The 55,818-nt window shown below is 64.0% G+C and carries 50 protein-coding genes and 2 tRNA genes (1 of these 52 only partly in view); 25 read left to right on the top strand and 27 right to left on the bottom strand.

Features of this window, described 5'->3' with window-relative positions; translation table 11 throughout:
- Positions 1-1,138, top strand: partial view of an RNA-guided endonuclease InsQ/TnpB family protein gene (locus tag AC0QDI_RS19595; protein ID WP_474671028.1) — the 3' portion only. It extends 80 nt beyond the left edge of the window; 1,138 of the gene's 1,218 nt are visible here — the last part of the coding sequence; its start codon lies beyond the left edge, outside the window; the stop codon is at positions 1,136-1,138.
- Positions 1,139-1,372: 234 nt separating this feature from the next.
- Entirely contained in the window at positions 1,373-1,627 is a 255-nt protein-coding gene (locus AC0QDI_RS19590) for a hypothetical protein (protein WP_474671027.1), read from the top strand.
- A 15-nt stretch (positions 1,628-1,642) separates the two neighbouring features.
- On the opposite strand, the gene AC0QDI_RS19585 is transcribed toward AC0QDI_RS19590, so the two are convergent.
- The 3 genes from AC0QDI_RS19585 to AC0QDI_RS19575 form a co-directional block, all read right to left on the bottom strand.
- The gene (locus AC0QDI_RS19585; protein WP_474671026.1) at positions 1,643-3,115 is read right to left on the bottom strand and encodes an aldehyde dehydrogenase family protein; all 1,473 of its coding nucleotides are present in this window, start codon (positions 3,113-3,115) and stop codon (positions 1,643-1,645) included.
- 92 nt (positions 3,116-3,207) lie between these two features.
- Entirely contained in the window at positions 3,208-3,639 is a 432-nt protein-coding gene (locus tag AC0QDI_RS19580; RefSeq protein WP_474671024.1) for a hypothetical protein, read from the bottom strand.
- Between the two features lie 56 nt (positions 3,640-3,695).
- The gene (locus AC0QDI_RS19575; protein WP_474671022.1) at positions 3,696-4,613 is read right to left on the bottom strand and encodes a DUF5806 family protein; all 918 of its coding nucleotides are present in this window, start codon (positions 4,611-4,613) and stop codon (positions 3,696-3,698) included.
- A gap of 172 nt (positions 4,614-4,785) precedes the next feature.
- On the opposite strand from AC0QDI_RS19575, the gene AC0QDI_RS19570 reads away from it, so the two are divergent.
- The 3 genes from AC0QDI_RS19570 to AC0QDI_RS19560 all read left to right on the top strand — a co-directional run bounded on the left by AC0QDI_RS19570 (position 4,786) and on the right by AC0QDI_RS19560 (position 7,437).
- Entirely contained in the window at positions 4,786-5,922 is a 1,137-nt protein-coding gene (locus AC0QDI_RS19570; RefSeq protein WP_474671021.1) for a thiolase family protein, read from the top strand.
- Positions 5,923-6,268: 346 nt separating this feature from the next.
- Complete coding sequence (locus AC0QDI_RS19565; protein WP_474671019.1) at positions 6,269-6,586, top strand: hypothetical protein; 318 nt, start codon at positions 6,269-6,271, stop codon at positions 6,584-6,586.
- Between the two features lie 92 nt (positions 6,587-6,678).
- Complete coding sequence (locus AC0QDI_RS19560) at positions 6,679-7,437, top strand: TraB/GumN family protein (protein ID WP_474671017.1); 759 nt, start codon at positions 6,679-6,681, stop codon at positions 7,435-7,437.
- A gap of 21 nt (positions 7,438-7,458) precedes the next feature.
- Here AC0QDI_RS19560 and AC0QDI_RS19555 read toward each other — a convergent pair whose 3' ends face one another.
- Entirely contained in the window at positions 7,459-9,144 is a 1,686-nt protein-coding gene (locus AC0QDI_RS19555; protein WP_474671016.1) for an aldehyde ferredoxin oxidoreductase family protein, read from the bottom strand.
- A 191-nt stretch (positions 9,145-9,335) separates the two neighbouring features.
- On the opposite strand from AC0QDI_RS19555, the gene AC0QDI_RS19550 reads away from it, so the two are divergent.
- Positions 9,336-9,929 (top strand): DUF2391 family protein, encoded by a 594-nt coding sequence (locus AC0QDI_RS19550; protein WP_474671015.1) that lies wholly within the window; start codon positions 9,336-9,338, stop codon positions 9,927-9,929.
- A 75-nt stretch (positions 9,930-10,004) separates the two neighbouring features.
- Positions 10,005-10,418, top strand: a complete 414-nt coding sequence (locus AC0QDI_RS19545) for an EamA family transporter (RefSeq protein ID WP_474671013.1) — start codon at positions 10,005-10,007, stop codon at positions 10,416-10,418.
- A 143-nt stretch (positions 10,419-10,561) separates the two neighbouring features.
- On the opposite strand, the gene AC0QDI_RS19540 is transcribed toward AC0QDI_RS19545, so the two are convergent.
- The 3 genes from AC0QDI_RS19540 to AC0QDI_RS19530 form a co-directional block, all read right to left on the bottom strand.
- Positions 10,562-12,445, bottom strand: coding sequence for a cation:proton antiporter domain-containing protein (locus AC0QDI_RS19540; protein WP_474671011.1), 1,884 nt, complete (start codon positions 12,443-12,445; stop codon positions 10,562-10,564).
- A gap of 192 nt (positions 12,446-12,637) precedes the next feature.
- On the bottom strand, positions 12,638-14,584 hold the full coding sequence (locus tag AC0QDI_RS19535; RefSeq protein WP_474671009.1) for an AMP-dependent synthetase/ligase: 1,947 nt from the start codon (positions 14,582-14,584) through the stop codon (positions 12,638-12,640).
- A gap of 197 nt (positions 14,585-14,781) precedes the next feature.
- A complete protein-coding gene (locus tag AC0QDI_RS19530; RefSeq protein WP_474671007.1) occupies positions 14,782-15,705 on the bottom strand; it encodes an MBL fold metallo-hydrolase in 924 nt (307 codons plus the stop codon).
- A gap of 157 nt (positions 15,706-15,862) precedes the next feature.
- Between AC0QDI_RS19530 and AC0QDI_RS19525 the strand changes: the two genes are divergently transcribed.
- Positions 15,863-17,029, top strand: a complete 1,167-nt coding sequence (locus AC0QDI_RS19525) for an ATP-binding protein (RefSeq protein WP_474671006.1) — start codon at positions 15,863-15,865, stop codon at positions 17,027-17,029.
- Here the strand turns inward: AC0QDI_RS19525 and AC0QDI_RS19520 are convergent.
- Positions 17,005-17,949 (bottom strand): cation diffusion facilitator family transporter, encoded by a 945-nt coding sequence (locus tag AC0QDI_RS19520; RefSeq protein ID WP_474671005.1) that lies wholly within the window; start codon positions 17,947-17,949, stop codon positions 17,005-17,007. The genes AC0QDI_RS19525 and AC0QDI_RS19520 overlap by 25 nt on opposite strands.
- Before the next feature lie 362 nt (positions 17,950-18,311).
- Here AC0QDI_RS19520 and AC0QDI_RS19515 point away from each other — a divergent pair, with 362 nt between their 5' ends.
- From AC0QDI_RS19515 to AC0QDI_RS19500, 4 genes are all read left to right on the top strand, one after another.
- Positions 18,312-18,719: a CrcB family protein gene (locus AC0QDI_RS19515; RefSeq protein ID WP_474671003.1), complete on the top strand. Its 408-nt coding sequence runs from the start codon at positions 18,312-18,314 to the stop codon at positions 18,717-18,719.
- Positions 18,720-18,724: 5 nt separating this feature from the next.
- Complete coding sequence (gene crcB / locus AC0QDI_RS19510; RefSeq protein WP_474671406.1) at positions 18,725-19,174, top strand: fluoride efflux transporter CrcB; 450 nt, start codon at positions 18,725-18,727, stop codon at positions 19,172-19,174.
- A 147-nt stretch (positions 19,175-19,321) separates the two neighbouring features.
- Positions 19,322-19,897, top strand: a complete 576-nt coding sequence (locus AC0QDI_RS19505) for a magnesium transporter (protein ID WP_474671001.1) — start codon at positions 19,322-19,324, stop codon at positions 19,895-19,897.
- Positions 19,897-20,478 carry a magnesium transporter gene (locus AC0QDI_RS19500; RefSeq protein ID WP_474671000.1) on the top strand — a complete coding sequence of 194 codons (582 nt, stop codon included), beginning with the start codon at positions 19,897-19,899 and terminating at the stop codon, positions 20,476-20,478. Before AC0QDI_RS19505 ends, AC0QDI_RS19500 begins: the two co-directional genes overlap by 1 nt.
- Before the next feature lie 168 nt (positions 20,479-20,646).
- Here the strand turns inward: AC0QDI_RS19500 and AC0QDI_RS19495 are convergent, their stop codons facing one another.
- On the bottom strand, positions 20,647-21,855 hold the full coding sequence (locus AC0QDI_RS19495; protein WP_474670999.1) for a potassium channel family protein: 1,209 nt from the start codon (positions 21,853-21,855) through the stop codon (positions 20,647-20,649).
- A gap of 120 nt (positions 21,856-21,975) precedes the next feature.
- Between AC0QDI_RS19495 and serS the strand changes: the two genes are divergently transcribed.
- Complete coding sequence (gene serS / locus AC0QDI_RS19490; protein WP_474670998.1) at positions 21,976-23,355, top strand: serine--tRNA ligase; 1,380 nt, start codon at positions 21,976-21,978, stop codon at positions 23,353-23,355.
- Between the two features lie 334 nt (positions 23,356-23,689).
- On the opposite strand, the gene AC0QDI_RS19485 is transcribed toward serS, so the two are convergent.
- Positions 23,690-25,876, bottom strand: a complete 2,187-nt coding sequence (locus AC0QDI_RS19485) for an elongation factor EF-2 (protein ID WP_474670997.1) — start codon at positions 25,874-25,876, stop codon at positions 23,690-23,692.
- A 454-nt stretch (positions 25,877-26,330) separates the two neighbouring features.
- Between AC0QDI_RS19485 and AC0QDI_RS19480 the strand changes: the two genes are divergently transcribed.
- From AC0QDI_RS19480 to AC0QDI_RS19470, 3 genes are all read left to right on the top strand, one after another.
- Positions 26,331-27,086, top strand: coding sequence for a DUF5781 family protein (locus AC0QDI_RS19480; RefSeq protein WP_474670996.1), 756 nt, complete (start codon positions 26,331-26,333; stop codon positions 27,084-27,086).
- Positions 27,087-27,317: 231 nt separating this feature from the next.
- Complete coding sequence (locus tag AC0QDI_RS19475) at positions 27,318-28,016, top strand: DUF7504 family protein (protein WP_474670995.1); 699 nt, start codon at positions 27,318-27,320, stop codon at positions 28,014-28,016.
- A gap of 64 nt (positions 28,017-28,080) precedes the next feature.
- On the top strand, positions 28,081-30,186 hold the full coding sequence (locus AC0QDI_RS19470; RefSeq protein WP_474670993.1) for a hypothetical protein: 2,106 nt from the start codon (positions 28,081-28,083) through the stop codon (positions 30,184-30,186).
- A 2-nt stretch (positions 30,187-30,188) separates the two neighbouring features.
- Here the strand turns inward: AC0QDI_RS19470 and AC0QDI_RS19465 are convergent, their stop codons facing one another.
- The 9 genes from AC0QDI_RS19465 to AC0QDI_RS19425 form a co-directional block, all read right to left on the bottom strand.
- Positions 30,189-30,317, bottom strand: coding sequence for a DUF7503 family protein (locus tag AC0QDI_RS19465; protein WP_474670991.1), 129 nt, complete (start codon positions 30,315-30,317; stop codon positions 30,189-30,191).
- Between the two features lie 298 nt (positions 30,318-30,615).
- The gene (locus AC0QDI_RS19460; RefSeq protein WP_474670989.1) at positions 30,616-31,224 is read right to left on the bottom strand and encodes a 30S ribosomal protein S7; all 609 of its coding nucleotides are present in this window, start codon (positions 31,222-31,224) and stop codon (positions 30,616-30,618) included.
- Positions 31,225-31,226: 2 nt separating this feature from the next.
- Complete coding sequence (locus AC0QDI_RS19455; protein ID WP_004267302.1) at positions 31,227-31,655, bottom strand: 30S ribosomal protein S12; 429 nt, start codon at positions 31,653-31,655, stop codon at positions 31,227-31,229.
- Positions 31,656-31,889: 234 nt separating this feature from the next.
- Positions 31,890-32,315 (bottom strand): NusA-like transcription termination signal-binding factor, encoded by a 426-nt coding sequence (locus AC0QDI_RS19450; protein ID WP_474670986.1) that lies wholly within the window; start codon positions 32,313-32,315, stop codon positions 31,890-31,892.
- Between the two features lie 3 nt (positions 32,316-32,318).
- Positions 32,319-33,512: a DNA-directed RNA polymerase subunit A'' gene (gene rpoA2, locus AC0QDI_RS19445; RefSeq protein ID WP_474670984.1), complete on the bottom strand. Its 1,194-nt coding sequence runs from the start codon at positions 33,510-33,512 to the stop codon at positions 32,319-32,321.
- Positions 33,505-36,432: a DNA-directed RNA polymerase subunit A' gene (locus AC0QDI_RS19440; RefSeq protein ID WP_474670982.1), complete on the bottom strand. Its 2,928-nt coding sequence runs from the start codon at positions 36,430-36,432 to the stop codon at positions 33,505-33,507. Before AC0QDI_RS19440 ends, rpoA2 begins: the two co-directional genes overlap by 8 nt.
- A gap of 3 nt (positions 36,433-36,435) precedes the next feature.
- On the bottom strand, positions 36,436-38,265 hold the full coding sequence (gene rpoB, locus AC0QDI_RS19435; protein ID WP_474670980.1) for a DNA-directed RNA polymerase subunit B: 1,830 nt from the start codon (positions 38,263-38,265) through the stop codon (positions 36,436-36,438).
- A 3-nt stretch (positions 38,266-38,268) separates the two neighbouring features.
- Entirely contained in the window at positions 38,269-39,849 is a 1,581-nt protein-coding gene (locus AC0QDI_RS19430) for a DNA-directed RNA polymerase subunit B'' (protein WP_273738370.1), read from the bottom strand.
- Positions 39,850-40,077: a DNA-directed RNA polymerase subunit H gene (locus AC0QDI_RS19425; protein ID WP_474670978.1), complete on the bottom strand. Its 228-nt coding sequence runs from the start codon at positions 40,075-40,077 to the stop codon at positions 39,850-39,852.
- 326 nt (positions 40,078-40,403) lie between these two features.
- Here AC0QDI_RS19425 and AC0QDI_RS19420 point away from each other — a divergent pair.
- The 4 genes from AC0QDI_RS19420 to AC0QDI_RS19405 all read left to right on the top strand — a co-directional run bounded on the left by AC0QDI_RS19420 (position 40,404) and on the right by AC0QDI_RS19405 (position 43,718).
- Positions 40,404-40,476: transfer RNA gene (locus tag AC0QDI_RS19420), tRNA-Asp, on the top strand.
- A gap of 268 nt (positions 40,477-40,744) precedes the next feature.
- A tRNA-Asp gene (locus AC0QDI_RS19415) sits at positions 40,745-40,817 on the top strand.
- 163 nt (positions 40,818-40,980) lie between these two features.
- Complete coding sequence (locus tag AC0QDI_RS19410; protein ID WP_474670977.1) at positions 40,981-41,394, top strand: group I intron-associated PD-(D/E)XK endonuclease; 414 nt, start codon at positions 40,981-40,983, stop codon at positions 41,392-41,394.
- A gap of 200 nt (positions 41,395-41,594) precedes the next feature.
- Positions 41,595-43,718, top strand: a complete 2,124-nt coding sequence (locus tag AC0QDI_RS19405) for a bacterio-opsin activator domain-containing protein (RefSeq protein WP_474670975.1) — start codon at positions 41,595-41,597, stop codon at positions 43,716-43,718.
- A 647-nt stretch (positions 43,719-44,365) separates the two neighbouring features.
- Here AC0QDI_RS19405 and AC0QDI_RS19400 read toward each other — a convergent pair.
- The 5 genes from AC0QDI_RS19400 to AC0QDI_RS19380 all read right to left on the bottom strand — a co-directional run bounded on the left by AC0QDI_RS19400 (position 44,366) and on the right by AC0QDI_RS19380 (position 48,373).
- The gene (locus AC0QDI_RS19400; protein ID WP_474670973.1) at positions 44,366-45,136 is read right to left on the bottom strand and encodes a protein-L-isoaspartate O-methyltransferase family protein; all 771 of its coding nucleotides are present in this window, start codon (positions 45,134-45,136) and stop codon (positions 44,366-44,368) included.
- A 56-nt stretch (positions 45,137-45,192) separates the two neighbouring features.
- Positions 45,193-45,828, bottom strand: coding sequence for a protein-L-isoaspartate(D-aspartate) O-methyltransferase (locus AC0QDI_RS19395; protein ID WP_474670971.1), 636 nt, complete (start codon positions 45,826-45,828; stop codon positions 45,193-45,195).
- Positions 45,829-45,974: 146 nt separating this feature from the next.
- Entirely contained in the window at positions 45,975-46,628 is a 654-nt protein-coding gene (locus AC0QDI_RS19390) for an HVO_0476 family zinc finger protein (protein ID WP_474670969.1), read from the bottom strand.
- A gap of 62 nt (positions 46,629-46,690) precedes the next feature.
- Positions 46,691-47,272: an LURP-one-related/scramblase family protein gene (locus AC0QDI_RS19385; protein ID WP_474670968.1), complete on the bottom strand. Its 582-nt coding sequence runs from the start codon at positions 47,270-47,272 to the stop codon at positions 46,691-46,693.
- 144 nt (positions 47,273-47,416) lie between these two features.
- Positions 47,417-48,373: an aminopeptidase gene (locus AC0QDI_RS19380; RefSeq protein WP_474670967.1), complete on the bottom strand. Its 957-nt coding sequence runs from the start codon at positions 48,371-48,373 to the stop codon at positions 47,417-47,419.
- A 249-nt stretch (positions 48,374-48,622) separates the two neighbouring features.
- Here AC0QDI_RS19380 and AC0QDI_RS19375 point away from each other — a divergent pair, with 249 nt between their 5' ends.
- A complete protein-coding gene (locus tag AC0QDI_RS19375) occupies positions 48,623-49,636 on the top strand; it encodes a type II glyceraldehyde-3-phosphate dehydrogenase (protein WP_474670965.1) in 1,014 nt (337 codons plus the stop codon).
- A 72-nt stretch (positions 49,637-49,708) separates the two neighbouring features.
- On the top strand, positions 49,709-50,110 hold the full coding sequence (locus AC0QDI_RS19370; protein ID WP_098724817.1) for an Hsp20/alpha crystallin family protein: 402 nt from the start codon (positions 49,709-49,711) through the stop codon (positions 50,108-50,110).
- A 123-nt stretch (positions 50,111-50,233) separates the two neighbouring features.
- Here the strand turns inward: AC0QDI_RS19370 and AC0QDI_RS19365 are convergent, their stop codons facing one another.
- From AC0QDI_RS19365 to AC0QDI_RS19355, 3 genes are all read right to left on the bottom strand, one after another.
- Positions 50,234-51,100: an ATP-grasp domain-containing protein gene (locus tag AC0QDI_RS19365; protein ID WP_474670964.1), complete on the bottom strand. Its 867-nt coding sequence runs from the start codon at positions 51,098-51,100 to the stop codon at positions 50,234-50,236.
- A 291-nt stretch (positions 51,101-51,391) separates the two neighbouring features.
- Positions 51,392-51,922, bottom strand: a complete 531-nt coding sequence (locus AC0QDI_RS19360; RefSeq protein WP_474670963.1) for a 50S ribosomal protein L16 — start codon at positions 51,920-51,922, stop codon at positions 51,392-51,394.
- 208 nt (positions 51,923-52,130) lie between these two features.
- Complete coding sequence (locus AC0QDI_RS19355) at positions 52,131-52,364, bottom strand: MarR family transcriptional regulator (RefSeq protein ID WP_474670961.1); 234 nt, start codon at positions 52,362-52,364, stop codon at positions 52,131-52,133.
- Positions 52,365-52,579: 215 nt separating this feature from the next.
- Between AC0QDI_RS19355 and AC0QDI_RS19350 the strand changes: the two genes are divergently transcribed.
- The 3 genes from AC0QDI_RS19350 to AC0QDI_RS19340 all read left to right on the top strand — a co-directional run bounded on the left by AC0QDI_RS19350 (position 52,580) and on the right by AC0QDI_RS19340 (position 55,670).
- Positions 52,580-53,755, top strand: a complete 1,176-nt coding sequence (locus AC0QDI_RS19350) for a CBS domain-containing protein (RefSeq protein ID WP_474670959.1) — start codon at positions 52,580-52,582, stop codon at positions 53,753-53,755.
- Positions 53,756-53,835: 80 nt separating this feature from the next.
- Positions 53,836-54,867: an ABC transporter ATP-binding protein gene (locus tag AC0QDI_RS19345; RefSeq protein WP_474670957.1), complete on the top strand. Its 1,032-nt coding sequence runs from the start codon at positions 53,836-53,838 to the stop codon at positions 54,865-54,867.
- On the top strand, positions 54,867-55,670 hold the full coding sequence (locus AC0QDI_RS19340) for an ABC transporter permease (protein ID WP_474670956.1): 804 nt from the start codon (positions 54,867-54,869) through the stop codon (positions 55,668-55,670). Before AC0QDI_RS19345 ends, AC0QDI_RS19340 begins: the two co-directional genes overlap by 1 nt.
- The last annotated feature ends 148 nt before the right edge of the window (positions 55,671-55,818 follow it).

Genomic DNA, 55,818 nt, shown 5'->3' with positions numbered 1-55,818 from the left:
CATTCAAGAGTGGCAGACAGCCTGCAACATCAGTAGTCAAATTGGATGGGGAACCGGTGAAACACGAAAAACATCCCTCCAAGACCTCGCCTACGACGAGGTTCGTGAGAAGACACGCCTCAGGAGTCAACACGCGATTCTCGCAACCCACCAAGCTGCAGCCGCCCTTTCCGGCATCGAAGAAATCGATGACCTCGATGAGGACTACAAAACCTCCCGTCCCGAGTTCACCGCAGACACTGTAAAGTACGACACTCGGACGATGACATTGTTCGACGATGGCACTGTATCACTCACGACAGTCGATGACCGCATTCGGTGTGATCTCGCTCTGCCAGAGGACGAAGACGGTTACCAGCATCAGTATCTCGATGATAAGGACTGGGAACTCACCGAATCCACGCTGTCGCGGCGTGATGATAGCTACTACCTTCATCTCGGCTTCCGAAAACCGAAGCCAGAGAAGAAAATTAAACAACAGGATGACACCGAGGACAGGACAGTTCTCGGCGTTGACCTCGGTATCGTCAACATCGCCACCACTTCGACAGCCTATTTCGCGTCCGGACGAGAACTGCGGCATCGACACCGGCAATTCGAAAAGATCCGTGGTTCCCTACAGCAGACCGGGACGCAGTCCGCCCACCGCACGATCCAACAGATGAGCGGACGTGAATCACGTTGCGTCCGTGACTCCCTCCACCGAGTCGCCAACCGCATCATCGAGGAAGCACTCATTCACGACTGCGAATACATTGCATTCGAGAACCTGAGGCACATCCGTAAGCGTACGCCGCCGGTGAAGGACCTGCACCAGTGGGCGCATCGCCAACTCGTCGATCTCGTGGAATACAAAGCAGAGAAAGAGAGGATCTCTGTGGAGTTCGTATCGCCGGAGGACACGAGTCGACGGTGCCCAGAGTGTGGATACACGAGTAGAGGGAATCGAGTTACTCAGTCCGAATTCGAGTGTGAATCGTGTGGTTCGACAGCGAACGCGGACTACGTTGGTGCGAAGAACGTTGGATGGCGGTTTGTCCGTCGGGGCCTACAGTCGTCTCGGCGGACGGGCGATAGTCAACTCGCCCTGAAGTCAGGAACTGTGACGTCGACTCGGGAATTCGTCCCGTCCGACTAATTATCGGCAGAGGCCGAGTTCACTGACAAGCTCCGCGGTTGTGTCGCGAGGCAGTTGATATCCCAACCCTCGTACATCGCGAATATCCCGAGAGCGGCAGCTACAATGCTCGAAGCCTTGTAAGAGGGCACACCGGCCCGCTAGACGTTCAGTCTGTTTCCACCAACTCACCGGCCGACCAGAACGCGCAGGTACAACCGTTTCATCAGAGCAGGGACGTTCTGTAACTGAGCGATGAACGACCAACGGACCGCGGATCGGAACGGCGAGGGATCGCGAATCGCGACCAACCGAACGGCGGTCGCCATCGCCGCCAGCTCGCTGCTGATCGCGGCTGTGGGTGTGCTCCTGGCTCGGCGCGGGCTGCTCGAGGCCGTCGTCGCTCGCGGAGTCGCCGTGGACGCGTTGCCGCTGTATCTCCTGTTCGTCCTCCTCGCAGTCTGGCTCGTGATCTGGAGCTGGGGGCAGCTGCTGGCGCTCTTCGAATGAGCACCCCTCCGAGGGTTAGAACGGGTACTCGCGGGGCTCGTGCTGGACCGAGATCCACTTCGTCGTCGTCACTTCCTCGAGGATCTGCTCGCCGTTGTACCGTCCCATTCCCGACTGTTTCATCCCGCCGAAGGGGACGTGGGGCTCGTCGTTGATCGGTTGATCGTTGATATGGATCATCCCGGTGTCGATTCCGTCGGCGATTCGCCGCGCCTGCTCGAGGTCCTCGCTGTGGACCGAGCCCGACAGGCCGTGGATCGTGTCGTTCGCGAGTTCGATCGCCTCCTCGTCGCTCGAGTAGGGGATCACGGGCGCGACTGGGCCGAAGTGTTCGTTGCAGGCCGCGGCCATGTCGTTATCGGCGTCCGAGAGCACGGTCGGTTCGACGACGAGGCCGTCGTGATCGCCGCCGGTCTCGAGGGTCGCGCCCTCGTCGACCGACTCCTCGACGTAGTCCACGATCTGATCGCGCTGGCTCTCGTCGATGATCGGGCCGATGATCGTCTCGTCGGCGGTCGGATCGCCGGTCGGCAACGACGCGGCTCGATCAGTCAGCGCGTCGACGTAGTCGTCGTACAGCGACTCGTGGACGAGGTGACGATTGGTCGAGATGCAGACCTGTCCCTGATGGAGGAAGGAGCCGAAGACGCCGCCGTCGACGGCTCGCTCGAGGTCGGCCTCGTCGGTGACGACGTGGACGTTGTTCCCCCCGAGCTCGAGCGCGGGCAGCGCGCAGTTGCCGGCCGCCTTCTCGGCGACGCGCTGGCCGATCTCGGTCGAGCCGGTAAAGGCGATGACGCGCGGAATCTCGTGGTCGGCGATCGCGTCGCCGATCTCCGACCCGCGACCCGGGAGGACGCTCAGGACGCCCTCCGGCACGCCGGCGGCCTCGAAGATCCGCGCGAGCAGCAGGCCGCCGGTGATGGGGGTGTTCGAGGCGGGCTTGAGCACGACCGAATTCCCGGCCGCGATGGCCGGCGCGACCGCCCGCATCGAGAGATGGAGCGGGAAGTTCCACGGAGAGATGACGCCGACGACGCCGACGGGGATCCGCTCGGCCGTGTTCTCCTTCCCCGGAGTAATCGAGTCCATGTGCTGGCCGTTCATCCGGAAGGGATAGCTCGCCGCCTCCTGCATCATTCCGCGGGCGGTCTGAATCTCCGCCTCGCACTTGACCGGCGCGCTGCCGGACTCGACGGCTAGCAACTCGGCGATCTCCTCGCGGTGATCCCCGACGAACTCGATCGCGGCGTTGATCGCGCCCGCTCGAGCCTGGGGCGGCTGCTGGGCCCACGACTCCTGTGCTTCGGCCGCGGCCTCGTAGGCCGCATCGACGTCGTCCGCGGTCGCCGCCGGGACGGTCGCGATCTCCTCGCGCGTGTAGGGATTTTCGTCGGAGATCGCGTCCCGCTCGCCGGCGTCGGTCCAGCTGCCCGCGAGGTACAGCGAGTCCCAGCCGTGCTCGGGTGTCAGCGGAAGGTCAGTCATACGGGAGGGCTACCCCTCGAATGGGCAAAAGTAACACACTCGCAGGTGCAACGGGACGCGAGTATGCCGGAACTGACTGACCGAAATCCGTCTCAGGCGAGCCGTTGCGGGAGCAACACCGCGAGCGGGACGTAGATCGCCAGCGCGATGATCGCCGTTCCGACGAGCCCGAAGAGGAGCGTCTCGTTGATGAGCCGCCACGCGAACAGCATGATCGCCGCGGGCGGGAGCGCGAGTCCGGCCGCCGTCCGGTGGAAGCTCCGGACTCTGGTCCCGACGGCCACCGGCTCGAGGTCGTCGGTATCTCGTTCGCGATCCCTCGCCATAGCCCCGGGAAGGAACAGGTACGTTCCGATCCCGAGGACGAGCCCGACGAACGCACCGAAGACCGGGTCGTCGACAAGCTCGAGGCCGAGGTACGCGAACACCGCCACGTCGACGACGCCGGCGACGATCCCGAGCAGGGCGGGCGACAGCCCTCCCTCGTCGGCCGACTCCGCCCCGGCGTCACGTGAACCGTTCATTCGTGTGCCGACCGATTCGCTACAGCCATATTATAGTTCTCTGTCGTCCCCGCGAGCTACTCGTCGTCCCGTTCGCGGAGTTCCTCGCTGGCCTCGCGCACCTCGCGCATCACGCTCGAGATGCGTTCTTCGGCCTCGAGTTCGTCCTCGACCGAGAGGTCGACGCCCTCGACCTCGAGCAGGAACTTGGCGACCTCCGTCGCCTCGTACATGACGTCATCGAGCTCCTCGGCGGTGAAGAAGTCGCACATCGCGCCGTAGAGGAAGGTCGCCCCGGCGGTCCGAACCTTGTCCTCGAAGGAAGAGCGGGCCTGGTTGACCGCCTGGGGGGTGTAGGTGTCGGTCATGAAGGGGATGAGTTCGGGCAGGTTCTCGCCGATCTTGGTCATCTCGACGCCGGTCTCGGTCCGGAAGTCCGAACAGAGGCGGGCGATGGCCCACTCGCGGGCGGTGATGTAGGTCCGATCCCGCAGGAACTCGTTGACCCGCTCGTACTGCGCGCCGTCCATCTTCTTGAAGCGGGCGTACTTTCTGACGTCTTCCGGAACGTCGTGCTCTTGGGGCTCGGGGTCCGGAACGCCCGGCATCGAGCCGCCGCCGGTCCCTTCGGGCTCGGTCTCGGGGCCGCTCGCACCGTCGTCCCCGGCAGGAGCGTCGCCAGCGCGGTCATCAGTAGCGGGGTCCTCAGCGGCGTCGCCGTCTGCAGCGTCGCCGTCTGCAGCGTCGCCATCGCCCGCCGAATCGGCGTCGGCCGGTTCCGCGGGAGCTGCAGAATCGGGGGCAGTATCCGAATCGGAAGCGGCCGCCGACTCGGACGCGTCCGAGTCGAGAGGGGCGTCCGCATCAGAAACGTCGGAGGAATCGGCGGCATCGGAAGCGGCATCCGCGTCGGCGACGTCGCCGTCGCCCTCCGCGTCGGCCGCCGATTCCGCGTCGGCCTCGAGTCGAGCTGCGTTCGGTCCGTCCTCGTCCATGCCCGCGTATTACCAGCAACCCGAGATAAGGGTTGTTCTCGAGCGAGTCGCCGTCGGATGACGGCAGTACCGACGCGACTCTCGAGGCTCGCGGTCGCTACCGACCGTAAACGGCTCGCGTATGACTCGGAGTTCGACCGGATTTAAGTCCGTGAGGGTTATTCGGTAGTATATGTCACAGACGCCAGTCGTCGTGAAGGCAGTACGGACGCCACAGGGGAAAGAAGACGGCGTGTACGCCGACGTTCGGAGCGAGTCGCTCTCGGTGCCGCTAATCGACGAAATTCTGGCCGAAACCGGCCTCTCCGGCGAGGAGATCGACGACCTGATGTGGGGCTGTGCCCAGCAGCGCGGCGAACAGGACAACAACCTGGCCCGCGTCATCGCCCTGCTCTCGGAGCTCGGCGAGAGCGTTCCGGCGACGACGATCAACCGCTGGTGTGCCTCCTCGATGCAGGCCGTCATCTCCGCCTCCGACGCCGTCGCGGCCGGCAACCGCGAGGCGATCATCGCCGGCGGCGTCGAGAGCATGAGCCGCGTCCCGATGGGCGGCGGCTTCGACGGCATCAACCCCAAGCTGGCCGAACTGTACGATCTCGGTGATCTCCAGATGGGGATGACCGCCGAGAAGGTCGCCGAGGAGTACGGCGTCAGCCGCGAGGAACAGGACGAGTACGCCGCCCGCAGCCAGCAACGCGCCACCGAGGCGACCGAGTCGGGCCGCTTCGACGACGAGATCGTCCCGATCGAGACCGAGGACGGCACCGTCGAGGAAGACGAGGGGATCCGCCCCGGTACCACCGCCGAAAAGCTCGCCGAGTTGCCGACCGTCTTCAAGGAGGACGGCTCCGTCACGCCCGGCAACGCCTCCCAGATCTCCGACGGCGCGTCCGCCCTGCTCGTCACGAGCGAGGCCTTCGCCGAGGAACACGACCTCGAGATCATGGCCGAAGTCGGCATGAACAACGTCGCCGGCGTCGACCCCACCGTGATGGGGATCGGTCCGGTCCCGGCGACGAAGGGGCTGCTCGAGCGCAACGGCCGCGACATCGACGAGTACGATCTGGTCGAACTCAACGAGGCGTTCGCGAGCCAGTCGATCTACTCCCGCGACGAGCTCGGCATCGATCCCGAGATCTTCAACGTCAACGGCGGTGCGATCGCGATCGGTCACCCGCTCGGAGCCTCCGGCGCACGACTGCCGGTCACGCTGATCAACGAACTCCAGAAGCGCGGCGGCGGCCTCGGGCTGGCGACGCTCTGCGTCGGCTTCGGTCAGGGTGCGGCGATCGAGTTCGACGTCAACTAAGGCAGCCGGTCGATCCGATTTTGCGGTTCTTTCAAACGGCGTAGCGACAGCCAGAGGGGGCGATCCATATGCGGTGGCGCGCGCTGGACCGCGGTTCGCTGACGGCGAACCGCGGGACGATCTCGTGCGAGGGATGAGTGAGGGAAGAATGACCGAACGAATCGGCTGGGGAGGGCGTGGCCCCTCCGTGTTGCCACGATAGCAGAACGCTCACCGTCGTTGCATTCGTTTCGATTCTATCGCGACGGCCAACTCTCGAGGGAAACAGACTACCCGATCACCTCGAGCGAGCAACCGGCGATTTAGCAACCAGCGATTTAGGTAACTCGAGCGCGTCCGTTGACGTATGGACCCGCTGCTGGCGGTACTCGTGGGGATCCCGCTCCTGTGGCACCTCGGGCTCACCGCCGTCGCCTACTACGACGCCGGACGAGTCGGCCTCGAGCCGCCGGAAAAGTGGGCGGCGATCACGTTCTGTCTCCCCCTGATCGGCTTCTTCATCTACCTGTTCGAGCGCAGCGAACTCTCCTACGATCCGGAGAGTGACCCCTATCGGGAGCATAACTTCAACGTCCATCCCTCGAGAGCCGACGACACGCCGCTGCCCTCGCGCGGTGACGACCGACTCTCGCCGGAGAACGGCGAGGAAAAGAGCGACGAGTGACCGGCGGCGGGCGTCCGAGCATCCACAGATTCGACGGGGTCGGTGCTCGGGCGGTCGTGGATTCAAGCCGCTGGCGGACGAACGGAGACGGGATGTCGGACCACGGAACCATCACCCTCGTCCCCAGCGTTCACTTCTCACCGACGCACCGGCGGCGCGTCCGAGAAACGATCCGCGAGACGGCCCCCGATCTCGTCGCCGTCGAACTCGACGAGTCGCGTTTCGACCGCCTCGAGGGAGACGCCGACCCGGATCTCGCCGAACTGACCGGCGAACTGCCGCCGCCGACCGCGGCCGCCTACAGCGCGCTGCGGGCGCTCCAGCGGTCGGTCGTGCGGTTGTACGGCCTCGATCCCGAGTACACCGACATGGAAGCGGCGATCGAGACGGCCGCCGAACTCGAGACCGATGTCGCGCTCATCGACGAACCGATCGGCGAGATCATGCGGGCCCTCTCCCGTCGGCTCGGGCCGCTGACGATCCCGAAAACGATGCTCCGAATGCAGTCGATGGGGCCCGAGGAGTACGCCGATCAGATGACGCTGCTATCGCTGCCGTTCGAGGAGATCACGAGCGGCGACGACGTCCAGCCGGCGATCGACCACCTCCGGCGGCTCCTCCCCGAGGTCGCGACCGTGCTGATCGACCGGCGCGACCGCGCTATGGCGGAGCGACTCCACGCGCTCCGTCGGGAGGGACACGACGTCGTCGCGGTTATCGGTGCGGGCCACCACAACGGTATCGACCGGCGGCTCGAGGAACTCGAGTCGGCGGACGCGGACGCCGCGTCGACCGCGACGGTTCCGATCAGAACGCCGGCTCGGTCGGTGACGCGAATTCCGATTCGGTGAGAAAGCGACCGGGCGGTCCGATCAGTCGTCGGCCGGCGCGCCGCGGCCGCCCTCGAACGCCGCGTCGGGGACCGTCCCGTCGTCGTTCCAGCCCCGTTCGTCGTAGTACTCGGCCAACCCCTGCTCGAAGTCCGGAATCTCGTAGGGCAGGGTATCGTCGCCCCGGTCGAAGCCGCGCTGGTTGTTGAAGTGTCGTTCCATCGCGACGACCTCGCCGCCGAGCGCGAGCAGTTCCTCGTAGTCGGCGTCGAGCAGCGTCTCGAGGCGCTCCTCGGTTATGAAGTCCCGCGAGAACTTGCAGAGGACGGCGCTGTCCTTGATCGCGTTGATGTTCTCGAGTTCGACGAGCTTCGGCGGTTTGTCCTCGAGACCCTCCTTGTCGAAGGCGTCGTCGGCGTCGACGAGCGGGTACTCGTAGGGGTAGAACTCGGCGTACATGTGGTCGGCACCGCGATTTGAGGTGGCGAAAGCGAGTCCCTGTCCGTTCAGCGTGCGGCCGTCGTGGGCGGCGAACTCCATGCCCTTGACCGACCAGTTCTCGACGCCCAGCTCGTCGTGGATGCGGTCGACGCCCTCCGCGAGCGTGTCGCCGACGCCCTCGCGGTGGGCGATCTTCTCGACGAGGTCGTGGATGAGGTCGGCGTTGCCGAACTCGTCCTCGCTGGCGAGGTAGGCCGCGACGGTGTCGCCCGCCGAGATGGTGTCCAGCCCGTAGACGTCGCAGAGCTTGTTCGACTTCATGAGGTCGACGACGTCGTCGATGCCCGAGTTCGAGCCGAAGGCCATCAGCGTCTCGTACTCCGGGCCTTCGGTCTCGAGGCCGGACTCCTCGTCTCGCGTCGGCAGTTTGCAGGCGAACGCGCAGGACGAGCAGGTGCCTTTCTTGTACTTCTTCTCCTCGACGCGATCGCCGCTGATCCCGTCGATCCCCTCGAAGGAGAGTTCGGAGAAGTAGTAGCTCGGCAGGGCCTCGACCATGTTCGCGTACTCCGCGACCGAGGTGGTCCCCTGATCCTTCATGGGGTGTTCGGCCTGGGCGGCCTCGCCGTGGATCTCCATCTGGAGCGGCGGAATCTCGACCTCGCGGGTCGAGTCGCCGTCGAAGGTGATCGCCTTGACGTTCTTCGCGCCGAGGACGGCACCGAGGCCGCCGCGGCCGAAGGCCCGCTCCTCGGAGGTCATGATCGACGCGTAGCGGACCCGATTCTCGCCCGCGGGGCCGATGACCGTCGTGTGCTCCGACCCGAGGCCGCGTTCGTCCTCGATGTACTCGCAGGTCTCGGGGACGGTCGCCTCCTCGAGTTCCGGAACCGCCTCGAACTCGACGCCGTCGTCGGTGACGTGGACGATCACGAGGTCGTCGCTCGCGCCGGTGATTTCGACGGCGCTGTAGCCGGTCCCGGTGAAGTTCCGCGAGAGGAATCCACCCGCGTTCGAGGAGAGCAGTCCGTCAGTGAGCGGCGAGACGCCGGTCGCCGACATTCGGCCGGTGAAGCTCATCGTCGAGTGCTGGAGCGGCCCCGTCGCGAAGTACAGTCGGTTTTCCGAACCCAGCGGATCGGCGTCGAACGGGATCCGATCGTGGGCGAGTGTCGTCCCGAGCGCGCGCCCGCCGATGGCCGACTCGAGGACGTCGTCGATCTCCTCGGTTTCGGCCGTTCGCTCGCCGACGTCGATCGAGCACAGCGGTCCCCGTACGTGTTTCATAGTACCATACTGGTCGACACGGCCGCAAAACGGTGTCGGTTTTTCGGGCGTGTCCGACCGCTGTGAGCGGTTTCGAACGAGGTTCGAAGACGGGGTGCCGACGGTGACGATGTCGGCAGCGTTGGCACCGTCGGCGTCGACGGCGTCGGCGGTGGACTGGCTTTATCTATTCGTGGCGTCTGGTCCCGTGCATGTCGCGGCCGGATCAGCCACTCGAGGAGACGACCATCGACGACATTTACGAGCAACTCGAGACCCTCGAGGAGACGGTCGACACCTCCCACGAACGAACGGAGGTTCACCGGACGATGCGGCTGGTCAGCCGGCTCTCCCACAGCCCGACGATGGAGAAAGTCATCACCGGGTTCACGCGCAAGGACAAGGCCGAGGCGTTCGTGGGCAGCGTCATCGTCGGGTTACCGATGCTGGTCGAGGACGGTATCATGAGCATCGGCGCGTTCCTCGCGACCCACCCGGCGCTGTTGGTGGTGAACCTCGCGTTCACGGTCGCGCTCGTCGTCGGCATCCTCTACGTCGCCGACTTCCGAGAGGTCCAGATCCATAACCCTTACTTCGGGCTGGTTCCGCGCCGGCCCGTCTGGGTGTTGCTGATCGCGTTCGCGACCGCCGCGGGCCTGATGACGCTGTGGGGTCGGGTGTCGTGGGACGAGCCCTGGGTGAACCTCTGTCAGGTCTCGGTCGTCTTCACCGCGATGGCGATCGGCGGCTCGCTGGGCGACATCCTCCCCGGCGAAGCCGAGCACCGGCCGTCGAACGAAGTCTGAGCTGCGGTCGCGGCGGCGACGGGAGACGCTCCTCGCGAACGGAACGTTTTTCGGGATCACGAAGAAGCCGCACCCATGGTCAGTACGGCAATTCTGTTCGCCCTCGCCGCGTTGCTCCTCTACGGCGGCTGGGCGGTAGCCGGTGGCGTCGCGACCCGATCGCTCTCGCCCGTGAACGCGGTGTTTCTCTCCTACGTCGCGAGTATCGTTATCGCCGGCGGGTACGTGCTCTCGCTTCGTCGGCCGATCACCGGAACCCGGGTCGACGTCGGCTTCGCGCTCGTCTCCGGCGGGTTCCTCGCGGCCGCCTCCATCTGCTTCTACGCCGGGCTCGCCCGCGGAAACATGGCCATCGTCTCGGCGATCGCCGCGCTCTACTTCGTCGTCCCGGCGGTCGTCGGCGTCTTCTACTTCGACGCACAGCTCACGGCGACGAACGTCGCCGGGCTGGCGCTCGCGGTGGTCGCCGTCGGACTCGTCGCGACCTGAGCCCGCCGCCACCGCCGCCGGCTCGAGTCGACGGAACCGGGCTCGAGCGTGAGCGAGTGTGCTCGGACAAAACGGCGGTTTCCCCGCACTGCGGGCCGAATGTCACCTCTATTGGCGGACCGTAACGGAGGACTCGGCGGCGACTACACCGGCGTCCCGCACTGCTCGATGGCCTCGCGAACCGCCTCTGTCCGGCCGATGAGCGTGATGTGATCGCCCTCTTGCAGTACGACGTCGGCGGACGGAACTTCGTTGGTCCCGTTCCGACTCACGAGCGCGATGAGGACGCCGTTCGGGAGTTCGCTCCCGACGTCGACGACTTTCTCGCCGATGAGGTTCTCCGAGGTGATTTCGATCTCCTGAACGTCGCCCGATCGACCGAGTTCGGACATCCAGTTCGAGAGCGCGGGCCGTTCGATCACGTTGTCGATCGCCCACGCGGTCGATTCGGCCGCCGAGATCGTCTCGACGCCGAGATCCTCGAACGCCGACGCGTTCGACGGGTTGTTCGCCCGGGCGATCACCGTCTGAACGTCGAAGTTCGATTTCGCGAGTTGTGCCACGAGGAGGTTCACGTCGTCGTCGCCGGTCGCCGCGACGACGATCCGGGCGTTCTCAGCGCCCGCCTCGCGTAACACCTCGACGTCGGTGCCGTCGCCCTGACGGGCGGTGAACCCGTCGTTGCGAAGGTCCTCGAGGGCCGCGGGATCCTCCTCGATCAGGACCACGTTTTCGCCGCGCGCTTCCAGTCGTTGTGCCAGCGAGCGGCCGACGCGGCCGCCGCCGATGATGAGTACACGCATGGGTATCACGTCGAGTTTCTCCGCGATCTGCCGGGCCAGGCCGCCCTCGAGGACGACCGTGACGAGAATGACGAGGAAGACGGTTCCGACGAGCAGGTCCGCACCGGCCGGGTTCGTCGGGGCCGCCTCGGTTTGCAGTCGGATGGCGAACAGGGTCGCGACCGACGCCGGGATGATCCCCCGCGGGCCGACGGCGCTCATGAAGATCGTCTCCCTGAGCGTAAACCGGCCGCCGCGTGCCGAGAGGAAGACCAGGAGCGGCCGCAGAACCAGCATGACGACCGCGACGACCGCCACGCCGCCGAGCCCGAGTGCGAGCAGCTGATCGAACTCGAGCAGCGCCGCGAGCGTGATGAAGACAAAGGAGAGGACGAGCAGCGTAATGTCGCCCTTGAACGCCTCGATATCGTCCTCGTACGGAAGGTTGGCGTTGCCGAGGATCAGCCCGGCCGTCGCCGCGGCCGCGACGCCCGCCTCGGCGAAGATGTAATCGGCCGCGCCAAAGGCGATGATCGCTCCCGCGAGCGTGAGCAATCGCGCGTTCCGCGGCGCGTCGTCGGGCGAGAGATCGACGTACTGGAGAACCGACCAGACGGCCGCCGCGACGACGACACCGACGAGCAGCCCCGTTCCGAGCCGCTCGGCGAACAGTTGTAGATAGATGTCCGCGTGGAGTTCCTGGATGGTCATCGCCTTGAATAGCACGACCGCGAGGATCGCCGCCGTCACGTCGTTGACGATCCCCTCCGTCTCGAGGGTCGCGGCGACCCGGTCCCGGACGGGAACGACCTTCAGAATCGGCGTGATGACCGTCGGTCCCGTCGCGATCAGGAGTGCCCCGATCAACAGGGCGATGTCCCAGTTGGCCCCGAGGAAGAAGCGGACCGCGGCGGCGGTCCCCAGAAAGGCGATCGCCGCGCCGACCGTGGTCAGCCGCACCACGGCCGTCGGCGCTTCTTTGATCTTGGAGATCTTGAGGTGGAACGCCCCCTCGAAGACGATGACGGCGACCGAGAGCCCGACGATCGTCGAGAGGCCGCTCTCGCCGAAGGAGTCGATGGTCAACACGCCGAGCCCTTCCGGTCCGATCGCGACTCCGGAAACGATGAGAAAGAGGACGCTCGGAACCCGAAATCGGGCCGAGAGGAGCTGCGAGAAGACGCCGAGTCCGACGATCGAGGCGACCAGAAGGAGCAGATTGCCGCCGCCTTCTGCCCCGGTCATAGTCGTCGCTGCCGCCGCAGGGCCGATCGACAGTCGAACACCGCTGATACGTCCATTCGTCTCGGTAGAATCAGTCCAGGCGGTTAACTCCTGTGAGAGATGTCCGTACTGTGGTCGATACGAGTCCCCAGGCGTCGACCTCGATCGGACCCGCGAAGGGGTGACGACCGGCCGCCGTCGCGCCGGGGTCGATCAGTCGTCCTCGTAGATCCGATTCGCGCGGTCCTCGAACCGCTCGAGGATGACCCGACGCTTCTTCTTCATCGTCGGGGTGAGCATGTCGTTTTCCTCGGTGAACTCCTGTGGGACGAGTTCGAACCGCTTGATCGTCTCGTGTTTCTCGAAGTTCCGGTTGACGCGGTCGACCTCCTCCTGAATGTGTGCACGGACCCGCTCGTCGTCACACATCGCGTCGGGGTCGTCGGGCAGGTCGATCCCCTCTTTCTCGGCCCACTCGCGGACGTGCGCCGTGTTGGGGACCAGCAACGCGCCGATGAACTTCTCGCCGTCGCCGACGACCATCGCCTGCTCGACGACCTCGCTCGCGGCGAAGGCGTCCTCGAGCGGGCCGGGCGCGACGTTCTTCCCCGTCGAGAGGACGATGATCTGTTTGATTCGGTCGCGGAACTCCAGGTAGCCGTCCGGCCGCAGGTGGATGATGTCGCCGGTGCGGAACCATCCCTCCTCCGTGAACGCGCCCTGCGTCGCGCCCGGCTTGTTCCAGTAGCCCTGCGTGACGTTCGGCCCCTTCACGAGGAGCTCGCCGACCTCGCCGGGGTCGTCGGCGAAGGCCTCCTGATCGGCGACGGTCTCGTCGACGGTCACGTCGACGTTGACCAGCGGCGCGCCGATCGTGCCGATCTTCACGGCGTCCGTCGGGTTCGTCGAGACGACCGGCGAGGTCTCGGTCAGGCCGTACCCCTCGTAGATGGGCAGCCCCATCGCGTGGTAGAGCCGGCAGAGCTCCGGCGAGAGGCTCCCGCCGCCGCTGATGAGTAGTTCGATCTCGCCGCCAAGCGCCTCGCGAACCGTCGAGAAGACGAGCTTATCGGCCAGCGCCTGTTTGGCTCGCAGGATCGGCCCCGGGGAGTCGGCCAGTTGGTACTCGACGCCGACGTCCGTGGCCCACTCGAAGATCCGCTCTTTCGCGCCCGACTCGCTGGCCTGCTCGCGGATGCCGTCGTAGATCTTCTCGTAGACGCGGGGCACGCTCGTCGCCGTCGTCGGGCCGACGGTGCTGAAGTCCTCCTGGAGCGTGTCCGGGCTCTCCGCGTAGGCGACGCAGGCACCGCTCGCGAACAGGACGAAGTGACCGGCCGTCCGCTCGAAGACGTGCGCCAGCGGCAGGTACGACATCGCCAGCGACTCCTCGTCCAGCGTCGGGACGTCGTCTCCCTTGTCCGGGCGCGGCGCGAAGCGCTTCCGGATCCCGTTGACGTTCGACCGGAAGTTACCGTGGGTCAACTGGACCCCCTTGGGCTGGCCCGTCGTCCCGCTGGTGTAGATCAGGCTCGCGAGGTCGTCCGGCTCCGTCTCCTCGATTCGCGCCTCGTATGCCTCGAGGTCGAAACGCTCCTCGCCGCGGGCGTAGACGTCGCCGAGTGTGAGGATGTCCTCGCGGTCGTCGTAGCCGTCGATCTCGTCCATCGAGACGATGAACTCGAGGTCGAGTTCGTCCTCGACCGCGAGAACGTTCTCGAGCAGTTCCTCGTTCTCGACGACGACGCCGTCGGCGTCGGGGTCGTCGAGCAGGTACTCGACCTGATCGGGCGAGGAACTCGTGTAGACGGTGGTGACGACCGCGCCGGCACCCAGCAGCGCGAAATCGCACTGGGCCCACTCCATTCGGGTGTTCGCGAAGAGACCGACCCGGTCCCCCGTTTCGACGCCCAGCTCCCGGAAGCCGGCCGAAAGCGTCCGGACGATATCGCGCATCTCCGCGTAGGAGATGGTCCGGAACTCGCCGGGCGTGGCGGCTGGCAGAACCGAGTCCGTCAGCGACCGCTCGTAGATCCCACCCTTGTACTGCTGGGCCGGCCGGTTCGAATTCCGTTCGGCCGATTCCTCGAACATCCGGGCGAGCGTCGTCTCCCCGATGACCTCGTCCTCGTACTCTCGTTCGGCGTCCCGCCAGTTCATATACGCGTGAGAGTAGCTCCCGTGCGATAAAACGTGATGAAACGGGTTTCATCTGTCGGCGGGTTTATCGCTTCCGTTCGATCCGCCGAAAACGCCACGCTGACGCCATCAAACGGCCTCTCAACGGAAAAGAACTGAACGTTGATTGTGGAGACGACTGCTCCGGATCCTCGTGACGGCGCGTCGCCGGTCTGGGCTCACTCTCGGTGCTCGAGATAGCCCAACACGCCGCGCGCGTTCAGTTTCGCCTCCTCGCTCGATTTCTCCGCTCCCCAGACGTCGGTCATCTCGCTTGCATCGGCGAAGTGTTCGATGACGGCCTCGTCGTCCGCGAGTTCCCGACGTTTGTCCGCGACCGCGTCGACCCACTCCTCGAGGACGGTCGCGTACTCCTCGAGGGCCCGGTCGACGTCGTCGCCGACGTACCGCGGCCCGAAGTGGGGGTAGCAGAAGACGTCCGGATCGAGCGCTCGCAACGTCTCGATATCGTCGAGACACTGCTCGAGGTCGAAGTTCGAGGGCGGCGACGTTTCCCTGATCTCCTCGATCTTCGGGACCCAGATGCCGGCGGCGTCGGCGACGAAGACCGCATCGTTCGCGGGGTCCTCGAAGACGACCTGATGGGGCGCGTGGCCGGGTGCCGCGTGAACGCGCAGTTCGTGCGTTCCGAGCTCGATGACGTCGCCGCCCTCGATTTCGACGAGTCGGTCGTCGGGGATCGGTTTCGGTTCGACGTAGTGCGACCACTGCTCGCCGACGGCGCGTTTCGTCCCGGCGACCAGGCCGGAGGGGTCGATCAGGTGATCGGTCCCGATCGGGTGGACGTAGACGTCGGCGTTCGGGTAGTCGGCCGCGAGAAAGCCCGCACCGCCGGCGTGATCGAGGTGGATGTGGGTCAGCGCGATGACCGCGAGTTCGTCCCGAGCGATGCCGACGTCCTCGAGGGCTTCGCGGAGCAGGTCGTAGTTGGTGCCGATACCGGTGTCGACGACGGCGGGGCGGTCGTCGTCGTCGATGATGTAGACGGCGCCGTACTCGTCCGTGCCGTACATCCCCGTGTCGAGATAGTAGAGGTCCGAACAGTCACCGGTCGTGACTTCGCGGACGTCTCCGACTTCCATATCGATAGCCCGTCATCGCGCGGGATAAAAGCTCGCGTCGCGGCCAGCCGGCGCGAACGCGACGGCTCGAGAGCCGTTACAGACATTACACCCCGTCCTCTTGCACACGGTAGATGAACCGAATCGGTCACGAACTATCACGGCACCCGACGACGAGATGAGCCACGATGCGTCGGATCGGGGTCGCGCTAGCCCGGCCGTCCCGTGGCTCACGCAGCAGTCGGTCCCCTGGATTATCAGCGGATTCGGCGGGCTCTCGGTCGTGTTCCTCGTCGGCTGGTTGATCACGTTCGCGGAGCTACTCGAGATCGCCAATATCCTGCTCAGCGTTACCGTCGTGGGTGGTCCTGCCCTCGGTCTCGTCTGGGGCGGCTATCTGCTCACCCGAAGCGACATCGACGAGAACCGGTACGCTCGCGTTTGCAAGTGGTGTTTCGGCGGTGCAGTCGGTTTTCTCGGGATTAATCTCCTGACCATGCTCGTCGTCCCCTCGACGCTCGCCGGGAACCTCAGCTGGGCGCAGTTCTCCGTCAATGTGGGCGGCGTCGCCGGATTCGCAGTCGGCTACGTCGAAGCGCGAGCGATCCAGCGCGAGGTCGAAGCGACGGCGGCCACCGTCCGCGCCGAACAGCTCGAGGACGAGCGGGCGCTCCTCATGTACCTGAACGACCTCCTCCGACACGAGGTGCTGAACTCCTCGCAGATCATCGGCGGTCACGCATCGCTGTTAGGCGAGCAGTACGACGACGAACGGCTCCGCGACCGACTCGAGACGATCGAAGACGAAAGCGACGACCTCGTCGGCGTCATCGAGGACGTGCGGGCGATGCTCGACGCGAACCGGGGACCCGAAACCGGCACCGTCGACCTCACCGCGTTGCTCGAGTCGCAACTGGCCGAGTGTCGCACCCGGTACGACGACGCCGCGCTCGAGGCGACGCTGCCCGAGGCGGTCGCCGTCAGGGGAAATCGGGGGCTGCAGTGGGTCTTTTCGAACCTCCTCGAGAACGCGATCGAACACAACGACGGCGACGCCCCGCGCGTTCGCGTGACCGTCGACGCGGCGCCCGAGACCGTGACGGTCACGGTGGCCGACAACGGCCCGGGGATTCCCGAGGCGACCCGGGTGTCGCTGTTCGAGCGGAAGTCGACCAATCACGGGCTCGGCCTCTACCTCTCCCGGATCCTCGCGGGCAGGTACGGCGGCACCGTCAGCCTCGCCGACACCGGCCCGGACGGAAGCACCTTCGTCGTCACGTTGCCGCGGGCGTCGTCTCTCGCGGACGCCCCCGAAAGCAACTACGGCGACCCGGACTCGTCGTAAGGCGATCCGAACTCGTCGGCCGACTCCTTCCACTCGCCGATCCCGGACGGATCGAGGTGGACGTGTGCGTCGCCGACGTCCTCGAGGTCTCGCAACTGATCGACCAGTTCCGATTCGATGTCGTGGGCGTCGCGAAACGGCATGTCGCCGTCGACCTCGACGTGGACTTCGACCTCGAGGACGGTGCCGTCGTAGAAGACGGTCAGGTCGTGGACGCCCTCGACGGCCGGGTGGCTCCGCAGGCGGTCGGTGATCTCCCCGCGCTTCTCGGGGCCGGGCGCGGCACCGATGAGGTAATCGACGTTCTCCCTGCCGATCTCGACGCCCTGATAGACGACCAGCAGGCTGACGAGGCCGCCGGCGACGGGATCGAGTATCGGATAGCCGACTAGGACGCCGAGGACGCCGACGATGGCGGCGACCGAGGTGTAGATATCGTTCAGACAGTCCTTCGCGAGCGCCGCGAGCGCGGTCGACTGCAGGCGCTCGTTGATCCGAACGGTGTAGCGGTAGACGAGGTACATGTCGACGATCGCGAAGCCGAGGGCAACGAGGAGCAGGACGCTGAACTCGATGTCGGTGCCGGTGAGAAGTCCCTCGACGGAGCGGTAGAGGAGATTCAGTCCGAGGAGCGCGATGACGGCACCGACGAACAGCGCCGTCAGGGGCTCGATCCGGTCGTGGCCGTGCGGATGGGTCGTGTCGGGCTCGTCGAACGCGCTTCGGCCCCAGACGAGAACGACCACGCTGGCGACGAGGTCCGCGAGCGAGTGGGCCGCGTCCGCGAGCAGGGCGACGCTCCCGAACGCGAGCCCCACCGCCCCCTCGGCGACGATCTTCACGACGTTGCCGAGGACGTTCGCCCACGACGCTCGCGCGAACCCGCTCCGCCCGCCGTCCCCGCCAGCGTCTCCGGTCATGGCTCGGTTTAGAGGCAGTCTAACCTTGGCTCTTTTCCTTCCGCGACTCGAGGCGCTCGAGCACGATTCGGGGCCGCGGAACGACTCCGAAACGAATCGATGACGGCATCCGGAACCCTCATTGCGTGCCCGCGAGAGGTGGCAGATGATCGGGCGATGGGGCCCGCCTGACCCAACTGCCGGGCGAGACGCACCGGTCCGTGTTCGGCGTCGATACCAGCGCGCCAGGATCCGACGAGCGTCGGTCGGCTGATACGGACTGCTGTAACGGTTTCCCGCGCACCTGCACGGCGGTCGCAGGCGCGCTGAAATGGCGTCCAGTAGTTCGTATGACGGTCCCTCCGTGACCTGACCACTCAGCCATGGCAGACGCACACCCGCTCGTTCGACTCGAGACGCTCGCGCTGATCGCCGTCGGCGGCTTCGCCGGCTCGAACCTCCGGTTTCTCGCGATGGAAGCGCTCCCGGACGTTCCCTCGATCGTTCTCGTCAACGCCGCCGGGAGCGCCGTCCTCGGATTTCTGGTCTACGAGGCGGAGTACGCGGGTCACATCGGCTCGCGGGCCCGCCTCGTCTTCGCGACGGGATTTCTCTCCTCGCTGACGACCTACAGCACGTTCGCGCTCCAGACCGCGCTCGCGTCGAAGCCGCTCGCGCTGGTCGGCATCGTCGCCGCGAACTACGGACTCGGGCTGCTCGGCGTGCTCGCGGGGCGAGCGCTCGCGCGTCGAGTCGGTGAACCCCGGACCGTCGAGGGTGAGACGGCGTGAGTGCGATGCTTCTCGAGGGAGTCGCCACCGCCCGACTGCTCGCCGAGACAGCAGTCTCTCTCACCAGCGCAGCCGTCACCGTCGACCTCGAGCCGGCCCACCTCGTCGGCACCGGCGGCGCGATCGGCGCGATCCTCCGCTACTGGGTCGGTCAGCGGGTCTCGGATCGGGCCTCGAGCGATCGATTCCCGCTGGCGACGTTCGCGGTCAACGTCGTCGGCAGTCTCGTCTTCGGGCTCGCAATCTTCGCGGGCGCGAGCGAGTCGACGCTTCAGCTCGTCGGCACCGGGATCTGTGGCTCGTTTACGACGTTCTCCACGTTTTCGGTCGAAACGGTCCGATTGTACGAACGCGGGGAGCGGATCCTCGCGGTCGGCAACGCCGCGGCCACCCTCGCCTGTTCGCTCGCGGCGATCGGCCTCGCGTGGGTCCTCGTCACGGCGAGTCCGCTCTGAGTGACAGTCGAAAAACGGCCTCCTGGAGCGATCCCGGCGAAACACGTTAGCGATCGGCCAGAAATGGTACCAATACACACGCCATCGAGCGATGCGTTCGCGTTGGACCCGCGGTAGGTTTATGTCCGGACTACGTCATTCGCCGCTATGGAGGCTCGCCAAACCGCGTGGCGCATCTACCGCGAGTCGCTGCCGATTCTCGCGGTCAGCCTCGCCGGCGGGATCTTCGCGGGGTCGGTACTCGGCTCCGATGGGATGACGGCCGGCTTCGAGCGGTTCCCCGGAATGCTGTTGTTGCTCCCCGCGTTCCTCGCGACCCGGGGGAACGTCTACGGCGCGCTGGGCGCGCGCATCTCGAGCGGGCTCCACCAGGGGCTGATCGACCCGTCGTTCTCGTGGAACCGGCGGCTCGTCAACGCGGTCGCCGCCTCCTTCATCAACGGGATCGGTATCTCGGTGTTCATCGCGTTCCTCTCGTGGGGCATTCTGCGGGTGCTGGGACGCGAGTCCGCGCGGCTCGTCGAACTCGTCGGAATCATGCTCGTCTCCGGCGTCCTGACTTCCTTCACCCTGATCTTCGGCCTGCTGGCGCTGGTGTTCGCGAGCTACGAGTACGGTCTCGATCCGGACAACCTGATCGGGCCGATCGTCACCACGCTCGGCGACGTCTTCGGCGTCGTCTTCCTCTTCGTCGCGCTCACCGTCGTGGGGGTGGTGTTCTGATGGCGGCCGCGGACCCCGACGACCCGCTCGACGCCTGGACGATCCGACACATCGTCCTGACGATGTTTCCCATCCTGCTCGTCCTCTCGATGCTCGAGATGGGGTCGGGGTACATCTTGGAGGAACTCGAGGAGACCTACCTCGCGAACCCGACGCTGCTCGTGCTCGTCCCCGTGATGATCGGGATGGGCGGCAACCTCGGCGCGATCCTCTCCTCGCGGCTCTCGACGCGGCTGCATCTCGGGCTGCTCGAGTTCGATCCCCGAGACGAGGTGCTCTGGACGAACATCCTGGCGATTCTGGGGCTCGCGGCGACGATATTCTCGGCGCTGGGTATCGCCGCCTGGCTCGTCGGCCGGGTCATCGCCGAACCGATGGCGCTCGTCGACCTCATGCTCATCTCGGTGGTCAGCGGCATGCTGCTGGCCGTCATCGCGGTCGTGCTCAGTATCGGTGCGACCTACGTCTCCTACACGCAGGGACTGGATCCCGACGATACGACGATCCCGGTCGTCACGAACCTCTGTGATATTCTCGGCGTCATCGTCCTGTCGGGAGTCGCGATCGTCGTCCTGAACTGAGATCGAACTCACCCGTGCGAGACGAGCTCGGACGGTCCGGAGACTCGCGTCTCGGTGATTAGCGGGCTCGAGAAGGGACCGTTCTCCCGTCGTATCTTCACCTTATGACTAGAGGCACTTAAAGAACGAACGGGAGCAGCGGTCCGTCGCGACGAAGGTAAATCGGGGCTACGCGGCCGCGAGTTCCCGGAAGTCCGCAGCGGCGGTCCGAGTCCCTTTCGAGATGAGCACGTCGCCGCCGCGTAACTCGGCGTCGGCGTCCGCGACCAGCAGCCACCCCTCGCTGGGTCTGCGGATGGCGATCACCGACATCGTCGACTCGGCGTCGGGAACGCCGGCGGTGACCGCCGTGCCGTCGAGTTCGCTCCCCGTCTCGACCACGACGCGGGTGATGATCTCGTCGCTCTCCTGGACGGCCAGTTGCACGACCGGGTGGACGTCGATGTCCCGCAGGACGCCCTCGCTGATCTCGATCGCGGTGTCGCTGATCCGCTCCGTACTGCTGCCTAACTGGATCAGCCCCCGCAAGGCGACCGGATCCGGCGCGTCGGCGGCCGCCCGCAGCGTCCACGCCTCGAATCGCGACTGCATCGCGTCGACCTCGACCTCGAGGTTGCGGACCTCCTCGGCGAGCTCCTCGCTGTCGAACAGCACGCTGCTGTAGGCCAGATCGACCGCGAGCTCGGAGAAGTCCTTCATGTGGATGATGGTGTCGACCGCCCGCTCCAGATCGTCGATGTCGGCCGTCTCGACGGAGGGGGCCTCGTAGACCTCGCCGGTCAGCGTCTCGTAAACGTCGCCGATCGACGAGTCGGGGCCCCGAAGAAACGCCACGTCGTCCGCCTCGACGCGCGTGTTCGGGCCGGGGTTGAGCAGCCACTCGTTCCCCCGCCGGAGCGCGATCGCACGCACGCCCGTCTCCGACTCGAGGTCGATCTCTTTCAGCGTTCGCCCGGCGTAGGAGGAGTCCGAGGCGACGACGCCCCGAACGAGAGTACCAGCCGCGTCCGGCAGCGCCGCTCGCATCGCTTCGGGCAGCCCCACGTCCTCGAGGACGATCTTCGCGATGTCGCCGGCGGCGTCGCTGATCCCGTCGGCCGCGCCCACGATCCCGAGGACGGGCGCGAGCTGTTCCGCGTCCGCGGGCTTTCGCGCGGCCATCAGGAGGCTCATCCGCGCGCGCAACTCGAGGACGTCCATCCGCTCTTCCAGCCGGAGCACCTCCGTCGCGAGCGGCTCGCTCTGGTGGAGCACCGCCGAGTACGAGAGGTCGATCAACAGCTCCGCCGTGTCCTTCATCTCCACGAGCACGTCCTTGACGCTGACGGGCTCGTACTCGATCGACGCCGACGACAGCTCGCCCTCGAGCGGGTCCATACCGTGAGAGTCGGCTCGCCGACGAAAAAAGCGTTTCCCGCCGACGGCTCGAGCGAACGAGGGGGAGGCGGCCTTCCGACACGGTTTTGCCCGGGCGCAAAGAACGCACGAGCAAGACCAATGCTCGACCGGACCTATCTGCGCGAGAACCCCGACGAGGTGCGCGAGGCCTTAGAGAACCGCGGGGCCGACGTCGACCTCGACGAGCTACTCGAACTCGACGAGCGGTGGCGCGAACTGAAGGCTCGCGGCGACGACCTGCGCCACGATCGCAACCAGATCACCAAGAAGATCGGCACGCTCGTCGCCGACGGGAAAGACGAGGAACGCGAGGAAGCCATCGAGCGTTCCCGGGAGCTCAAAGCCGAGATCGAGGAGGTCGAGGAAGAGGGGGTCGCCCTCGAGGAGGAACTCAGAGAACGGATGCTCGAGATCCCGCAGGTCCCCCACGAGAGCGTTCCGCTGGGAATCGACGAGCGGCACAACGTCGAGGACCGGCGCTGGGGATTCGACGACTCGCACGAGTTGCCCGACGAGGTCACGCCCCACTACGACCTCGGCGAGGAACTCGACATCATCGACGAGGAACGCGCCGCCAAGACGACCGGTGCCGGCTTCTACTTCCTCAAAGGCGAGGGCGCACAGCTCGAGCACGCCCTGATCCAGTTCATGCTGGACCTCCACCGCGAGCAGGGCTACGTCGACCTCTTTCCGCCGATTCCGGTCAAGAGCGCCTCCATGCGCGGCACCGGCCAGCTCCCGAAGTTCGCCGACGACGCCTACCGACTGGGCGGCAGCAACGAGGAGGAGTACGACGAAGACGACCTCTGGCTCTGCCCCACCGCGGAGGTGCCGGTCACCAACATGTACGCGAACGAGATCCTCCTCGACGACGATCTCCCGCTCAAACACCAGGCTTACACCCCCAACTTCCGGCGCGAGGCCGGCGAACACGGCACCGAAACGCGGGGCATCGTCCGCGTCCACCAGTTCAACAAGGTCGAACTCGTCAACTTCGTCGAACCCGAGGAGAGCTACGACCGCCTCGAGAACCTCCTCGAAGAAGCCGAGGAAGTCCTCAAACAGCTCGGGCTCCCCTACCGCATCCTCGAACTCTGTACCGGCGATCTGACCTTCGCCAGCGCCAAGACCTACGACATCGAGGTCTGGGCCCCCGGCGACGACATGGACGACGGTCCCGAGGAAGGCGGCCGCTGGCTCGAGGTCTCGAGCGCGTCGAACTTCGAGGACTTCCAGGCCCGCCGCGCCGGCCTGCGCTACCGGCCCGAACGTCACGAGTCGGCCGACTACCTGCACACACTGAACGCCTCCGGGCTGGCGATTCCCCGGGTTATGGTGGCGCTCCTCGAGTACTACCAGAACGAGGACGGCACGGTGACGATCCCCGAACCCCTGCAGCCGTACATGGGCGGGAAAGAGGTCATCGAGGGCCACGAGAAGGTCGGCGAGGCCGCGCTCGGTGCAGGCGAACGAGAGTGACGAATCGAAACGGAACACAGTAGCTCACTTTTCGAACGCGTTTCGCGCCCGCTAGAACCGGGCTTCGTCACGGCCGCCGAATCGCTCGACTGCGTTTCGTGTGTCTTCGTCCGCGTCAGGTGATAAGATTCCCACGAGACGCTTCGGTTCCGGCTCTCGAGCCGCGGCCGCATACGATTTGAACGCTCACAGACAAACAGCTAGTGACAGGCTGGACTAGCAGTCCAGTTATTGTACCGCGAGCGTCGTCGACGCTCGCGGCCTTTTTTGGTCGAGATTTTTTGCTCGAGCGGTGAACGAACGGAGTGAGTGAACCCGAGAGGAAAAACGGTCGTTAGAGGTAGTCGATCGCTGGCGGCAGCTCGAGCTTCATGCCCTTGCGCTCTCGGATCTCCATGATCTTGTCGCGCTGGAGGGAGTTGGACATGACCTCGAAGCCGGCGTTCTCGGTGTTCCAGGAGGCGCGGCCCTCGGTCGCGGAGCGGATGTCGCTCGCGAAGCCGATCATCTCGCCGACGGGTGCGATACCCTCGACGACCATGAGGTCGCCTTCCTGGTACATGTCGTCGACGCGGCCACGGCGGCCCTGAATCTCGCCGGAGGCAGCGCCCATGTGGTCGTTGGGAACGTCGATACGGGCGTCCTGCATCGGCTCGAGGATCTTGATCTGCCCGTCGATCAGCGCCTTGTGGACGGCGTTCCGGGTCGCGGGAATGACCTGTGCCGGACCGCGGTGGATCGTGTCCTCGTGGAGTCGCGCGTCGTGCAGGCGGACGAGCGTCCCCTGAACCGGCTCGTTCGCGAGCGGACCGTTGTCGAGGGCCTCCTCGAGTCCCTCGATGAACAGCTCCATCGTCTCGTTCAAGTGCTGGATACCCTTCGTCTGGTCCAGCAGGATGTTCGAGCCGTGGATGTGTTCGACTTCCTGCGAGTCGTCCTTGTCCATGCCGGCGTCCTGGAGCGCCTCGCGGCGTTCCTGCTCGGGCATGTCCATCGACGCCTCTCCCTTCTTGATCGTGTCGACGACGTCCTCCGGCAGCGGCTCGACGGAGATGTAGAAGCGGTTGTGGCGGTTGGGCGAGATACCTTCGACCTGATCGCTCGCGCGCTGGATCGCTTCCCGGTAGACGACGATCGGTTCGCCGGTGTTGACCGGGATCCCCTGGTTCTTCTCGATACGCTGGGTGATGACCTCGAGGTGGAGTTCACCCTGTCCGGAGATCAGGTGCTCGCCGGTGTCCTCGTTGATCGTAATCTGGATCGTGGGGTCCTCCTTGGACACTTGTCGAAGGGTCTCGATGAGCTTCGGCAGGTCGTCCATCGTCTGGGCCTCCACGCTCTTGGTGATGACCGGTTCCGAGATGTGTTCGATCGTCTCGAACGGCGTCATCTCGATACTCGAGACCGTCGAGCCGGCGATGGCGTCCTTGAGGCCGGTGACGGCGGCGATGTTTCCGGCGGGAACGTGATCGACTTCCTCGCGTTCGCCACCCATGTAGATCCCGACGGACTGGACGCGGTTCTTGCCCGCGGTCCCGGAGACGTACAGCTCCTGGCCCTTCTCGAGGGAGCCCGAGAAGACGCGGCCGGAGGCGACTTCGCCGGCGTGGGGGTCCATCGCGATGTCGGTGACCATGAAGACGACTTCGCCGTCCTCATTGACGAGTCGCATCGATTCGGCGAGTTCGGACTCCTCGTCACCGCGCCAGATGCGCGGGATACGCCGGGGCTGGGCGTCGACCGGGTTCGGGAAGTGCTCACAGACCATGTCGAGCACGACGTCCGACAACGGCGTCCGCTCGTGGAGTTCCTGGCGCTCGTCGTTGCGCTCGAGTTCCATGATTTCGCCGAAGTCCATCCCGGTGCGCTGCATCGAGGGCATGGAGACGCCCCACTTGTACAGCGCGGAACCGAAGCCGACGGTGCCGTCCTCGACGGAGACGGTCCAGTCGTCGATGTCGTCTCGCTCCTCGGTCATCCCGCGGATGAGCTCGTTGACGTCGTGGATGACCGACAGGAGTCGGTTCTGCATCTCTTCGGGTCCTTCCTGCAGTTCGGAGATCAGGCGGTCGACCTTGTTGATAAACAGGGTCGGCTTGACGCCCTCTCGGAGCGCCTGTCGGAGCACCGTCTCGGTCTGGGGCATGGCCCCTTCGACGGCGTCGACGACGACGAGCGCACCGTCGACGGCGCGCATCGCTCGGGTGACGTCGCCACCGAAGTCGACGTGGCCCGGCGTGTCGATGAGGTTGATGAGGTGGTTCGTTCCCTCGTACTCGTGGGTCATCGAAACGTTCGCCGCGTCGATGGTGATCCCGCGCTCCTGCTCGTCTTCTTCCGTGTCCATCGCGAGCTGTTCACCGGCAGTCTCATCGGAGATCATGCCGGCACCGGCGAGGAGGTTGTCAGAAAGTGTCGTTTTCCCGTGGTCGACGTGAGCGGCGATGGCGATGTTCCGGATGTTCTCCGGTTCGTCCATCAGCCGTTCACACTCTTGGACGATCTTCTTGCGTCGGCCCATATATACCCCATTACCGCCAGCGGGGTCAAAAGGGTAGTGTTTCGTCGCCGCCGGAATTCGTCGTCTTTCCCGGTTTGAACGTTTGAATATCCAATTTGGGTGAGTGAATCCCACTCATAATGTGATACGGTCTGCTATCAGTCAGTTCCAGCGCGACCGCAGGCCGGTTCGAGCCGGTACATCGGGACGGCAAACCGTCTGAGACACCCGGTCCACGGTGTCGCGACCGCACGATCGCGGAACACCGGGATCCGCACTCACATCGACACCGTAGCCGTGCGGAGGGCAAGCAGAATCCACCGAAAGTCACCGCAGATCTGATCGCACGGCTACAGTTCGATCAGTCTGTGAATAGTTGCAGTGGCCACTGCTCTTCGCTCGCTTGGCGGCCCGATTCACCCGCGTGCAATCGCACGCAAGAGTCAAATCCCGTCGGCTCTTGCTAGTATCACACATGGATATCCGCGTTCAGGGGCCGGGCCCGACCTCTCCATTCCTCAGCGCCCGCGACCTCTTCGAAACCGAACACGACCTCTCGTTGCCGGTCTACGTCCACCTCCGCGACGATCCGGACGAACGAACCTGGGCCGCCCACGACGACGATCGCCACGTGCTCAACATCTCGAGGCAAGCCGCCTCGTCGGCGATGGCCCGCGAACTCGCCCTTCACGAGTTCGCACACATGGCTCGCCACGAGCAGCGACACCCCTCCCATATCCAGTCGACCGAAGAAGTGCTTTACCTCGCGCTGGCCGGCAAGAGCGTCGAACGGCGCAAACTCTCACACTGCTATCAGATCGCAAACCACATGAAAGACATCTACGCCGACGACATCACGCTCTCGGTCGGTCCCGGCGAGAAACTGCTCTCCTTCCTCGAGTCGAGCCTCGCCGCGGCGGTCGCCGACCGGCCCGAAACGCCGCCCCGGCCCGGCCTCCAGCGCCTCTCCGCGAGCGCCGATCCAGAGATCACGGCCGTGAACGCCGCGTTCGCGCTGGCTCTCGCAGAACGACACGATCTCGTCGACAGGGACCACCGGCTTTACGACCTCGCGCACGCGGCCGCGATGGATGCACCAAAGGTCGACTTCGAGGCGTTCAAACGGCGGTTCCGAGAGCTCGCACGGGAACCCGACACGAGTTCCTACCGGCAGGTGCTCGTCGATGCGACCCGGGCGTACGTCGGCGGCAAGGGACCCGCGGCGGACTGAGACGGTTCGCCGTCCCAGTGTACCGGCGCGACCGCGAGTCCTGCCTGCGGTCGCGCCGGAACTGACTGACAGCTAACCGTATGATTCGTCACGACCCGAATCGCGACGGTGAGCGGTGTGATCGGGGGACTCGAGCGGGTACCAGAGACGGCGGTTCGTCGAAGCGTTGTCCGTACCCCTCCACCCGAACATTTATTGTTTGAGGGAATAAAGCCGTGGAACATACTAGTGATGCTCTCGGGAACGGACTGTGAGGGGACGAACGGGGACGGCTTCTCCGACGAGCTAACGCGGTTGAAACGCCAGGGAGCGAGCGTTCTCGTCGTGGGCTCCGTTCAGTCCGACCAGCGTCGAGATACCTGTCAACGGCTGCTGGGTTGTGGGGCCAGCCGTGTCCGGCGACGCGTCCTGGTCTCGACGACCGGCGAACCGCACCTCCTCACGCACGCCGTCGACGACGGTCGTTCGGAGACGCTTTCGGTTATCACCTACAACGCGCAGGCGCGCAGTGCCGCGGCGACCGCTCCGGGTGCTTCGCCATCGATCGAACCGTCGACGACCGATGTCGATACCCTCGCCGACCTCGGCATCGCCATCTCGAGTGCGATCGAGTCCTTCGAAACCGCCGCCGACGCGCTCGAGCCGTCCGAGGTCAGGGTCGGAATCGATTCGTTGCTCCCCCTCCTCGAGGAGTACGGCAGACAGCGAATGTTCAAGTTCCTGCATTTGATCAACGGCCGAACGAGGGACATCGACGGAATGGTGCACTACCACCTGCCTGTCGAACGGGACGCACAGGTCGTTCCAATCCTCTCGCCGCTTTTCGACGTGATCGTCGAGCTTCGAGAGCAAAACGACGGCTATCAGGAGCGGTGGGAGATCGACGACGGGGCCTACAGTTCCGGCTGGCTGCCGATCGATTCGGAGTAACGGTCAGTCGCTGGGCTGTCGGTCCGGCCTCGGGAACAGCCACAAGCGATTCCAGAGACGCCCTATGAGCCACTCATCCGTTTCAATGAAACCGAAATTCGAGCCAACAGACGCTGGGATCGAGATAATCGATCCGATCGAACGACACCGATATCGGCTGACGATGAACGAGCCGGTTTCGCTCGAGTCAGCGTCTGTCGATCAAATTGGATTCCCAATTGATGCAGCGGTAACGGTTACAACTGATTCAATCACACTGCCGACTACTGACCAAGTCCTCGTTCGTAATTCAGAGAAGACGATGGTAGCAAAAGTTCGCCCGAGAGAACAGAAGGAACTCTCATACGGCGAGTATACGCTAGATATATCGGGACCAATGAAGGTCTACGCGGATGTTAATAGCTCAGCCTATATTTATTCAGATAGCGACCAAACGTACATCGATTTCGGGGATGCAACGCAGGTTATTCTGGGTGTACGATCATTCCACCAGCGACCGGCAGGGACGATTAAAACGACAACCGACCCGACGGACGTTATGTCGGCGGTGTCTGCCTTTGGTTCAGCGTTAAAAACAACGAACCCAGAACGAACCTATCCGACACTTCGTGGACATCCGCCTCGTCTCGAAATTGGTGATGAATTGTATATTCCTGAGAAATTCGACAAGGACGAAGCAGGGATCCGCATAGAGATTCCTGCGACGCTTCGAAATGCATTCGTGGCTGCACCGTTGGCGTACTATCTTAACGCAGATGTAGTTCCGGGTACGAACCCTGAGCTAGCCACCAACTCTGGCTATAGATACTCATTAAATTGCCAAAACGGCTTCGATATAGCAGTCGAACGAGTATTGAGACAGATATTCTTTCTCGACTGCGTCGTTCGCACGGAGGGAACAGCCCCCTTTCCACTGCACGAACGCGAGATGGTCGAATCAGTCCTCGAGTTTGATCCCAAGGTTGCGTACAATCAACCACTTGTTGAACGGGTAGAGACATTTCTCGAGGTTTCATACACTACTTTGGAACCGTATCTCCCTAACTGGCAACTGGAGACGCAATTTGAACCGACTGCAGAGTACATCCAATTTCTCCCGTTCGCCACCAATGACCTCGCGATCATCAAAATTCAGGAAGGATCTGATAATCAATCACTAGCAGATCCAGTAGCGGAAAAAGCAATCAACAAATTTACTCGACATAGTGATGATTTCGTTCGAAGTACGAGTTCTCACACTACTCGCGGAAATAAGACTATATCTCAGTCCAGTAACCCATCACAACTACCGACGATTCTACAATCATGGACTGGGATAAATGGTACGGAAATAACTAGTACAGCACCATTGGTAGCATACGAAAACAGCATCGGACGGGCACCAAAAGACGGTCCTATTGAGATTGAGGTTATCTGTAATGACCCCGATATGAGAGAGGAGCTCGAGAGTGTCAATGGAACATACGGAACCAGGGAAGAACTGCCATTTGAAACAACTATTCACTACGAACTTACTACAGCTGCTCTTACAGAGGTACTTGCGAGGGACAGTGATTTTCTGCATTATATCGGCCATATCGATATAGAGGGTTTCCAATGTTCAGATGGAAAACTAAATGCCGCGACGGTTGACGCGGTCGGTGCAAAGGCATTTCTACTAAATGCATGTCAATCTCATGATCAGGGATTGCATCTCGTTAAATCCGGAAGTATCGGTGGAATAGTGACGCTTGGTAACGTTGTCAATAGTGGTGCAGTGAGGATAGGAAGCCTCATTGCTCGATTGCTAAACCTCGGATTTCCGCTCTACGGTGCACTTGATATCGCTCGTCAGGAAAGTGTTGTTGGACAACAGTATCGTATGGTCGGTGACGCACGAACGACGATCGCGCAGTCAGAAACCCGAATACCAAATGCATGTATAGTGAAAGGGGAAAAGGAAGACACTGCTGTTGATGTTATTCCATATATATCAGCAGAAATGAGGAGAGGTGGTGTTTTTTCCCCTTATTTGGAGTCAGTCGACTTGTACAAAGTGATCCCACACACTATGACAGATATATCAGTAACTAGTCCGGAACTGGAAAAATTTTATAACGAGGGAAAATTTCCCGTGTTACTCAACGGGAAAGTTCGGTGGAGTGATGAGTTGCTGTCTACTAATATCTAGTTTCAGGGGCCCATGAAGACAGCACTGTTTGCAGCTGCGACATTCCCCGCCTGTGCCAGCAACAGCAGAATCGTGAACAGGCCGCCAATCATTCGTGGATGGTTCTTCAAGTACTGTGTAATGTCCGTCATGGTACACTCGGATAATAGTACCACACTATGATGAATTTATTTTAATATAATATACAGAGGATAGATAATACCAATATGATGGACTACTGATTGAAATTATATTGAAAGAACTGTCCTTACATCAAATACAAATTGTCCCATAATAGCACCAATCTCAGTACGGCCTCGAGCCGCTGTACTACCACTCGAGCACTGATCAACGCGCTCTTCCACACGAGGGGCCGAGGAGAGAGCGGGCTGAAAAGCGATGGCGCTCGACGGATGGGGAATCGGCCGAAAAACGAATCGATAACTCCCGTTAGCGGGCGGCTGCCGCGACGCGCTCTTTCTCTTCTTTCTGACTGACGGCGTACGTCTGGACGTCGTAGTTGGCCGCGCCGATGAGCTGGTTGGCGATGGCCTCCTCGACGTCCGTCGTCGTCTTGAACGACGCGTTGTAGACGCCCTCCGAGAGGAACTTCAGGGCCTGGTCGACACGACGCTGCGGGGCGACGTCGACGGCCTTCGGGACCGAAATCCCGCCGTACTTCAGGCGGACGGTCTCCTCCCGCGGGGCCGCGTTCTCGACTGCGGTCACGAGCACCTGAATGGGATTCTCCTCGGTTTGCTCGTGAATGAGCTCGAACGCATCACGGACGTGGTTAAGCGACTGCTGTTTCTTGCCCGTGTTCTCCTCGGTCTGCATCAAGCGGTTGATGAAGCGCTCGACGATCGAGATCTGGGACTTCTTGAACTGCTTGCCGGCGTGGCGACCCGCGGTGTGAGCGACGGGAGTCACCGTGATGTAGCGCTCGGTCGAGGGATCGGCGTACTCGAGTTCGCCGATTTCCCACGTGCCAAAGAGCTTCGCCGAAACGTCTGCGCCACCGGCCGGTGCGTCCGGTTCCGGTTGATCTTCTGCAGCCATGATTATCGCACCGGTTTTTCAGCGTTCCCGCGAACGAGTTCTTTCAGTGCGACGCCGTTGACCTTGTCGACCTTGTAGTTGACACCGGAGAGGTCGCCCATCGCACGACCCTTCGCCCCACCGATCCCGGCGATGGTGACTTCGTCGTGTTCGTCGATGAACGAGATGGCACCGTCACCGGGACAGAACGCGGTGACCTGCTTGCCGTTCTTGATCAGCTGCACTCGGACGCACTTTCGGATCGCCGAGTTGGGCTGTTTGGCCTCGATGCCGACCTTTTCGAGTACGATACCGCGAGCCTGCGGTGCGCCCTCGAGCGGGTCAGACTTCTCGCGAAGTCCGCGGGCGCGTCGCGCGTAGTCAGAGTCGGACCACCGCTGATTCTGGCGGTCCTTCTTGAGCTTCCGCGCGGCATATTTGCCGTTTGCCATGGGAGTCGGTATCCGACGAAGGCACTTAAGCGACCCGTTTCGACTCCGCGTGACGGCTCGAGATCGCTTTAGATGTGGCGTTCGCCGACTCTGCGGACGTTTCGTTGACTCGAGTTACGCCCGGAGCGCGGGTTAGCGGCGTTCGGCGGATGAGAGGTTCCCGAACGCGAGTCGGTGCGAGATCGCACTGATCGCACACGGAGCGACGGGCGACCGGGCGAGGACGACGGAAAATCAGAGTAATTGGATGTCGTCGATCCCGAAGTGACGATTTGCGAGCGTCCGGGCGGCGTCGATCGTCCGGCCGTTCGTTCCGATCGCGACGCCGTGGTCGTCTTCGGCGACCTCGACGTAGGCGACCGTATCGTCGTTTTCGCTGATGGTGACGTTGTAGACGGCCGCTGGCGCGAGAACGTTTGCGACGAACGCCTCGGGATCGTCCGCGCCTTCGACGAGACGAACCTGCGCATCGACCCGGTCCTCGAATCGCTGGACAGTCCGACCGCCGGGGCCGATCGCCTCGCTCATTCCGCCGCGTTCGACGACGATCAAGAGCCGGTTACCGCTCTCGGTGACGAGACAGTCCCGACCGTCGACGCCGGTCACGTCCTCGAATGCACCGAGATACTGGCGGGCGTCGTCGTCGAGGGTAACACCCATCGATCAGTCGGCCTGACCGCTCCCGGAGGTGGTCGATCCCATCCGGAGATCGACATCGCCGGTGCCGAGCTTGATCGGCTTGCCGACGATGACGTTCTCCGTGACGCCGTCGAGATCGTCGATCTCGCCGTGGATCGCGGCGTTGAGCAGGTGGTTGACCGTCACCTCGAACGCCGCGCGTGCCAGCACCGAATCCTTCGAGCCCGAGATGCCGTGGCGGCCGATCGACTCGACCTCGCCGCGATTGGTCATCATGTCCGCGACGAGCATCAAGTGCCGGACGTTCACGTCGTCCAGTCCCTGCTCGGCGAGCGTGTTGTTGGTCTCCTCGATGATCGCTTCGCGGGCGGCCTCGATGCCGAGATTGCGGTGGATCTCGTGGATATTGTTACACGTCGTCCGCGAGGCATCGACGCCCTCGATATCGAGGGCGTCGCCGAAGGCCGATCCCTCGGTGTAGAGGACGAACTCCTCGCCGTCCTCGAGTTCCTCGCGTCGGATGACGACGCGGGAGACCTCTTCGATCCCCTTGAACGTGATCTCGCGGAGCTCTTCGACGAGCTGGAGGAGATCGCGGTAGGACGGTTCTTCGGGGCCGAACTCGATGTTGGTCCCCTGCTGAACCGTGCTGACGCCCAGGGAGTCCTCGATGATTTCGGCGACTTCCTCGGCCGTGATCAGGCGCTCGTCGAGCGTGTCCTTGTTCAGCGAGATCTGAACGCGCATGTCCGCGACGTTCGTCGAGACGTCGCCCAGTGCGAGGATCTTGGTCGCCTCGATGCTCCAGACGACCTCGTGGGCCTTCTCGCGTTCGGTCGCGTACTCGTCCTCGAGGTAGACGGTCATCATCGGCGTGTCCGGGGTCTTCCGGGCGTCGACCAGCTCGATCAGCCGGGGCAGCCCCTGGGTCACGTCGATCTCTGCGACACCCGCGTAGTGGAACGTGTTCATCGTCAGCTGGGTGCCGGGTTCGCCGATCGACTGGGCCGAAACCGTCCCGACGGGATCGAGCGGGGGAACTCGCGTGTTCAGATAGCGGGTCTCGACGGCCTTCGCGAGTTCGTCGGCTTCCTCGACGGTCGCCCCTTCACGGCTCTCGAGCGTGTCGTAAACCTCGTCTTTGAGTCGCCGTGGGAGATCGGTATCCTCGACGACTGCGACCGTGTCGTCGTCGACGTCGTAGTCGGCGCTAGTCATCCGAACTCACCCCCACGTCCTCGGCGAGGCGATCGTCGGCGTGTTCGGAGAGGTTCGTCGGCTGCGGTCTGGAGCCGAGGAACTCGTCGCGTTCCTCCTCGGAGTCGAACTCGGAGTCGAGCACCTGACTGGCGATGTGTTCGACGTCGATGTCGTTGTCGTCCCCGGAGGAGACTTTGACCGGCGACGTGCCGTCCTCGCCGAATTCGAACTGGACGATCGTGTCCGAGGTGTCTCGAACGGTGCCGTCGTACTGGGACTCGAGTTCGGAGAGAGCGTTGATCAGGCGACGCTGCAGGTAGCCGGACTTGGACGTACGGACTGCGGTATCGACCAGGCCCTCGCGACCGCCCATCGCGTGGAAGAAGAACTCCCGCGGGGTGAGCCCGCTCGTGTAGGAGTTCTCGACGAAGCCGTGGGCCTCCGCGGAGAGGTCGTTTGGCTCGTAGTGGCTGAGGGTTCGATCCTCGTACCCGCGATTGATCCGCTCGCCCCGAACCGCCTGCTGGCCGACCGCGCCGGCCATCTGTGTCAGGTTGAGCATCGACCCACGCGCACCGGAGTTGGCCATGACGACGGCGGGGTTGTCGTCCTGGAAGTGCTCGTCGGCGATGTTACCCGCGTTGTCACGCGCACGCGAGAGCGTCTGCATGATCTTCATCTCGAGGGTCTCGTCGATCGTCCGGCCGGGGAGACTCTCGAGTTCGCTGTTCTCGTAGGCTTCGATCAGCTCTTCGACGCGGTCGTTGGCGTCGTCGATCGTCTCGTCGATGCGAGACTGGGCTTCCCCGGGGATGGTCTCGTCGTCGATCCCGATCGAGAACCCGAAGTGCATGATCGCCCGCATCGCCAGCGTCGAAACTTCGTTGATGAAGATTCGCGCGCGGGTGTTGCCGTAGACCTTGGTGATCGTGTCGACGATCTCGCCGCCGAACTCCCCGACCTCGTCCTCGGCGATGGTTCCCTGAAGCAACTGGCCGCCCTCGATGACGACTTCGTCGCCGACGGTCCCCGTGAACTCGAGGTTCAGGTCGTCGGGCAGCAGTTCGGAGAAGACGTCGTAGCCGGTCCAGAACGGCGTTCCCTCGTCGTCGATCCCGCTCGGTTCCGGCAGTTCGTCGATCCGGGTGGCACGGAGCAGGTCCAGCGCCTGCGTCTCGTTGAATCGAGGGTTGTCGTGAGTGAGGAGGTACATCCCGGAGATGTGGTCCTGAATGGCCCCGATGATGTTCTCGCCGAAGCGGGGAGAGAGGATCTGTTCCTGGACGCGCATGAGGACGCGGGCCTCCGCGCGGGCCTCCTCGTTCTGGAGCGCGTGCATATTCATCTCGTCGCCGTCGAAGTCGGCGTTGTACGGCGGACAGACGACGGTGTTCAGCCGGAAGGTCTTGTACGGCATGACCACGACCTCGTGGGCCATGATCGACATCCGGTGGAGCGACGGCTGGCGGTTGAAGATGACGATGTCGCCGTCGATGAGGTGGCGATTGACCTCCCAGCCGGCCTCGACCTTCTCGGCGAGTTGTTCGCAGTTCTTCTCGGTCACCTTGAGCCGGCGGCCGTCCGGTCGGCGGACGTAGTTCGCGCCGGGGTGGCCCTCGGGGCCGTTCGAGACGAACCGGCGAGCGTCCTCTAAGTTGCGCTCGGTGACGTTCATCGTCTGAGTCATCTCCTTGGCGACGCGGTCGGGGACGCCGACCTCGTTGAGCGAGAGGGTCGGGTCCGGGGAGATGACGGTCCGGGCGGAGAAGTTCACGCGTTTACCCGAGAGCGAGCCCCGGAAGCGCCCCTCCTTGCCCTTCAGTCGCTGGGAGAGGGTCTTGAGGGGGCGACCGGAGCGGTGTCGGGCCGGCGGCGTTCCCGAAATCTCGTTGTCCATGAACGTCGTGACGTGGTACTGCAGCAGTTCCCAGAGGTCCTCGATGATCAGCTGGGGTGCGCCGGCCTCGCGGTTCTCCATGAACCGCTGGTTGATCCGGATGATGTCGACCAGCTTGTGCGTGAGGTCGTCCTCGGAGCGCTGGCCGTTGTCCAGCGTGATCGACGGTCGTGCGGTGACCGGCGGGACGGGGAGGACGGTGAGGATCATCCACTCGGGACGGGACCGCTCGGGGTTGATCCCCAGCACCTCGATGTCCTCGTCCGGAATGTTCTCGAACCAGTCCCGGATGTCGCTGGGCATCAGCTTGTTCGTGTCCTCCTCGGTCAGATCGATGTCGAGGGCCTTCTCGATGGCCTTGCGCTGACTCTCGCGCGGGCGGAACGAACCCGAGAGGATCTCGTTGACTCGCGTGAGTTCGATCTCGGTCTTCTCGGCGAGCTCGTCCGGCGTCGTTCGGTCGATCCCTTCCTCCTCGTCGCCCTGCATCGCGCCGGCGATGCGCTGGGAGTACTCGCTGGTGAGGACCTGCTGGACCTCGTAGTAGGTCGTCGGCTTCTCGTGGTCGATGTCGTACTGGATCTCGCCACAGAACGGGCAGCGGTCCTTCTTTCGAGCCTGCCGAATCGCGGCCTTCGTCACGTCGTTGAGATCCCGGCTCAGCTTCCGGGACTCGTCGAGTTGGCCGCGGAACTCGTCGCGTTCGTCCTCGGTGAGGAGGAGTTTCGAACACTCCCGGCAGGTCCCTCGCAGGAGCCGTCGGATGAGTTTCGTAAAGCCGACGTGGATGACGGGCGCGGCCAGTTCGATGTGACCGAAGTGGCCGTTACACGAGCCCGAGTGCTTCCCGCAGGTCTTGCACTCGAGGCCGGGGTCGATCACGCCGAGTCGGGGGTCCATCAACCCCATGTCGATGGGGAACCCGTCGTCGTCGTACGTGTCGGCGGTGATGATCTTCGTCGCGCTCATCTCCCGGTATTCCTCGGGCTCCATGAGCCCGAAGGAGATCGCTCCGATGTCTTTTGGTGTCGTATCTTGCATGGGTTAGACGGCGTCCTCCAGTTCGAGTCGCGGTGCGATACCCAGCGCCTTCATCTCGTCGAGCAGGAGCTTGAACGCGTAGCTCATCTCGATCTCGTGGATATCGGTCTCCTCGTCGCAGTTCGGACAGTAGACACGCCGTTGTTCGACGTTTTCGACCGCGCTCATCCCGCAGTTCGCACAGACGTGGATGAACTCGCGGTCGGACTCGTCGAGCAGTCGTTCCTTCAGCGTCATGGCCGCCCCGTGACCGATGAACACGTCGCGTTCCATCTCCCCGATACGGAGGCCACCTTCGCGGGCGCGGCCCTCCGTCGGCTGGCGAGTCAGCACCTGCACCGGCCCGCGAGAGCGGGCGTGCAGCTTGTTCGAGACCATGTGGTAGAGCTTCTGGTAGAAAATGACCCCGACGAAGATCTCGGCGTCGATCTTCTCGCCGGAGATCCCGGAGTACATGGTCTCCTTGCCGGCCGAATCGAAGCCGGCCTCTTCGAGCCCCTCGCGGAGCGCGTCCTTGTCCTCGCCGAGGAACGGCGTCCCGTCGACGCGTCGGCCCTCCATCGCGCCGAGTTTCCCGCCGATCATCTCGAGGATGTGGCCGACGGTCATCCGCGACGGCAGCGCGTGCGGATTAAGCACGAGGTCGGGGACGACGCCCTCCTCGGTGAAGGGCATGTCCTCCTGGGGCGCGAGGTGGCCGACGACCCCCTTCTGGCCGTGTCGCGACGCGAACTTGTCCCCGAGTTCGGGGATCCGCTCGTCGCGCACCGAGACCTTCGAGAGCTTCGAGCCGTCCTCGCCCTCCATCAGGGTGACGGTGTCGACGATCCCGGATTCGCCAGAGCGCATGGTGACGGAGGTCTCGCGTCGTTTCTGCGGCGAGAGTCCGCCCATGTCGTCGGGCTCTTCGAGGAATCGCGGCGGGCTCGTCTTCCCGAGCAGGACGGAGTTTTCGTCGACCGTCGTCTCGGGGTTGACGAGGCCGTCCTCGTCGAGGTGGGTGTACGCTTCCTCACCGCGAGCACCGCGGACGTCCTGACTCGGGATCTCGAAGCGGTCCTCCTGGCCACCGGGGTAGCGCCGTTCCTCGCCCTCGTAGGTACGGAAGAAGTGCGAGCGAGCGAGCGCTCGCTCGACGCTGGCCTTGTTCATGACCAGCGCGTCCTCGATGTTGAATCCCTCGTAGCTCATCACGGCGACGACGAAGTTCTGGGCCGCCGGCCGCTCGTCGTAGCCGATCTGCTCGGTCGTCTGGGTCTTCACCATCGAGAGCTGCGGGTAGTGCAGCAGGTGCTGGCGCGTGTCCGGCCGGATCCGGTAGTTTGCGCTCGGCAGCCCCAGCGACTGCTTGATCATCCCCGCCCCCATCGTAATGCGGGGCGAGGCGTTGTGCTCGGGGTAGGGAATCATCCCCGCACCGATCGAGAAGATCAGCGACGGGTCGATCTCGAGGTGCGTGTGTTTCTCGGTCAGACCGTCCTCGTCGACGGCGACGAGGATGTCCTCTTCCTCCTCGGCGTCGATGAACTCGATGTAGCCGTGATCGACCAGATCCTCGAACTCGAGGTCGCCGTCGGTGAGCGCCTCGATCTCCTGTTCGGAAATTCGCGGCTCGCCGTCCTCGACGACCAGCAGCGGCCGCCGCGCGCGGCCGGCGTCGGCGTTGACGATCACTTCGCGAGTCCGGTCTTTCACCGAGACGTTGACCATCTCGCTGACGTCGCCGATGCGTCGCGCTTCGCGGATCTGTTCGGCTAGTTCGTGCGGGTCGGGATGCGTCCCCACCAGCGACCCGTTGACGTAGACTTTCGCCTCTCGTTGTTGGCTGCTCATAATTTAATCGTCCCCTGACGCTGTCGTCCGTTCGATGCCTTCGAGGCCGGGGATTCCCTCGACCCCCATGGATGCCAGTTCGCGTTTGAGTTCCTGTTCGTCCTCGACGTTCTGGGAGAGCTCCATCGACTGGGCGAAGTTCTTCACCAGGCCACAGTTCGGTCCCTCCGGCGTCTCGGAGGGGCCGATGCGACCCCACTGGGTCGCGTGCAGGTCCCGCGCTTCGAAGTGGGGCTGCGAGCGCGAGAGCGGGCTTCGAAGGCGTCGCAGGTGCGACAAAACGCCCATGAAGTCGGTTCGGTCGACCAGCTGGCTCACGCCGGATCGGCCGCCCACCCAGTTCCCCGTCGCGATCGGGTGCTCGAGCCGCTCGGTGAGCACGTCGGATCGAACGACCGTGTTCACCGAGAGCTGCCGGTTACGCATGTTCGCGCGCTCGAGCTGGTATTTCACGTCCCGCGCCAGCTTGTTCAGCGCGGTCCGGAACAGGTCCTTCATCAGGTCGCCGCTGACCTTGAGCCGCTTGTTCGCGTAGTGGTCCTTGTCGTCGGACTCGCGCCGGCCGAGCGCGAGTTCGAAACAGGCCTCCGCCATCCGACAGAGGTAGTGGGCCTTGTTGATCCGGACGTCTTCCTCCTCGACGCCCTCCTCGTGGAGGTGGGGCAAGAGGTAGCGATCGATGACGTAGTTGGCCCGCTTGAGCTGGTAGTTCTTCCCCTGACCGGAGGCGACGCGTTTCCCGAGTTCCTCGATGGCCCCCTCCTCGGTCTGGACCTCCGCTTCCTCGAGGTTCTCGAGCATGTACTTGACGACCTCGGGGTCGTTCGAGACCTTGTGGACGATCTCCTCGTCGCTCTCGAGGCCGAGCGCCCGCACGAGCGTCACGAAGTTGATCGATCCCGACACCGAGGGGAAGGACACCTCGAGCAGCCCCTCACGATTCCGTTCGCACAACACGAGGGCGCGGTAGCCACGGCGCTGCGAGAAGGTCTTGGCGACCTGGATCTCGTCGCCGTACTTGCTGTCGTACTCCGCGAGGATCTTGTTCGGTGCGAGGTCCTCGCTCGTCATCAGCACCCGCTCGGAGCCGTTGACGATGAAGTAGCCGCCGGGATCGGCGGGGTCCTCGCCGATTTCGATCAGTTCCTCGTCGGAGAAACCGGCGATGTTACACTTGTCGGAGCCGACCATAATCGGCATCCGGCCGATCTTCGTCTCGGTCGAGTCGACGACTCGCTCGTCGCCTTCCTCGCCTTTGACGATGGACATCTCCATGAACACCGGCGCGGAGTAGGTGATGTTGCGGAGGCGAGCCTCCTGGGGGTACAGCAGTTCCTCCGAACCGTCGGCCTCCCGGACGCGGGGCGTGACGACGCGAACGTCGCCCAGTTCGACGTGGACCGGCTCCTCGCCTTCCTTGTCGCCGATATCCGTGTCGATCGTTTCCTTCTCGTCGACGACCCGCTGCATGCCCCGGTTGAGGAAGGCGTTGAACGAGCGGTAGTGGTGTTCGGCGATCCGTTCCTTCGCGAAATATTCACGCGAGATCTCTCGTCGTTCGTCGCGGTTCAGTTCAATTGCCATTTATTCCACCACGAGTCGATAGATAACCGCCTGTTCGGTCGTCCGCGAGTCACGGACGATCTTGATAACGTCGCCGATCTCCGCGTCGTCCGGCAGTGCGGGATCGCTGCGCTTGATCTTCGGTAAATCTGTACGATCGATGTTGTATTCCTCGAGCACCTCCTCGAGCGTGTCGTCCTCGAGGACACTGTGCTCCGGAACCAGTTCGTGTTGGCTTACGTCTACCATGTGTTGGTGTGAGTGTGGGTGTGCGTGTCGGCTATTGGGAGAGAAGCGGCTGTCACGAGATACTACAGGCTGGTAGCGGAGGGAGGCATTTAACGGTTACTAACTCGAGGCACAAGCGGGGCTACCCGGCCGGGCGACGCTGACCGGAACCGTCGATCACACCCGAGAGTATCCGGTTCTCAGTTATATTCCTTGTGGGTCGTGTGATAGTGTCGCACGATGTGATGAGGAAACGGGCTCGAGGGGATATCGTGGCGAGATTGACCGTACCACACGGTATTCGATTGAAAAGCCTTAATACTGGCAGCGGGAAACTATGTGTTGAAGCCCGGGTGGTGTAGTGGCCCATCATACAACCCTGTCACGGTTGTGACGCGGGTTCAAATCCCGCCTCGGGCGCTTTTTCGAGAACCAAACCGACGAGCAGAGCGAGTCACGATAGTAGCCGTCGGAGACCGATTACGGGACGTGGATCTGGAACGATCGAACAGTACGGATGTGATTTTCCGGTTTCAGTCATATTATAAACATGACTCCGTTCATGGGGCTAATTGGCAGACGTTGGTGTGTCCCACGTTTCCTTGAGTAGGTCTTCCTGTCACCGTACCGTCCAAACAGCTCCGGAGCAAAACCCTTAATACTGTTAGCCGGAAACGAAGAGTTGCGAGCCCGGGTGGTGTAGTGGCCCATCATACAACCCTGTCACGGTTGTGACGCGGGTTCAAATCCCGCCTCGGGCGCTTTCTGGAGAATCCAACCGACGAGCAGAGCGAGTCGCTCTTCCTCGAAAGACGGAACGAAGAATCTGAACCAGGGAACGAAGCGAACGCAGTGGGCGACGGACTTCGCCGAGATCGGTGGACTCGCCGATCGTTTTTATCCGAGAAGGCGGCCCATCACGCCATGCGCAATTCGAAAGCGGTCGGCGACGAGACCGAGGCGAGAGCACTGTCCGAACTCATAGCCAGTGGCTACAGCGTCTCGGTCCCCTTCGGAGACAACGACAAGTACGATCTCATCGTAGACGACGGGACCAATCTCCATCAAATCCAGTGCAAGACCGGCTGGTCGAACAAAGCGGAAACGATGCGATTCAATACTCACTCGCAAACCACGAAAAATGGCGCGTATCACGAGGACACCTATCACGACTTGATCGACGCGTTTCTCGTCTATTATCCCGAAAATGGCCAATTTTACTGGATCGATGCAGCCGAGGCAACCGAACAGAAGATGGAGCTTCGGTTCGAGTCCGAGATCGATCACCCTTCGATAAACTGGGCAACGGAGTACGAATTCGATGGTTCCATTCCGTAATCTCGCTCAGCAAGCCGAACGACGGCACTTGAGCGATAACTGAGCCTGTTTATACCTACTTTCACTGCCATCGCACAAGCGGGTATCCACTGACGTTCAGCGGCTACTAGAGATAGTTCGAACAGAGGATATCTAAATGCTAATTGTTTAGTCTTTCCTCGACAAGGCGTCAGCAACCGCGGACGTCGATCTTCAGATCAATGACGAAACCGATCACCGTACTCGTCGTCGACAACGAACCCGGCTTCGCGTCTCTGGCCGGAGAGATGCTCGAGCGCGAACGCGAGTCGATCGCGGCCGAGGCGGCGTCGGACGGCGCTGAAGCGCTGGCCGTTCTCGAGCGCCGCGAGGTCGACTGTATCGTGAGCGATTACGAGATGCCGGAGATGACGGGTCTGGAGCTGTTAGAGCGAGTCCGGGAGGGGGACCCCGACCTGCCGTTCATCCTCTTTACGGGGAGAGGGTCAGAGGAGATCGCTAGCGAGGCGATCGCGGCGGGCGTGACCCAGTATCTCCAGAAAGAATCAGGCGAGGAGCAGTACGCGCTGTTGGCGAACCAGATCACGAACGCGGTCGCTCAGTACCGCACCGAAACGGAGCTCCGAGAGAGCGAGCGCCGCTACGAGCGGACGCTGACGACGTTACACGAGACGACGCGAGATCTGATGCGAGCTGAGACCAAAGCGGAGATCTACCGGGCGGCGGTCGAGACGGCTCGCGAGATCCTCGACGTGGCGGTCGCGGCGGCCTACGCGTTCGAACCGACGGCGGGGGCCCTCGAGCGCGCGGCGTCGACGCGGCGTTCACCCGAGTTAGGTGATCTCGCGGAGACGTTCGAACGGGGTGAGGGACTGATCTGGGAGGCGTTCTCCGAGGGGGACAGCGCCTATTACGAGGACGTCAGGCGCGAAGACGGGGCCGATACCGCGGAAACGGTGGGTCGAAGCGAGCTGATAGTGCCGCTGGGGACCCACGGCGTCCTGATCGCGGGGACGGAGGACATCGACGGATTCGACGAGACGATGACGGAGCTGTTACATATTCTGGCGGCCAACACCGAGGCGGCGCTGGATCGGGCCGAACGCGAGCAGTTGCTTCGCGATCACGATCGGACGCTCACGCAGCAAAACGAGGAGTTGACGCGGCTCAACCATACGAACGAGATCGTCCGCGAGATCAACCACGGCGTTGCACAGGCGTCGACGCGTGCGGCGATCGAGGAGACGGTATGCGATCGCCTCGCCGGAACGGATCGGTATCGGTTCGCCTGGATCGCAGCGAGCGACGACGAACCGCCCGTGCCGACCGCCTGGGCCGGGATCGACGCGGCGTATATCGACGGAATCCGCGCCGGCAACGATTGCGCACCCGAGATCGAGCTAGTCCGAGAGATCCTCGAATCGGGGCAGGTGCGGACGGTTCGCGACGTGCTCGAGGACGAGCGGTGGACGATGCGACGCAAGGAGGCGCTGACCTACGGGTTTCAGACGGTCCTGGGCGTCCCGCTCGCCGCGGACGAACGGCGCTACGGCGTCCTGATGGTCCACGTCGCGGGAGCCGACGCGGTCGGCGAGCGCGAGCGCGAGGTGCTCGCCGAACTCGGGGAGACGATCGGACACGCGATCCAGTCGGTCGAACGGACGCGGGCGATGCTGACCGACAGCCGCCTCGAGCTCGAACTCGCCGTAGGGGGCTCGCGATTGCTGCTCAATCGGCTGTCGGCTCACGTCGAGGAGGCGAACCCGATCACGCTCGAGGGCGTCGTCGACCGCGGCGAGGATGGGATCGTCCTGTTCGTCAGTGCCCCGACGACGGCGAATCTCACCCCGCTGGAAGCGTCGTGGGCGTCGATCGAGACGCTCTCGGTCGTTTCCGAAGGCGAAGACGAGACGCTGTTCGAGCTGACGGTGATGGCGACGCCGTTCCTCGACGTGCTTCGAACGTACGACGTGCAGATCCGGATGGCGACGGCCGAAGACGGAACGTCGACGCTCGTTCTCGACGTTCCACAGCGGGTCGAGACGCGGGCACTGATCGAGGCGATCAGCGAGGAGTATCCCGAGACGGAACTGCTCGCCAAACGGGAAACGACGACCACGCAGTCTGCGCGACAGCTCGATACCCACCTCGCGGAGCAACTCACCGACAAGCAGTTCGAAGCGTTGCAGGCGGCTCACTACAGCGGCTTCTTCGAGTGGCCCCGCGAGAGCACCGGCGAAGACCTCGCCGACGCGCTCGACATCTCACCACCGACGTATCACTACCATCTGCGGGCGGCCGAACGAAAGCTCGTCACTCTGGCGTTCGACGGGGGCTCTAATTGATTAGTGTATTCTGTGAAGACACACAAACAGTTAGAAAGTATTCTTACCCATCACCGGTTCGTATCGGTAATTGGCGATCCGACGCACACTATCGCCACCCCCAATCCCCCCCACCCCTTTCCCCCACCCCTTTCCCGGACCATTCGTTCGATAGCGACGCCGTTCTTCGAACGGGCGCCGACAACTGGTTTTGAGTGGAGTACTCCATCGCAGCGCGTTCCGACGAGTGGGGGTCCCGCGGAGCAACGCGTGAATCGCTACGGGGTCGAGCCCCGTGGGCAGTCTCCTCGCCCGCTCGTAAACGAGTCCGAGCAGACGGTGCGGTCAGAGAGGGAAACGTCGCCCCTCCCAGGACCATCAGTTGTGGCACTCAGCGATTCCCGATCGTAATTCCTCGATCATGCACTAATTGATTAGAGTGAATGTCAACGAGTTAGTAAACAGTTAGAAACCATAGTTAACTCCCACCAGTTCGTACGAGTAGTTGGCGATCTGAGACAGACTGTCGCCACCCCCATTCCCCCCACCCTTTCTACACGCCCTCGAGAGGAATCTCGCGGTCGTGCGCCCGAAGTCGTCCGAAAGCGATGCTGACCGTACCAGCAACGCCGGAGTGATACCGTCCGCCGAAAGGCGAGGGCTCCGTGCTATCGGGATCGACGTCGCTGTGACTGCCGGTCCGGGGCCTCGTCCCACTCGATCCAGTCCCGTTCCCAACCGCGACGGGACTCGGCGCGTCGCTGCGCCCGTTCGCGATCCTCGCGAGTCATCCGGTTTCGCTCGACGGCCCCCGATTGCTCGCCCTCGACCAGCAGCGGATCGAACGAGACGGGATCGAACCGGCCGATCACGCCGTCGGTCGAGACCGCCTCGAGTCGCTGTCGCTGCGCGCCACGCGGGAAGACCAGTCGCCCGCCTTCGGCGAGTTGCTCGAGCAGGGCGCGGGGCGGTTCGACGGCTGCGGCCTCGAGCAGAATCCGGTCGAAGGGGGCGTACTCCGGGAAGCCCTCAGCGCCGTCGCGGCGGTCGACGAGGACGCCGTCGTAGCCCGCGTCGGCGAGGTTCTCCCGCGCTTCGACGACCAGCGGTCGGGAGATATCGACGGCGTGGACGTTCGTCTCGCCGACGACCTCGGCTGCGACGGCGGCGGTGTAGCCGACACCGACACCGACGATCAGCACCGTCTCGTCGTCCTCGAGTGCGAGCGCCTGGAGCAGTCTGGCGGCCGTGCTCGGGGCGAGGACGCGGGTACCGAGGGCGTCGTGTTCGCGATCGGCGTAGGCCGTCCGTTCGTCGTCGAGAAACGCGTGCCTGGGAACGTCGCGCATCGCGACGGCGACGGTCTCGTCCGAGAGGACGTTCTTTGGCGCGGCCTCGAGGCCGTCGACCATATCCTCTCGCAGTACCGCGAGGTCCATGCGCCAGCTATCGCACCGGCCGTTATGAATGGCGCGCTTGCTCGTCGATTCGTCAACTACCCTCGCATCTGGACGAATCGAACGCCGCCGCGGTCGGTTCGCCCGAGCGAGCCGTCGGGGCGTTTCGTCGCGTCGACGAGCGTCTGGCGACCGGTCCCGATCGGCGCGAGCACCTGGCCGCCCGGTCGAACTTGCTCGACGACGGGGTCGGGAACGTCGGTCGCCGCGCAGGTGAAGTAGGCGGCGTCGTAGGATGCGTGCTTGGGCCAGCCGTCGCGTCCGTCGCCGACCCTGATCGAGACGCCGTCGTAGCCCAGGTCCGCGAGTCGGTCGCGGGCCCGCTCGGCCAGCTCCTCGCTGTACTCGACGGTGTAGACGTTCTCGTCGCCGACGAGTTCGGCCGTCACCGCGGCGTGGTAGCCACAGCCCGTCCCGATTTCAAGGACGGCGTCGCCGGGGTCGACCTCGAGGAGGTCGGCCATGATCGCCACCATGTGTGGCGCGCTGATCGTCTGCCCGCCGCCGATCGGCAGTGGCCGGTCGGCGTAGGCGCTATCTCGACGGTCGGGTGGAACGAACTCGTGACGAGGGACCGATTCGAGGGCTGCCAGGACGCGGTCGTCGTCCACGCGCGGTGCGACGGTCTCGACCATCCGCTGACGTGGAGTCTTGTAACTGTCGGTGTCGGACATGGATCGGCATCGAATACGCGCTCGAGAACAGTAGGGAGTGGGGTGGCGAGTACCGGGGTTCGGCCACCGTGGCGCTGGGAGGGAAACGGTCGGAGGTGGGCAGCCGGCACCGGACGGTTGACGGTGAGCGGTGCGACGCGGCCCGCTTACCAGGCCGACCAGGCGCTGCTCTGCTCGTCGTAGGCGTAGACGCGCTTGATGTCCTTCGCGAAGCCGGTATCGCCGCCCTCCTCGAAGCGGTCTCGCCGGTAGCCGTCGGCGTCGCCGCGGACGACGAAGGCGTCGATCTCGAACTCGTCGTCGCCGAAGGACTCGACCGCGCCGACCTCGAACTCGTAGTCGCCGGGTACGTGGACCGTGATACTGTGGCTGTCGTCTCTCGAGCCGTCTTGGGGATGGATCGTGACGTTGACCGCCACGTTGTCGACCTCGCGGGACCAGACGGTCTCGATTTCCTCGGCGGGGGCTTCCTCGACCCGTTTCTGTCCGTCGAGTTCGACGCTCGTCACGCGAACGGTCGAGAGCACTTCGTCGGTCTCGAGGATGAACTCGTCGCCGACTTCGATGTGTTCGTCTTCGGGCGCGGTGACGTTCGCCGTGAACGATTCGCCGCCCTGAGAGACGACGACGTCGAGGGTGACCTCCCTCTCGGTGTCGGGCTGGATCTTGTGGACGTGACTACACTCGCTGCATCGAACGGTCAGGGTACCGCCGCCCTCCGTGAGTACTTCGTGGACCGTCTCGAGGTCCGGCGAGCACGAAGGACAGGGTGTCGGAACCCGATCCGGTGTTTCGCTCATAACTCACCTAACGGCTACGCACTGAAAAGGCGATTGAACCCGCCGTCCGGTTGGGAGCGACGCTAGTTCCCCTGAATCGCGTCGATAACCATCGCCGCGGCGATGATGGGTTCTTTGGGGACGGTGCTGGCGTCGTCGATGACGATCTCGTAGCGGTCGCGCAACGAGAACTGACCGCTGATGGAGCCGACGTGTGCGCCCGCCCCATCGGTGATCTCGTACTTGTGCGGGATCCAACCGCCGAACGGAAGGACGTTCCGGGCCAGCGTCACCATCGCGCCGCGGGAGTTGATTTCGGCCAACTTCTCCTCGGTGGTCGCGTCGCGGATCTTCCACGTGTCCTGTAGCAGCGAGTAGTCGTTGTCCAGAATGACGACGTTCTCGCCGGTCCGAGCGTCCGAGAGCATGTAGTTCCCCGCGACGTCGATGATGCCGCCGGCTTTCACCGTGAACACCTCGTCTCCGTCGGCGTCGACGAAGGGGAACTCCTCTTTCATCTTCAGCATCTTCTGTTTGCCCCGGAGGACGACGTTCCCGTCGGCGTCGAGCGCCCTGTACTTGTTCCGAACGAGCCCCTGTTCGACCGTGTAGCGGTCGTCGGTGAGCTCGATTCCTTCGATATCGTACGCTCGAGTGTCGCTCATCGGCTTTTACCTCACACTACCCGAACTTGAAACCACTAGGTTTTCACATATCAGTCGGCGTTCGAGCGTATTCCGACGGAATGGGTTCGGCTTGAGCAGTACCAGCCGCGGCCGAGAACGGGGTCTCGGGTGTCGGCCGCCCAGTCAGTAACCTTCGGCGACCGGAAGGTCGACGGGGGAGCCGTCGGCGAAGACGCTCGGATCCCGGATGATGCCGTCGAGGTGGATCGGCGCTTCGGTGTCGCCGCCGATCCCCGCGTCGTCGCCGATCGCGATGTGGACGGTGCCGCCGGCCTTCTCGTCCAAGAGGACCGAGCCGACGAGGTCGGAGACGGCGACGTTGGTGCCGATCCCCAGTTCCGCGAGGTTGTACGCGGCGTCGCCGACCGTCTCCGCGGCGTTCTCGACCTCTTTGCGAATGTCGTCGTCCGAGATGCGGGTGACGAACCCGTCTTCGACAGAGAACGAGAGCGTCCGGCCGTCCTCGAGGAGGCCGTGGGGCATCATCGTCCCGTCGACGACGAAGGTCCCGTCGGCGGTTTCGGGGCTGAGGAACACCTCGCCGGCCGGGAGGTTCGACATCTCGCCGGGGTCGTGGACGATGCCGGTGTCGGCGAGCCACTCGCGGTCGCCGACGCCGAACGTGATGTCGGTGCCGGCGTCGGTCGTGACGCGGACCTCGTCGGCCCCCGCGACCTGCTCGCGGACCGCCTCGCAGTGAGCCGCGATCGACTCGTAGTCGGCAGCCAGCCCCGTCGTGAAGACGTCCTCGGTAATCCCCGGGAGCGTCGCGACCCGGGCCCCGGCCTCGTTCGCGTCCGTGCGGGCGCGAGTGTGACTCAGGCTCTTGGTCGTCGGCGCGAGGACGACGTCGGCCCCGGCCATCGCCGCCGCCACCGGCGCGGGGGGCTCGCCGCCGTGGGTCTCGCCCGGCGGATAACGGACGATCACGGCGTCGTCGGTGAGCTCGCTGGCGACCTCGTAGATCGCCTCCCCGATCGGAACGCGCTCGTCGTCGGTGACGACCGCACACGTCTCCCCCGCCTCGAGACCCAGACACTGGCGGACCGCCGTCTCCGCCGCGGCTCGAAGTGCTGTCATACGCGAGTGTGGGGCAAGCGAGCCGATATGTCTTGCCCTCGGTCGTATGACGCCCGCAGGTTCTCGGACGGTCTCGCCCGTGAGTGGGGATCGCCGAATCGGGTCGGGCGGACGGGGTTGGCCGACTCGAGTTCCGTGTGAACGGATACCGAGATCGGCCTCGAGAGGGATCGAGAACTCCGATTCGAGTAAGAATCGGCTGCGAGTCCTCGAAACGGTTATCCCGCTCGATGGTACACTCCCGGGTACATGCAACAGGTCGCAATCAACGGCTACGGTACGATCGGCAAGCGCGTCGCGGACGCCGTTCGGCAACAGCCCGACATGGAGGTACTGGGCGTCGCGAAGACGCGCCCGAACTTCGAGGCCGAGACGGCGATCGACAAGGGATTCCCGCTCTACGCGGCCGTCGAGGAGCGAGAGGAACTGTTCGCCGAGGCCGGCCTCGAGATCGCTGGCCCGGTCGAGGAGCTCGTCGCGGAGGCCGACGTCGTCGTCGACGCCACGCCGTCGGGAATCGGGGCGCAGAACAAGGAACTCTACGAGGAGTACGACACGCCCGCGCTCTACCAGGGCGGCGAGGACGCCGAACTCGCCGACGTGAGCTTCAACGCGCGCTCGAACTTCGAGAACGCCGTCGACGCCGACCACGTGCGCGTCGTCTCCTGTAACACGACCGGACTCTCTCGAGTCATCGCACCGCTCCGGGAGGCCTACGGCGTCGAGAAGGTCCGCGCGACGCTCGTCCGTCGCGGCGGCGACCCCGGCCAGTCCGACCGCGGGCCGATCAACGACATCCTCCCGAACCCGGTGACGATCCCCTCCCACCACGGCCCCGACGTCGAGACCATCTTCCCCGACCTCGACATCGACACGCTCGGGATGAAGGTGCCCGCGACGCTGATGCACATGCACAGCCTGAACGTCACCCTCGAGGAGGAAGTCGACGCGTCCGAGGTCCGCGAACTGTTCGCCGACGAGTCGCGTCTGTTCGTGATCCCCGAGCGGCTGGACATCGACGGCAGCGGGACGCTCAAGGAGTACGCGCTGGACGCGGGCCGACCGCGCGGCGACATCTGGGAGAACTGCGTCTGGGAGGAATCGGTCTCGACCGTCGGCCGCGATCTCTACCTGTTTCAGGGCATCCACCAGGAGAGCGACGTCGTGCCCGAGAACGTCGACGCGATCCGGGCCGTGACCGGCAGCGCCGACGCCGGGGAGAGCATCGAGACGACCAACGAGGCGCTGGGAATCGGACTGTAGGGCCGCCGATTCGCGCCCCGATCGTATAGCGACGACAGAAAGTTTTTGCCGCCCGGTGGCTTACTGTCTGTCATGCGCCGAGACGACCGCGACGAACCCTTCGACGACCTGTTCCGCGAGATCGAGCGAATGATGAACGAGATGATGAACGGCGCGGACGCCAACGTGGACTTCAACTCCTCGAATACCGTCGACAACGGCTTCGGCATGGACACCCACGTCGACATCCACGAGACCGACGAGGAGGTCCGCGTCGTCGCCGACCTCCCCGGCGTCGAGAAGGACAACATCGAACTCGAGTGCGACGGCAAGACGCTGACCATCTCCGCCGAGAGCGAACACCGTCAGTACGACGAACGCGTCTCGCTGCCGACCCGCGTCAACGAACACACCGCGTCCGCGACCTACAACAACGGCATCCTCGAGGTCGTCTTCGATCGCGCCGAACAGTCGTCGGACATCAGCCTCGAGTAATCGGGCCGCTCGCGGTCGAACTGATTCGTTTTCGGTCTCTTTATACGGACTGCTGGAAGTCATTTCCGGAGGAACCGCGAACCGTCCTGCGGTTGCTCCAGTAAATCGTTTCAACAGACCGTATCAGTTCGCAGCGACGCGTATCGCGGCCGCGAGCCGATCGTAGAACTCCGGTTCGTACTTCGTCTCCTCGTCGATCGTCGGTCGCGCGTTCGTCTCGTTGACCACCAGTTTCTCGCCGGTCTCGAGCAGGTCGACGCCGAGGAACGGAATCTCGAGTTCGGCCGCGACCGATTCGGCCAGGTCGCGCCACGGTTCGGGGAGGTCGATCCCGGTCGCGTCCGCCCCGCGGTGGACGTTGTGTTTCCACTGGCCCTCGCGCACCGCGTCGTCGGGGAGCCGGCGCTCGACCGCGCCGACGTACTCCCCCTCGAGCACCATCACCCGGTAGTCGGTCGCGTTCGGGAGGTACTCCTGGACCAGAAACGACTGGTCGCCGGTCGCCTTGTAGTCGTGGACCAGCGAGAGGTAGTCACAGATCCCGAGGAAGGAGTCCAGGTCGTGGGCTTTCGCGACGCCGACGCCCCGCGTCGTCGAGTTCGGTTTGACCACGACCGGCGGCTCGAACCGCTCGAAGACGTCGACCAGTTCGGCCTCGCCGACATCGTTGGAGACGTAGACGGAATCCGGTACCGGAAGGGCGGCCCTCTCGAGCCGCGCCAGCACCTCGGCCTTGTTCCGCGAGGTCAACACCGTCTCGTGATCGTTGAGCCACGGGATCTCGAGCAGGGCGTCCGCGACCCCGCCCTCCATCAGCCGACCGGGATAGACGAAGCCGACGTCGTAGTCGTCGGGCGACCACGGCGGGTCGCCGAGCGCGATCGTGCGCTCGCGTACGGGCACGTGGTGAACCTGTATGCCTCGTTCGGCCAGCGGGTCCCGCATCCGCCGAAACGTCTGTTTCTCGTTGGCGACCGCGAGATCGATCATAGTCGGAAGTCGGGAGTAGAGAGGTAAAAAGGTGCTCGAGACGGAATTCTCGAGAACAAGACGCGGTGGCCGGGAGTGCGTCTCGAGCAGTTGCGAGAGACGTACGACCCGGGGGAGGGCAGGCGATTCACCGATACTCACCGCGAGTGAGTGCCGAAGGCACGAGCGAGCGGGCCGACGACTGATGTGAACGAGTGACTATCGGGAACGAGTGAACGGAAAGAGGAGTGCTTTTAATCGAATTTTTGCCGAGGGCGCGGCTTCGCCGCGCCCGCAGAGCAAAACTTCGTTTTACGCGATTAGCTCTTCTTCGCCGCGCTCGATGACGATGCGACACGGCGGCGAGATCTTGTTGTAGGAGCGACGGAGCGCGTCCTTGGCGAAGTCGGCGTCGTCGATGTCACACCAGATGGTGAAGATGCGCTCGCCGGCGCCCATTCGGGCGGCGGTACCGACGATCTTCCCGAACGCCTGGCGCATCCCGTCGGAGACGCGGTCCGCCCCGGCACCCGTCGCCTGCTTGTTCTCCCGAATGACCTGATGGGGGAACTTCCGCAGGATCATCTTGTAGTTGTTCTCGCCGGCGTTTTTCAGCATGTGACGGTTCGCCGAGAGGCGCGAGGCCTCGAGGCTTCCGTGACGGAGCTGGACCTCTTCTTCCGTGATGAGGCTCATCTGGACGGGGTAGTCGTCGGGATCCGCTTTGACGTCGCCCATCTTGTGCTGTGCGATCTTCGAGCCAGGGATACCAGTAATGTATTCGCGGCGCGTGTAGGCCGGCTTACTGATCTCCCGGTACATGGAGGCGGGCTTGTCTGACATGGTTGTGATTACTTAGAAAAACGGAGGCCCACCGGGCGGATAAAGGCTTCGAAGCGCCGCGTCGGACAGCGCCGCGGTCGATCACCGCGAGCGAACCCGGGGTCGTCGGGGCCGACGACCGGTATCCCGGCCGGTGAAAGCGGCGTCGACTCGAGACCGGGCCGGCGTCCCCGACGCAGTCGGTCGGTCGAAACGGCGGTTTCCGAACTCAGTTCGCGACGACGTACGCCGACCCGGTCTCCTCGATCAGTCCCTGACTCGAGAGCGACGAGAGCACGCTCAGGACGGTGAGTTTCTGCATGTTCAGGAGTCGGCTCAGGTCTCCGGTCGTCGCCCCGCCGGTGGCCTCGAGGGTGACGTACACGAGTTTGCTCTGCGCGGAGTCGAGTTCGGTCGGAAGCGGGCCGAGTCGGTCGGTCGATTGCGCGTCTTGTTTCAGCATAGTAACAGCATCTACGAACTCCTGTATAAGTCTATGGTGTAGATGGTATAGATTTCCTAGTAGATATTATTGCGATTATATCGCATGGGCACTTGAAAACGCAGTACGGTCGGAAACGGACCGAGTACCGCCGGTGGCCGGGACGGGCCACGAGCGGGCGGGCGATTCGCTATCCCGGCGGCGTATTTAAGGTTCCGCCGCCGAAACCACCCTCCATGAGGAGTTTCCGGATCGGCTCCCTGTTCGGGATCCCGATCAAACTGGATCTGACGTTCCTGTTGGTGCTCCCGCTGTTCGCGTATCTCATCGGGGCACAGATCGAGACCGTCGCCGGAATACTGAACGACGGGTTAGCTGCGGGGATCGATATCAGTGCGGTCACCAGCGGCCCGCTTCCGTGGCTACTCGGATTAGCCGCAGCGATCGGCCTGTTCGTCGGCGTCGTGCTCCACGAACTCGGCCACTCGCTGACCGCCCGGCGGTACGGATTTCCGATCGAGTCGATCACCCTCTGGCTGTTCGGCGGCATCGCCGCCTTCTCGGAGATGCCCGAAGACTGGCGACAGGAACTCAACATCGCCGTCGCCGGGCCGATCGTCAGCATTCTGGTCGGCGTCGGCTCCTACGCGCTCTTCGTCGTCACCCCCGAGAGCCTCAGCGGCGCGCGGTTCGTCCTGGGCTATCTCGCCGTCCTGAACGTCGCGCTCGCCTTTTTCAACATGCTCCCCGCGTTCCCGATGGACGGGGGCCGGGTGCTGCGAGCGCTGCTCGCTCGCAGTCAACCGTACGCCCAGGCGACCCAGCAGGCCGCCAGCGTCGGGAAACTCTTCGCGGTCCTGATGGGACTGTTCGGCCTCTTCTCGGGGAACATCCTCCTCATCGGCGTCGCCTTCTTCGTCTACATCGCCGCCTCGAGCGAGGCCCAGCAGGTGACGATGAAGGCGGCCTTCCAGGACGTCACCGTCGGCGACATCATGACGCCCGCGAACGACCTCCACACCGTCGAGCCCGAGACGACGGTCGCGGAGCTGATCCGGCGGATGTTCACCGAGCGCCACACCGGCTATCCGGTCGTCGATACGAACGCGTTCGAGGGCGAGCGACTCATCGGCCTCGTGACGCTGACCGACGCCCGCGAGATCGAACCGGTCGAGCGCGACGCCTACACCGTCGAAGACGTGATGACGACGGAGCTGCAGACGATCACCCCTGATTCCGACGCGATGGCCGCCATCGATCGGATGCGAGAGCACGATATCGGTCGGCTGCTCGTGGTGGATAACGACGACCTCGTCGGGCTGATCTCGCGAACCGACGTGATGACCGCGTTCGACATCGTCCAGCAAAGCGGTGCGATCGCTCCCTCGAGCCGGCCGCGGACGGCGGACTGAGAGGCGTTCGCAAGCCGATTTTGGAGCGACGTGTTCCCCGAACAAACGGTTTAACCGTAACCGGGGCTGACGCTGTACCGATGCCACCGGCCATCGAGACCGTCGATCTCGTGAAGGAGTACGGCGATCTGCGCGCCCTGCAGGAGCTATCGCTGACCGTCGAGGAAGGCGAGTTCTTCGGCCTGCTCGGCCCGAACGGCGCGGGGAAGACGACGTTCATCAACACGCTGGTCGGCCTGGTCCGCAAGACCGGCGGCGAGGCGCGCGTCTTCGGCCACGACGTCGAGGACGACTACCGGGAGGCCCGCGACGCGATCGGCCTCGCTCCCCAGGAGTTCAACGTCGACCGATTCTTCTCGATCAGAGAGGTGTTGAAACACAAGGCGGGCTATCACGGCGTTCCGGACGCCGAAGCCGCCGAACGGGCCGACGAGGTTCTCAAACGCGTCGGGATCTACGACAAGCGCGACGAGCGCTTCGACTGGCTCTCCGGCGGGATGAAACGCCGACTCCTCCTCGCTCGAGCGCTGGTCACCGAGCCCGACCTGCTGATTCTGGACGAGCCGACCGCCGGCGTCGACGTCCAGCTCCGCCACGACCTCTGGGAGCTCGTCACCGAACTCAACGAGGAGGGAACGACGATCCTGCTGACGACCCACTACATCGAGGAGGCCGAACGGCTCTGCGACCGCGTCGCGATCATGAACGAGGGCCGAAAGGTGACCGTCGCGACCCCGGACGAACTGAAACAGCGCGGCACCGATACGATCGCGGTCCGACTCGAGTCGGCCCTCGCGAGCGCGCCCGAACTCGGCTCGTACGCACACGAAACGACGGTCGCTGGCGACCTGCTCGAGGTCCGCGTCGACGACGGGGGTTCGACCGCGCCGCGATTGCTCAACGATCTCGAGGCGATGGGACACGAGATCGCCGATCTCGAGATTACCCGGACCTCGCTCGAGGAGATCTTCGTCGACCTGACCCGGAGCGAGGATCGGACGGTGACCCGATCCGGAGCCGAGGGTGCGGGGGACGACGACACCGGCGATGGCGAGGCGACGCCGTCGGAGACCGGACGAGAGCGGGAACGAGAGCAGGAGGGGGTCGCCTGATGCTGTCGGTCGGCTTCCGCGCGCTCTTCCGGCGCGAGATTCTGCGGTTCGTCCGCCGGCCCAAGAACACGTTCATGCCGCCGGCGATCACGAACGTGCTCTACTTCGCCGTCTTCGGCGTGATCCTAGGCAATCGGATCGACCAGATCGCGGGCTTCGACTACATCCTCTTCATCGTGCCCGGGCTCATCGTCCTCGGCGCGATCTCGAACGCCTTCGAGAACGCCTCGTTCTCGATCTTTCACGGCAGATGGAACGAGTACATCCACGAAACGCTGACCTCGCCGCTGTCGTACGTCGAGATGGTCGTCGCCTACGTCGGCGCCAGCGCGGTGCGCGGCCTCATCGTCGGCGTCATCATCGCCGCCGTCGGGCGACTGTTCGTCCCGATCAGTTTCGAGCACGGGCTCTACCTCGTCGCGACGATGGTCGTCATCACGGCGCTGTTCGCCGGCTTCGGTATCATCGGCGGCCTCGTCGCTCGAGACTTCGACGATCTGACCGTGATGAACCAGTTCATCCTCCGGCCGCTGGTGTTCTTCGGCGCCGTCTTCTACTCGCTCGAGACGTTCGACCACGCCTGGCAAGTGGGCCTCTCGCTGGTGAACCCGATGGTCTACATGGTGGACAGCGTCCGGTACGGACTGCTGGGCCACTCGGACCTGATCGGTGTCGGCATCCTGCCCGCGCCCTACACCGATTTCGCACCGCTGCTCTCGCTCGCGGTGCTCACGGCGGTCACCGTCCTCGTCCTGGCGATCGACGTCTACCTGTTCAAGATCGGCTACGGGCTGACCGATTGAGAGCGGCCGATCGGCGGCCCTCGAACTCGACTCGGTGAACTCACTACTTCGGTCAATACAGGGAAACCACGTCTCACTCCAGACTGGCCACCCGGCGTGCGGTGGCGCGCACTGTCGACCGGCCGAACGAGAGTGAGGCCGGTCGATA

This window comes from Natrinema sp. LJW11, assembly GCF_056135975.1.
Note: the sequence above shows the minus strand (reverse complement) of the source record. Positions and strands in the feature narration are given on the sequence as shown.

Excerpts from the sequence above, each read along its gene's own strand:
- AC0QDI_RS19430 (WP_273738370.1), bottom strand. The coding sequence starts at position 39,849 with ATGGCAATTGAACTGAACCGCGACGAACGACGAGAGATCTCGCGTGAA.
- AC0QDI_RS19575 (WP_474671022.1), bottom strand. The coding sequence starts at position 4,613 with ATGGACGAGGACGGACCGAACGCAGCTCGACTCGAGGCCGACGCGGAA.
- AC0QDI_RS19495 (WP_474670999.1), bottom strand. The coding sequence starts at position 21,855 with ATGGACCCGCTCGAGGGCGAGCTGTCGTCGGCGTCGATCGAGTACGAG.
- AC0QDI_RS19380 (WP_474670967.1), bottom strand. The coding sequence starts at position 48,373 with ATGACAGCACTTCGAGCCGCGGCGGAGACGGCGGTCCGCCAGTGTCTG.
- AC0QDI_RS19515 (WP_474671003.1), top strand. The coding sequence starts at position 18,312 with ATGGCAGACGCACACCCGCTCGTTCGACTCGAGACGCTCGCGCTGATC.
- AC0QDI_RS19355 (WP_474670961.1), bottom strand. The coding sequence starts at position 52,364 with ATGCTGAAACAAGACGCGCAATCGACCGACCGACTCGGCCCGCTTCCG.
- AC0QDI_RS19410 (WP_474670977.1), top strand. The coding sequence starts at position 40,981 with ATGCGCAATTCGAAAGCGGTCGGCGACGAGACCGAGGCGAGAGCACTG.
- AC0QDI_RS19455 (WP_004267302.1), bottom strand. The coding sequence starts at position 31,655 with ATGGCAAACGGCAAATATGCCGCGCGGAAGCTCAAGAAGGACCGCCAG.
- AC0QDI_RS19395 (WP_474670971.1), bottom strand. The coding sequence starts at position 45,828 with ATGTCCGACACCGACAGTTACAAGACTCCACGTCAGCGGATGGTCGAG.
- AC0QDI_RS19590 (WP_474671027.1), top strand. The coding sequence starts at position 1,373 with ATGAACGACCAACGGACCGCGGATCGGAACGGCGAGGGATCGCGAATC.
- AC0QDI_RS19525 (WP_474671006.1), top strand. The coding sequence starts at position 15,863 with ATGAGCCACGATGCGTCGGATCGGGGTCGCGCTAGCCCGGCCGTCCCG.
- AC0QDI_RS19440 (WP_474670982.1), bottom strand. The coding sequence starts at position 36,432 with ATGCAAGATACGACACCAAAAGACATCGGAGCGATCTCCTTCGGGCTC.
- AC0QDI_RS19560 (WP_474671017.1), top strand. The coding sequence starts at position 6,679 with ATGTCGGACCACGGAACCATCACCCTCGTCCCCAGCGTTCACTTCTCA.
- AC0QDI_RS19535 (WP_474671009.1), bottom strand. The coding sequence starts at position 14,584 with ATGAACTGGCGGGACGCCGAACGAGAGTACGAGGACGAGGTCATCGGG.
- AC0QDI_RS19425 (WP_474670978.1), bottom strand. The coding sequence starts at position 40,077 with ATGGTAGACGTAAGCCAACACGAACTGGTTCCGGAGCACAGTGTCCTC.
- AC0QDI_RS19350 (WP_474670959.1), top strand. The coding sequence starts at position 52,580 with ATGAGGAGTTTCCGGATCGGCTCCCTGTTCGGGATCCCGATCAAACTG.
- AC0QDI_RS19550 (WP_474671015.1), top strand. The coding sequence starts at position 9,336 with ATGTCGCGGCCGGATCAGCCACTCGAGGAGACGACCATCGACGACATT.
- AC0QDI_RS19555 (WP_474671016.1), bottom strand. The coding sequence starts at position 9,144 with ATGAAACACGTACGGGGACCGCTGTGCTCGATCGACGTCGGCGAGCGA.
- AC0QDI_RS19530 (WP_474671007.1), bottom strand. The coding sequence starts at position 15,705 with ATGGAAGTCGGAGACGTCCGCGAAGTCACGACCGGTGACTGTTCGGAC.
- crcB (WP_474671406.1), top strand. The coding sequence starts at position 18,725 with ATGCTTCTCGAGGGAGTCGCCACCGCCCGACTGCTCGCCGAGACAGCA.
- AC0QDI_RS19470 (WP_474670993.1), top strand. The coding sequence starts at position 28,081 with ATGAGCCACTCATCCGTTTCAATGAAACCGAAATTCGAGCCAACAGAC.
- serS (WP_474670998.1), top strand. The coding sequence starts at position 21,976 with ATGCTCGACCGGACCTATCTGCGCGAGAACCCCGACGAGGTGCGCGAG.
- AC0QDI_RS19520 (WP_474671005.1), bottom strand. The coding sequence starts at position 17,949 with ATGACCGGAGACGCTGGCGGGGACGGCGGGCGGAGCGGGTTCGCGCGA.
- AC0QDI_RS19565 (WP_474671019.1), top strand. The coding sequence starts at position 6,269 with ATGGACCCGCTGCTGGCGGTACTCGTGGGGATCCCGCTCCTGTGGCAC.
- rpoB (WP_474670980.1), bottom strand. The coding sequence starts at position 38,265 with ATGAGCAGCCAACAACGAGAGGCGAAAGTCTACGTCAACGGGTCGCTG.
- AC0QDI_RS19500 (WP_474671000.1), top strand. The coding sequence starts at position 19,897 with ATGGCGGCCGCGGACCCCGACGACCCGCTCGACGCCTGGACGATCCGA.
- AC0QDI_RS19505 (WP_474671001.1), top strand. The coding sequence starts at position 19,322 with ATGGAGGCTCGCCAAACCGCGTGGCGCATCTACCGCGAGTCGCTGCCG.
- rpoA2 (WP_474670984.1), bottom strand. The coding sequence starts at position 33,512 with ATGACTAGCGCCGACTACGACGTCGACGACGACACGGTCGCAGTCGTC.
- AC0QDI_RS19480 (WP_474670996.1), top strand. The coding sequence starts at position 26,331 with ATGGATATCCGCGTTCAGGGGCCGGGCCCGACCTCTCCATTCCTCAGC.
- AC0QDI_RS19580 (WP_474671024.1), bottom strand. The coding sequence starts at position 3,639 with ATGAACGGTTCACGTGACGCCGGGGCGGAGTCGGCCGACGAGGGAGGG.
- AC0QDI_RS19545 (WP_474671013.1), top strand. The coding sequence starts at position 10,005 with ATGGTCAGTACGGCAATTCTGTTCGCCCTCGCCGCGTTGCTCCTCTAC.
- AC0QDI_RS19570 (WP_474671021.1), top strand. The coding sequence starts at position 4,786 with ATGTCACAGACGCCAGTCGTCGTGAAGGCAGTACGGACGCCACAGGGG.
- AC0QDI_RS19405 (WP_474670975.1), top strand. The coding sequence starts at position 41,595 with ATGACGAAACCGATCACCGTACTCGTCGTCGACAACGAACCCGGCTTC.
- AC0QDI_RS19370 (WP_098724817.1), top strand. The coding sequence starts at position 49,709 with ATGCGCCGAGACGACCGCGACGAACCCTTCGACGACCTGTTCCGCGAG.
- AC0QDI_RS19465 (WP_474670991.1), bottom strand. The coding sequence starts at position 30,317 with ATGACGGACATTACACAGTACTTGAAGAACCATCCACGAATGATTGGC.
- AC0QDI_RS19460 (WP_474670989.1), bottom strand. The coding sequence starts at position 31,224 with ATGGCTGCAGAAGATCAACCGGAACCGGACGCACCGGCCGGTGGCGCA.
- AC0QDI_RS19390 (WP_474670969.1), bottom strand. The coding sequence starts at position 46,628 with ATGAGCGAAACACCGGATCGGGTTCCGACACCCTGTCCTTCGTGCTCG.
- AC0QDI_RS19450 (WP_474670986.1), bottom strand. The coding sequence starts at position 32,315 with ATGGGTGTTACCCTCGACGACGACGCCCGCCAGTATCTCGGTGCATTC.
- AC0QDI_RS19485 (WP_474670997.1), bottom strand. The coding sequence starts at position 25,876 with ATGGGCCGACGCAAGAAGATCGTCCAAGAGTGTGAACGGCTGATGGAC.
- AC0QDI_RS19375 (WP_474670965.1), top strand. The coding sequence starts at position 48,623 with ATGCAACAGGTCGCAATCAACGGCTACGGTACGATCGGCAAGCGCGTC.
- AC0QDI_RS19365 (WP_474670964.1), bottom strand. The coding sequence starts at position 51,100 with ATGATCGATCTCGCGGTCGCCAACGAGAAACAGACGTTTCGGCGGATG.
- AC0QDI_RS19585 (WP_474671026.1), bottom strand. The coding sequence starts at position 3,115 with ATGACTGACCTTCCGCTGACACCCGAGCACGGCTGGGACTCGCTGTAC.
- AC0QDI_RS19400 (WP_474670973.1), bottom strand. The coding sequence starts at position 45,136 with ATGGACCTCGCGGTACTGCGAGAGGATATGGTCGACGGCCTCGAGGCC.
- AC0QDI_RS19360 (WP_474670963.1), bottom strand. The coding sequence starts at position 51,922 with ATGTCAGACAAGCCCGCCTCCATGTACCGGGAGATCAGTAAGCCGGCC.
- AC0QDI_RS19340 (WP_474670956.1), top strand. The coding sequence starts at position 54,867 with ATGCTGTCGGTCGGCTTCCGCGCGCTCTTCCGGCGCGAGATTCTGCGG.
- AC0QDI_RS19345 (WP_474670957.1), top strand. The coding sequence starts at position 53,836 with ATGCCACCGGCCATCGAGACCGTCGATCTCGTGAAGGAGTACGGCGAT.
- AC0QDI_RS19475 (WP_474670995.1), top strand. The coding sequence starts at position 27,318 with ATGCTCTCGGGAACGGACTGTGAGGGGACGAACGGGGACGGCTTCTCC.
- AC0QDI_RS19385 (WP_474670968.1), bottom strand. The coding sequence starts at position 47,272 with ATGAGCGACACTCGAGCGTACGATATCGAAGGAATCGAGCTCACCGAC.
- AC0QDI_RS19540 (WP_474671011.1), bottom strand. The coding sequence starts at position 12,445 with ATGACCGGGGCAGAAGGCGGCGGCAATCTGCTCCTTCTGGTCGCCTCG.